Raw genomic sequence first — 57,671 nt, 5'->3', positions numbered from 1 at the left:
AATTAAAACAGTGCTATAGGCGAGTTTTCAACATAAAAACAAGCCGACCTGTTTTTATGTAGACAAACCAAAATCCCCATGCAAGGATGTTGCTAATATACTTACTGTATACAAGCGTCGAAACGGGCGCATAATGGGGAATAAACAATGACGAGTTTTGTGTTTTTCGGCGGCCATGTCCTTGATGTCGATAAAGGTACCCTCAAAGCAGGACTAGAAGTGCTGGTCGAAGGCGACCGCATCGTTGCGGTGAGCGACCAACGCATTGATACTCCTGATGCTCAGAGAATTGACCTTGCTGGCCGCACATTGATGCCAGGCCTTGTGGATGCACACGTACACGTAGCTGCGACTCTGGTCGACCTCGCTGAAAATGCTGCTTTACCAACATCCCTTATCGCTCTACGCAGCGCCAAAATCATGCGCGATATGCTAATGCGCGGGTTTACAACTCTGCGCGATTTGGCAGGTGCTGATCTCGGCTTGAAGCTTGCTGTCGATGAGGGCACAGTTGAAGCCCCTCGTCTCGTTATCTGCGGCAAAGCATTGAGCCAGACAGTCGGCCATGGCGATTACCGTAAGCGTTACGACAATCGTCCATTACATGAAGCCCGATTGGGCAGTTTGGGGCGCATTGCCGATGGTGTGGATGAAGTGCGTCGCGCTGCACGCGAAGAAATCAAGAATGGTGCACAATTCATCAAAATCATGGCCAATGGCGGCGTCGCTTCACCCAATGATCCTATTCACGTACTGCAATACTCGCGCGAAGAAATTTGCGCCATCGTTGAAGAGGCCGAAAATTACGGTCTTTATGTTGCGGCACACACCTACTCAGATGCCTCTATTCGCCGTGCTGTCGAATGCGGTGTTAAGTCATTAGAACATTGTAATCTTATCACTCCTGAAACTGCACGACTTGCTGCCGAAGCCGGTGCAATCGCTTGCCCGACGCTCGTCGCCTATGAAGGATTGGCGATGGAAGGTGCAAGCTTTGGTTTAAGCGCAGACTCCCAATCCAAAATTGATACAGTACGCCGTGGCGGACTGGAGTCGCTGGCAATCATGCGTGACGCGGGCCTGCCAATGGCATTCGGGTCAGATTTGCTTGGGCAACTTCATAAATATCAGTCGATGGAATTTTCATTACGTGCAAGCGTTTTGACCAACCGCGAAGTTCTGCATTCAGCAACACGCGTTTCAGCGAAACTATGCGGCATGGAAGACGAAATCGGCATTATTATGCCGGGCGCCTATGCTGATCTTTTGATTGTGGATGGCAACCCACTAGAAGACATCACCACACTTGAAAGACATGATGAGTGCTTAACTGCCATCATGAAGGGCGGCGTCTTCCATAAAAACACCCTAGCGGAGTAGGTCGAATGGTCCGAGGCAATTCTCTTACAGAACGCCTAGGACGATTGGGAGCAGCGACAATGATAGCATTCAGCCTTGTGCTGATGCTTCTGCCCCTTGTGCTTGTGTTCTGGCTTTCTGTCATCTCGAACGAGATACTGTCATTGCCGGTTGAAGGCTACACGCTCCATTGGTTTTCGGAAGCGTTTCGTCAGCCCCAGTTTCTGAGCGGATTCTTGCTTTCAATCGCCGTTGCAAGCTTCGCGATGATTGCTGGCCTGCTGGTATCGGTTCCTGCGGCAATGGTGATTGTACGGCGAAGCTTTCGCGGTCGCAGCTCCTTGATCCAACTTTTGATGTCACCTCTCACGGTGCCAGCGATTGTTATAGGCGCAGCGCTCTATGTAACGGTTGTTGAAATCGAGATAGCATCTGGTGCGCCTATTGTCGGTTCAACTGGGGTTTTTGTTGCAGGGCATGTCTTGCTAACAATCCCATGGTGTATCCGCCTGCTTCTGGCTTCGCTTGAAGGTGTTAATATGTCAGTCGAAGAAGCTGCCGCTTCGCTCGGCGCCAAACCATCAACTGTTGTCTGGCTGGTGACATTACCGCTCATTAAACCGGGAATATTTGCTGCTGCTGTATTTTCGTTCGTTGTCAGCTTCGGCAATCTTGAAGTCTCGATTTTCCTCTCTGGTCCAGGACAGGTCACGCTTCCAGTTGCGATGATGCAATATCTGGAATGGAAGATTGATCCAACAATCGCCGCCGTTTCGGTACTGCAAGTGCTGTTCGTGGCGCTAATGCTGATGATTTCCAATCGCTTTGTAAATATTTCGAGGATGGTCTGATGGCTGACGTTCAAATTCAGGGACTGACCAAAACCTACGGTGCTTTCAAAGCAGTATCCGACATGACGCTTGATGTTCATGAGGGTGAGTTTCTCATTTTCTTAGGGCCATCCGGGTGCGGAAAAACCACAACATTGCGCATGTTGGCTGGCTTCATCGAACCTGATGCGGGAACTATGCGCCTTGGAAACAGAGACATTACATTTGAACCGCCGCATCGCCGCAATATTGGTCTGGTATTTCAGAACTATGCGCTTTTCCCGCATCTGAGCATTTTTGAGAATGTTGCCTTTGGTCTGCGCCGCAGGAAAGTGGCAGAACCAGAGCTGAAAAACCGCGTTAAACACGCTCTTGAACTCGTTGATCTTGCACACCTGATGGAGCGCCTGCCAAAGCAGCTATCCGGCGGGCAACAACAGCGTGTTGCCATTGCCCGCGCTATCGCAATTCGGCCCGATATGCTGCTTCTCGATGAGCCGCTATCTAATCTGGATGCACGTCTGCGCTTGCAAGTGCGTGACGAGCTTCGCAGCCTACAGAAATCACTTGGCATCACAACAATCATGGTCACGCACGATCAGGAAGAAGCCATGTCGGTTGGTGACAGATTGGTACTCATGCGCTCGGGATTGATTGAACAGATTGGCAATGCAGAGCAATTATATAAGCAGCCTGCAAACCGCTTTGTTGCCGATTTTATTGGACGTGCAAATTTCCTATCCGGAAAAGCGGTCGAAAATGGGCGCTTTACGACTGAAGGCGGCGTTCATTTTCAGGCAGCACAAAGCTCCAAAACAGCATCTGAAGTGCTCATCCGGCCAGAAGCTCTGCGGTTGAGCAAAGCACCTCTGCCTTCAGCCCAAAACAATCAGACGGCTATTATCAAGAAACATGTGTTCTTATGTGGCATGGTTGAGATTGATCTGATGCTGACCGACGGGCAGCATTTGACCGCAGTTGCATCGCCGCGTGAACTCAATGAGGCGGGCATCGATCTTACTCCTGAAAGTTCAATCTCAATGAGCATCGCGCCGGAGGACGTCGTGCTGCTTTAATCATTTATTCCTGAACGAGGCGACAGACCTCCGGGAATGCTTCATCAACGATCAAAAGGGGAACTAACATGACTAAAATAAGCAGACGCACTTTTGGAATCCTTTCCGGCAGCCTTTTCGCTTCAACAATGTTGCCTTCGTTCGCCAAAGCGTCAGGTCGAGCCGTTGTTGGTACCTGGGGTGGCGATTACCAAAACCTGCAACAAATCAACATCGCTGATGGCAATCTAAAGGGCAGCGGTATGCAGGTCATCTATGATCCTGCGACAGATACGGTGCGCAAAGCAAAGCTTCTGGCAGAGCGGCGTTTGCCACGCGGATCAATGGACATTGCATGCCTCACCCGTCAGGGAAGCTTTGAAATGTTCCAGAACGGAATTATCGAAGAGCTGGATGAAACCAAAGTTCCAAACCTTAGCAAGGTTCTGCCGTTCATTCGCACCAACTACTCCATCCCGCATATCTACACGGGTCGGGTTATTCTTTATAATCCAAAGCAGGTAAGCCCAGCGCCGACATCCTATGCTGATTTGTGGGATCCGCAATATGCTGGTCGCGTTGGCGTCATTGATCTTCAGTATCAGACGACAATTGAATCAGCTGCAATGGTTGCAGGTGGTAGTGCGTCGGATTACGAGCCTGGCAAGGCTAAACTCTTGGAGCTGAAAAAGCAGGGTGTGAAGATCTATCCTACCAATGAGGCTCTTGCGCAGGCATTGAAGTCCGGTGAAATCGTCATGTGCATCATGTGGAATGCACGCGGCTACATGTGGAAGAACGCAGGTATCGACATCGAAATTGCTATTCCAAAAGAAGGTATCGGACTCTACCTCTCCGACATGACAGTGCCAAAAAACGCACCGAACAAGCCAGCTGCATACGAGTATTTGAATGCCATGCTTGAACAAGCACCGCAAACAGCTTTTGCCGAGCAGATGGGCTATGCACCAACCAATGCTGAGGTGGCATTACCTGCCGAACTCGCATCAGCAGTTGATTACACTGCGGCGCAGCGTGAAAAATTCGTGCTGCCTGATCTTGAATATGTCGCGAAGGCAGATGCTGACCTGCAAAACTGGTGGAACAAAGAGTTCAAAGCCTGATTATCGCAACGACCTGTCTGGCTAAGCCAGACAGGTTCAGCTCCAGCTTTCTCGGTATAGCCATGCAAAAAACATCAATTTCCGCCGCCGCACTTCTCATGCCTGCGACAGGGCTGGTCCTTGTATTCATGGCCTTGCCGCTGCTTTATTTGCTCCGTTACAGCTTTAATGATTTCGTGCCCGGCGAATTTATGGTGCAAGGCTTTACACTAGCAAACTTTGCAACATTCTTTACCGACACATACTATCTAAAAGGCATGGGTACGACCTTGCTCATGGCAGGTTCAGTTACAGCAGTCTGCATCATACTCAGCCTGCCGCTTGCGAACTGGATTTCGCGACAAAGCGGCAGTCTTAAAACAATACTTCTTATGGCAATCATCCTGCCACTGTTCATTTCGAACGCGGTTCGCGCTGCGGGCTGGATGGTCGCGTTTGGTCAGACGGGAGTGTTGAATTTTCTTCTTATGAAAATCGGCATCATTTCTACGCCGCTCACGATCATGCAAACACCAACAGCTGTCTTTATCGGCATAACGGCCGTCAATCTTCCTTATGTCGTCCTCACATTACAAAGTGTCTTTGAGGGACTGGATGAGAACATCGATTATGCCGCTGCAAGCCTCGGCGCATCGCCTTTTCAAAGCTTTATGCTCGTTCGTATGCCACAAATTATGCCGGGTCTTCTCGCGGCTTCAGTTTTGTCATTCATTTTGACAATGAATGCATACGCCACGCCAGTACTTCTTGGTGGCCCGTCGTTCCGAATGATGGCTCCAATGATCGTGACTGAGATACTGAACAAAGCAAACTGGCCACTCGGCGCTGCCCTTGCCTTCGTTCTGCTAACTGTCACGGTGACAATATCAATATTGGCCGGTATGTTCATTCGCCGACGCTACTAATAAACAAGCGGGAGCTAGGATGCTGAACCGTAGTTCCTGCACTTATTGTAATGTCGCTTTTGTTCGCCTTTGATAGTCATCTGCTATGGTGCAAGTTATACGCGTTGATGAAACAAATAAGGGGAAGAACCCAACATGAGCGACACGCCAAAGAACAACTCATTCGACGGACCCCAAATGCAGGGCCAGCACTTTCGTCGCGCAGATATGTCCGGCGCGAATTTCGACGGCGTAAACCTAACCGAGGCAAGATTTTATGCCGTTTTGAGCAAAGCGAAATTCAACGATGTTAATCTCAGCTATGCAGAGTTTGACGATGTAAATCTCGCAGGAGTGCAGTTCAATGACGTCAATATGACCGGCGTCAACATCACTAACGCCAATATGACGGGCTTGACCATCAGCGGCGTTACACTGGTGGACTCCAACATTAAGGATGCAGATCTGACAGGCATGCGGATCAATGGTGTTCTCGTTTCCGCGCTTTTTGAAGCTTACGAGAAAGCCAAGTCACGTCACGATTAAGTGCCAGTAAGCCTACAACGCTGAGGATAAGCGAGTGGTGTCGATTTTCGCCAGCGTACTATCTGGGTCCGCAACAGCTAATAGGGGTGTATCTGGTCAACGTGAATGTTGCCGTCATTGTAAACCTGGATTGTCAAATCAGGATTACCTTTGATGATCTCATATTCAACTCCTCGCCGCATTTTCCATTGATAGCCCTTTTCAGGATGCCCCGAAGAAACAGGTTCCCATTTCATTTCCGAAATTGGCTTGCCTTCGCCCCACCTATCTTCTTTGGTTGCGAATAATTTGCTCGGAGTGTCGCCCTTATCTCGTTGGTTGAAGTCGTAATAATTCTTACGATCTTGCAATATGATTGATTTTGCATCTGTAAGCTTAACACCCTTGTGATCCACCTTATCCTTCTCGCTGATATGAGCGGTGTAGCTATCGATGAGCTTGGGTGCGGCTGCTTGCTGCGGAGCTGTCGCGATATTTGCCGAACTGTTTCCTTTGGGGTTGTCACCTGTTGTACATGCGGTGACCAATGCAACCGCGCAGATGCCTACAGTGATTGGAATAAATCGCTTCATGGTAGCCCCCTATTTGCCGCAAGCTGGCAGAGACTTGGCGACGGGTCAAGGGTAACTACCAATTGTTCATACCGAAAAGATATAGTTTTCGATTGGAGTGTCAGGCCTGACAAAACCGTCCGAAATCCAGACGGTTTTCAAGCGCATAAGTATTACGCCGAACCTCTTATAATAAGATGGGTATCAAGCCGACGCACTTCGTCTTTCACAACGCGTCCTGTTTCTTTAGGATTGATACGAGAGAACAGCATATCCAGCCCCAGTCGCGCAATAGCTTGATAGTTTTGAGCAACCGTTGTTAATGGCGGGCACGTAAATCGACTGAGCGGATGATCGTCATGGCCAGCCACACGGAAATCGCATCCCTCTTCGCGTCCAACATGACGTCGCCGCTCATAAGCTGCTGAAATCACACCAAAAGCAATACGGTCATTGGCACACAAAACGGTGCGCGTCGGAAAACCGCCGCGATCTAGAATACGCCCTGCTTCCTCATAACCAAGCTCTTCGAAGTTCCATTTTTTCGACGTCATCGGCAAGACAATCGGCTCGATGCCCAGACGTTCCATTGAAGAGATGTAGGCAGCACGGCGCTCAATCGCATTCTGATTAACGGCAGGCATTTCCATGAAACAAGGGTGTTCACCTGTGCGGCAGAGATACTCGACAATATTGCCAATGCTCTGGCGATTATCCGTGCCAACAAAAGGCTGATCATCACTAATACGGCTATCCAGAAAAACGACTGGCATGGAATTCGACAGGCTTGAAAGAAGCTTGGCATCAGTTTCAAAGCCAAGCGGCGCCATCAAAACACCAGATATATTGAGCGACATGAGCGTACGCATAGCTCGCGCTTCAAGCTTGCGATCGCCATGAGAAGACAGAACAATCGTCCAATAGCCCTCAGCCAGACAACGCATTTCAATCTGGCGAATGATTTCGGCGTAAAATGGATCGGAAATATGTGGAACAATGACGCCAATATTCTTGGGCTTTTTGCGGTTCATGCTAACAGCAAAAATATTGGGCTGGTAATTATGGTCCTTCAGCGCCTTCTCAATGCGCGCCCGCGTCGACGGCTTAACACTCTCAGGATTATCGAAATATTTCGAAACAGTCGGGCGCGATAAACCGCTTGCGACAGCGAATTCTTCCATTGTCCTGATTTTGTTGTCGGCCATTGCCGCTCCTCCCATCCCGTGTCACGAGCCTGCCTAGACGGGTTCATTACTTTCTATGCGTAAAATTATTTTTTAACAGAAGCAACTCTAATTTGCACGGATATGCGGCGAATCCTTGATTCTTAATATGAAATCGACCTCACCTTTCGTCAAAATCCAAATTTTAAATCGTTATAAATTTTACACGTGATAAATTTTATATTGACTCATCGAACAGGCTCTATCATGTCTAATAAAGGCCCTAAGACGGGCTTAGGAAGGAACCTGCCCTTCCGGGAGGTTTTAGGATTGGCGACAATCTTGAACCCAGCAGGAAATGTTTATGTGTCCCTAATCAGAAGGACGTCCCGGCAAATGCCGGTTCTACACGGAGGAAATTATGTTTCGTAAATCGCTTGGTCGTATTCTTTTTTCTGGCGTAGCCCTTGCCATGATGGCAGGCGTTGCTTCCGCCGAAGGCATTGGTGCATCGCTTCTCACCCAGCAGCATCCTTTCTACATCTCGCTCGCAGAAGCGATGAAGAAGGAAGCGCAGGCAGAAAATGTGCCGCTCGAAGTGTCCATTGCCAATCAGGATCTCAGCAAGCAGCTTGCTGACGTTGAAGATTTCATCACCAAGGGCGTGGATGTCATCATCATCTCGCCAGTTGACAGCAAGGGCGTTCGCTCGGCTATCACCAAGGCTCAGAAGGCTGGTATCAAGGTTATCACCGTTGACGTTCCAGCCAACAATATCGATGTGACTTCCTTTGTTGGCACCGACAATTTTGCCGGCGGCGAAAAGGCTGGCGAGCTGATGGCAAAATCCATTGGCGACAAGGGTAATGTTGCTGTCATCGAATACCCGACAGTTCAGTCGGTTGTTGACCGCGTCGAAGGCTTCAAGAAAGCCATCGCAAACCATCCAGACATCAAGATCGTTTCGATTCAGCCGGGCATCACCCGCTCAGAAGCGCTTGCTGCTGCTCAGAACATCATTCAGGCCAATCCTGATATCGTCGGCATCTTCGGATTTGGTGATGACGCAGCGCTGGCCGCGGCTTCCGCTGTAAAAGCTGCAAAGCTCGAAAATCAGGTTAAGGTTATCGGCTTTGACGGCATGGAAGAGGCCCGCAATGCAGTCAAAAACGACCCGATCATGGTCGGCGTAATTGCGCAGTATCCTGATCAAATGGGAAAGGTTGCCGTCGAAACCGCTGTTAAAGTGATCAAGGGCGAAGAAGTTCCTGCGAAGCAGCCAATCGTACCGGGTGTTGTCACCAAGGACGGCGAAACCAAGTAGAACCGCGTGAAACGACGGCATCTCCTCCCAGTCGTCGTTTCTCTTTAGTGCGCGGCGGCACGACGATCACCACGCGTCAGTGCCGCCGCAGCACATTATCGATACAAGGCTATAGCTTCGCGCATTTTCGAGCGCGATAAATACAAGCCTCAAATGGAGAGCGGAGACTTCCGATGACCGCTATCAATTCTACTACCGAGACCAAACCGGACGTTGTGCTTGAGATCAGCAATGTTGCCAAAACATTTGGCCCTGTTGTTGCACTCAAACGCATGAACCTGACTGTCCGGCGCGGGCGTGTGCACACATTGCTCGGCGAAAACGGTGCGGGCAAATCCACTCTGATGAAAATCCTTGCCGGTGTTTTCAAGCCGACATCAGGCACAATTCTGCTCAAGGGCACGCCTTATACGCCTAAGAACCCGCGCGACGCACGCACCAGCGGTATTTCAATCGTGTTTCAGGAATTGAGCCTGTCTCGCAATCTATCGGTTGCTGAGAACATTCTGGCGAATAATGAGCCGAGCCGCTTTGGTTTTATCCGCGAACGGGAGCTCAATGCCGAAGCCAGCAAGCTTATTGCAGAACTGGGTCTGCCCGTTGATGCACGCGCCAAAGTCGGCGATTTGTCGATTGCGCAGCGACAACTTGTTGAAATCGCAAAGGGTCTTAGCCAACCGGCAGATGTCGTGATCCTGGACGAGCCGACATCATCGCTTTCTGACAGCGAAGCCGAAATTCTGTTCACCATCATAGAACGTCTAAAAGCGCGTGGAACCGCCGTCATCTACATTTCGCACCGCATGGAAGAAATCATGCGACTGTCCGACGACATTACGGTCGTGCGCGATGGGGAATATGTGACGACGACCGAAAAAAGCCAGACCAGCATTGAAAAACTGATCGCCTTGATGGTCGGTCGTGAGATGAACGACATCTATCCCCCGCGTGAGGCACCGCGCCCATCGGCAATCGTTCCAGCTATTCTGGAAACAAAGAACCTTTCAGTTCCGGGCAAGTTCAATGACGTTTCCATTGATGTAAAGCCCGGCGAAGTACTTGGTTTGTTTGGCCTCGTCGGCTCCGGTCGTTCGGATGTGATGAAAGCGCTCTTTGGCATGCTACATCCAACCGGCGACATAAAACTCGACGGTCAATCCATCACCCTCACCTCTCCAACACAGGCAATTGCGCACGGCATCGCTTTTGTGACGGAGAACCGCAAGGAAGAAGGTCTCGTTCTGCCGCAGAGCGTCGAGCGCAACATCAATATGGTTGCTCTCGGACAGCTGGCCGGTCCTTTTGGCATGATGCGCTCGTCGGCTGAACGCGCCAGCGCAAAAGCCGAAGTGCTGCGACTGGCGATCAAGACCGCATCGCTTGACACGATTGCCGGGTCTCTCAGCGGCGGCAATCAGCAGAAAATCGTTCTGGCAAAGTGGCTTCAGATGAAGCCAAAAGTGCTCATCCTTGATGAGCCAACCCGCGGCGTCGATGTTGGCGCAAAATTTGAAATCTATCGCATCATCCGTGAACTTGCCGCCCATGGTGCGGCGATCCTGATGGTTTCGTCCGAGTTGCCAGAAGTTCTGGGTCTGAGTGATCGCGTTGTCGTCATGCATAATAAGCATGTCGCCGCAACACTTGATGCAGATGGCCTCACACCAGAAACCGTCATGAGCTACGCAGCAGGAATGCATCAATGAGCAACGCACAAGACATTCAAAAAAAAGCCGCAGACGCAGAAGTTCGTCGTTCGCTTTTCTCTTCTCCGATGATCCGTCAATATGGCGGCATCGTCCTTTCGCTGGCCGTTCTCTGCATTGTTTTTGCAGTTTTGAACCCGCGCTTCCTCGCATTCAATAACTTCATGAACATCATGCAGCAGGTCGCCGTGATCGCGGTTGCAGCCTACGGCATGACCTATGTGATCCTGCTTGGTGAAATCGATCTTTCTGTGGGTTCAATGATGGCTGTTGCTGGCATGGTTGCGGCACAGGCATTTTCTATGGGCTTCGGCTTTGCGCCGACCGTCATATTCACACTGGCTGCCGGTGCGATCATGGGCGGACTGAACGGTGTACTCTCGGCAAAGCTCATGCTTCCGTCCTTCATTGTGACGGTTGCCACAATGGGCATTTATCGCGGCATGGTCAGCCTGCCAACCAACGGTGCGCCTGAAATCATCGAGAATGAAACATGGCTCGCAATCGGCTCTGAAAGCTGGCTCGGCTTGCCAATCATCATCTGGATCGTTGGGTTTCTGTTCCTCTTCAACTACGTTGTGTTGTCCAAGACGGTTTTTGGCCGCCGGGTTTATCTCGCAGGTGGCAACAAGGAAGCGGCGGTTTATTCTGGCATTCGCGTGGATCGCATTAAGATTATCGTCTTCATGATTTCGGGCGTCATGGCTGCAATCAGTGGCATCCTGCTCTCATCGCGCTTGTCTTCGGCGCAAACCAATGCGGGCATGGGTTACGAACTCGATGCCATCGCGGCCGTGGTCCTTGGTGGAACATCGCTCGCTGGTGGCGTGGGAACGATGGTCGGTACAATCCTTGGCGCGTTGATTATCGGCGTCATCAACAACGGCATGAACATGCTGTCGGTGCCATATTTGTATCAGCTCATCGTCAAAGGTGTCGTCATTCTCGTCGCCGTTTGGCTCGATGTCCGCTCTAAATCCGTCAGAACATAGTTTGGTGCATCGCATGAAAAAGATCATCACAATCGGCGAAATCGTCGTTGAGATCATGGCCATCGAAACCGGCAATGGCTTCAAAAGCGCCATTCCATTGATTGGCCCTTTTGCTTCCGGCGCACCGGCAATCTTCATTGATCAGGCAGCTAAAATGGGCCAGCCTTGCGGCATGGTCAGCGCCGTAGGCAATGACGACTTTGGCACGCTTAATATCGAGCGCTTGCAAAAAGACGGCGTTGATGTTTCGGCAATCAGCGTGCATCCAACAGCCGCCACTGGCAGCGCATTCGTACGTTATCGTCCGGATGGCAATCGCGACTTCATCTTCAACATCAAGCACAGTGCATGCAGCGCAATTGCGCTGACATCTGATGCGGAAAAGCTAATCGAGACTGCCGACCATCTGCATATTATGGGTTCAGCACTGTTTTCTGATGGTATTGTCGACGCTATCCACGAAGCAACGCTGCGCATCAAAGCTAAAGGCGGCACGGTCTCGTTTGATCCGAATATCCGCAAGGAAATGCTCGATCTGCCGGGTATGCGCGAGGCACTCGTCCATGCGCTTGAACATACCGATTTGTTCATGCCAAGTGGGCCTGAAATTTTCCTCTTCACCAAAGCGACTGATGAAAAAGCCGCTATCGAAGAATTGCTCGATCGTGGCATCAAGGCAATCGTCATTAAGCGTGGCGCTGAAGGTGCAAGCTACTTCGACCATTCCGGCGAAGTCACAGCACACGCATTTAAAGTCGATGAGATCGATCCAACAGGCGCAGGTGACAGCTTTGGCGCAGCCTTTGTCACCTGCTGGTTGCGCGATCTCGCACCAAAGGAAGCCTTGACCATAGCCAACGCGACAGGCGCACGCGCCGTCGGCGTCAAAGGCCCGATGGAAGGCACATCAACGATGGATGAAATCAACGCATTCATCGCCAAAAACGGAGTCTCTTCATGAGCAGCACTCAGAGTTTACGCAATCTTCCCGCCCGTTATGCAAGCGGTGCGCGTGGAGGCATCACCTCGATCTGCTCGGCACATCCTCTGGTTATCGAAGCAGCCCTTCTTGAAGGCATTGCCACCAACACCGACGTTCTAATCGAAGCGACCTGCAATCAGGTCAATCAGGATGGCGGCTATACCGGCATGACACCGGCTGATTTCCGCCGTTTTGTCGAAGAGATCGCAGCGCGTCTCGGCTTTGATACCAAGCGGCTTATTCTGGGTGGCGATCACCTCGGCCCAAATCCTTGGAAGCATCTCTCTGCTGAAGAAGCCATGGCCAAGTCCGAAGTGATGATGGATGGCTTTGTGCGTGCAGGCTTCACCAAGATTCATCTCGATACGTCCATGGGCTGCGCTGCTGAGCCCGTCGCCCTGCCCGATGCTGTGACCGCAGAACGCGCTGCGCGACTTGCCAAGGTTGCTGAAAAAGCAGCGGCTCAATCCGGCTTTGATCTGCCTGTCTATATTGTCGGGACCGAAGTTCCCATCCCGGGCGGCGCAATGGAAGAAATCGAAGATCTGGAACTGACCAAGCCAGATGCAGCCCTTGAAACCATCGCCATTCATCGCAAGGCTTTTGCAGCCCTTGGCCTAGAGGATGCATTCGCGCGCGCCATCGGTGTTGTCGTGCAGCCGGGCGTGGAATTCGGCAATGAAAACGTTGTCTATTATGATAGTGAAAAAGCAACTGCTTTAAGCGGCGTTCTCAACGAGATCCCGCAGTTTGTCTTTGAAGCCCATTCGACCGACTATCAGCCCGTTGAGGCGCTGTCGGCGCTGGTTCATGATGGCTTTGCCATTCTGAAAGTCGGACCGGGTCTGACTTTTGCGCTGCGTGAAGCACTCTACGGCCTTGATCAAATTGCAGCATTCCTCGATAAACTGCCAGAAGAAGAAACCGTTCGCGGCAAGCTTGAGAAGCTGCTTCTCAACGAGCCGAAGAACTGGGAGAAATATTATCATGGCGATGCAGAAGAGCTGCGTCTTCAGCGCCATTTCTCCTATAGCGACCGCATTCGCTATTACTGGCCACATTCGGAAGCCACAGCTGCCGTCAATTCACTGCTCAAGCGTCTTGAAGGTCGCAAAATTCCAGAAACACTGATTAGCCAGTATCTCGGCACGCTTTATCCGGCTGTTGCATCTGGCAAGGTTGAAGCCACGCCCCATGCGCTGATGGTCGAAGCCGTCAGAAATGTCATCCGGGTTTATGGCAAAGCAGTGGGCACGCATTAAATAAATATAACAAAAAAGGGCGGAAATTCCGCCCTTTTTTATTAGCTACAGAATGGTGCTCGAAGTTTAATTCGAGAAATCGCCCTGTCTTGTAAAGGCAATGCCATTCTGATCGAACAAATGGCAGGATTGTGCATCAAAACTTGCCTTGATCGAAGCATCACCAGAGATCGGCGCTGTGCCCGGCGTAATGATGCAGAATGTCTCGCTCATGCCTTCCGGGGTGCTGTAAACGATTGTCTGCTGACCAAGTCGCTCAACAACAGATGGCTGCACCGTGATTGCAACTGCACCTTCGCCGATTGCAACATGCTCTGGACGAATGCCCAGTGTAAGCGTCTGGCCGACGTCTGGACGCGCGGCTTCCTCGCAAAGAACCGGCAGAACCAATTCGTTGCTTCCGAGCTTCACACGCGCATAGCCGTTGCTCTCAAATCCAGCAAAAGTGACCGGCAGCATATTCATGCGCGGGTTGCCGATGAAGCCTGCAACGAAGCTGTTGCGCGGCTTGTTGTATAGTTCGAGTGGCGTACCAACCTGCGAGATGTTGCCACCTTCAAGCACCACGATACGATCAGCCATGGTCATGGCTTCAACCTGATCATGCGTCACATAGATCATGGTTGCACCAAGCTGCTTGTGCAGCTTGGTCAGTTCAATACGCATATCGGCGCGAAGCGCTGCATCGAGGTTAGAAAGCGGCTCATCGAACAGGAAAATCTTCGGCTCGCGCACAATCGCACGGCCAATCGCTACGCGCTGACGCTGGCCACCGGACAGCATACCGGGCTTCTGCTCAAGCCGTTGATCGAGATGCAGGATCGAGGCCGCATGTTCCACCTCGCGCTTGATGGTCGCGTTATCCGCACCTTCGACGCGCAATGGAAATGCGATATTTTCGTAAACGCTCATATGCGGATAGAGCGCATAGCTCTGAAATACCATCGCGATGCCGCGCTTGACCGGAGGCAGGTCATTGACGCGCTTCTCATCAATGATGATATCGCCCGACGTCGTATCCTCAAGACCAGCGATCATGCGCAAAAGCGTGGACTTGCCGCAGCCCGATGGTCCGACAAAGACCATGAACTCGCCTTCGTTCACTTCAAGGGATACGTTCTTGACGACGTCAAACTGGCCGAAGCTCTTGACAATATTCTTGAGGGATAATTTTCCCACGCTGCTCTCCTGCGGCCGAAAACTCGTTGTAGTACCGCCCTGCTGAATGATCCGGCAGGGCGGCTCTGTCTCAGTTTTATCTAAGGTTCTTCAGCTCTTCATCAGCCTTCTTCAGTGCGTCTTCAGGCTTTGCATCGCCTGTAACAACGGACTGAACCATGGCGATCATGACATTCTGGAAACCGCGCCAATCAGTGAAAAGCGGCTCTGCGCCACCATACTGAATGCCTTCGATCAACGGACGCCAGTAAGGAATGTCAACCATAACCTTATCAACGGCTGGCGACGGACGCATTGGTGTCAGGCCTTCATCGGTTGCAAGCTCATACTCTTCCTGAATTGCAGGCGAAGTGATGTACTTTGCGAACTCAGCGGCCTTTTCTTCAACACCTGAATCCTTGAAAACAGCCAGGCTGTCGGTGATGACCAGCGTGCCGGAACCTTTGGCATCAGGACCAACTGGAAGCGTTGCAATGCCCCAGTTGAACTTGGAATCCTGCAAACGAACGGCTGCACCCGATCCACCCTGAATCATACCGACTTTACCGTCGAGGAAGATCGCGCGCACTTCGTTCTGCTCATACGCGGTTGGACCTTCCTGCGAATAAGCCTTGATGTCGTTATAGGCTTTCAAAGCAGCGAGAACCTGCGGGTTATCGATAACGACTTCGCCCTTGTCGTTCAGGATCTTGCCATCATTGGTGTAAACCCAATGCAGGAACTGGTGAACGGTGTTGTCAAAGGTCTTAGCCGACAGACCATAGCCTGGAATGCCGGTCTTTTCCTTGATGATCTTAGCGAATTCGATTTCTTCAGCCCATGTGCGCGGTGGCTGCTCCGGATCAAGGCCAGCCTGCTTGAACAGATCCTTGTTCCAGTAGAGAACCTTGGTCGAAAGCGCGATTGGAACGCCCCACTGGGTGCCATCATAGGTGACGGTTTCAACCACGTGTGGGAAATAAGCGCCCTTTTCTTCGTCCGTCATCGGAACCTGGACGATCATGTCGTTGTCAGCAAATTCCTTGAGCGTGCGCGAACCGACATAAGCGATTGCTGGCGGTGTACCTGCTGCTGCAAGTGTAGTTGCCTTGTCCTGGCACTGTGCCCAGCCGACCACTTCAACAGCGATCTTCCATTCTGGGTTCTTTTCTTCCCAGGCCTTGATGTATTTGTCATGCGTCTTGTCGAGCTTATCACCGCAATAGATCCACGAGATCTCCTGCGCTGCGGCTGATGCGCCGAGCGTTCCAAGCATCGTGCTGCCTGCGAGAACAAGCGCCGCAGCTCCCATTTTAAATATCGTCGTCACCTCTGAAAACTCCCTTATGATGATAGATGTTTAGACGGATTTTTATTGCTTCACAGCACCTGCGGTCAGTCCTCCGACCAGATAGCGCTGTAGTAGGAAGATGATGATCATCGCCGGTGCGATGCCCACAAAGGACGCTGCCATCAGCTCATTCCAGACGACTTCCTGCTTACCGAAGAAGGCAAAGAGGCCTACCGGCAGCGGCATATATTCGGCCTTGGAATTGAACGTCAGTGCGAAGATAAACTGCTGCGCATAGGCGCCGATAAAGGTTGTGATCGCCACAACGATAATGCCCGGCATTGCAATCGGCAGGATAACCCGGCGCAATGTGTAGAAGTGACTTGCGCCATCCATATAGGCGGCTTCATTCAGCTCACGCGGGATGCGCATCATGTAGGTGCGCAGCAGCCAGATCGCCGCCGGAATGAGGAAGGCAACGCCCGGCACGATCATCGCGGCATAGGTGTTGAGGAGCTGAAAACTGCGCATCAAACGGAACAGCGGGATCAACAGAACCGCGCCTGAGAACATATTGATTGCTAGAAAACCACCAAGGATCAGCCCTGCTCCGCGAAAGTCAAAACGCGAGAAGGCGTAAGCCGCAGGCACCACCAGAAGCAGCACAATGATTGTGACCACTGACGAGATAAAGAACGAGTTGAAGATGTATCGTCCGAATTGCGGAACGCTCTTCCACATTGAAAAATAGGCATCAAAACTGCCACTTTCCGGCCAGAACCGATAAGGCGAAGAGAACAGCTGGTTTAATGGCTTCAATGAAACCAGAAACCCTTCAAAGAATGGTGCGAGCAGAAAGATCATAAAGATGGCGATCCCTGCATAGGCAGCAATTTTTTCAATCCACGTATAGCGGTCGATAAGAGGCGTGTTTTGTGGTTGGCTCATTCTGGTGCTCCCTATGCCAGCTTTTCGGGGCTGATGCGCCGCGTGACACGGAAATAGGCAAGGCAGAACAGCGAGAGGAATATGCAGATCGTGACCGCACGCGCCGCACCTTCACCGTAACGCTTGGAACCAATAGCCGTCTGATAGGTGTCGATAATCATCGTGGTGGTCGAACCATTCGGGCCGCCCTGCGTCAAAATCCAGATGATGTCGAACGAGTTGAATGTCGCAATTGTCGAGAGCATCGACATGGTGATGATGGCTGGTAACATCAGCGGCAGCGTCACTCGGCGGTAACGATACATGCGACCAGCGCCATCAGTCCAAGCGGCTTCATAAAGATCTTTTGGGATTGCCTGAAGCGCTGCAAGGAAATAGAGCGTCACCATCGGCACGCCAATCCAGACGTCCGTGACAATCGTTGCCCAGAAGGCTGTATTGCCATATGCGAGGAAGGCAATCGGTCCATCCACAAGGCCAAAACGCTGGAGCATGCCGGAAATCATGCCGAACTGGCCGTTATACATCCAGCTCCACATAAAAATGCCAATCGCCATTGGTACAATCCACGGCGGCATGATCATCAGACGGAACAATGCACGCCCCGGCAAAGCCATATTGAGAAGCACCGCTCCAAACATGCCAATCGTGATCTTCATCAGCACCGAAAAGAACGTCCAGACGAATGTCCGGCCAATAACAGCCATAAACTGCGCATTGGCGATCTTTTCATAATTGGCCCAGCCGACCCAATTGGTCGTGCGGCGCAGCGATGCATCGGTGAAGGACAGGATGAAAGTGTCGATCAACGGATAGGCGACGATTGCCAGCACATAGATAAGTGCCGGTGCAAGCATGACCCACGCAAAGATGACTTTGGAGCGTTGCATTCCCATGTATCAGATCAAACTTTCTGAAGTGCTGCGTCGAAGCGATCCCAGACGGGACGCAGATCGATGACCGTGCGCTTTTCGCGCGCTTCATCCATTGCCATGGCAAGAATGCCCGCTTCCATCGCATCAAGCGGCGAAACAGGAAGTGGCCCGCCATGCATGACATGTGCGATCACTTCTTCCGCCATCTTTTCGTCTGCGCCATAATGCTGCGAAAGCTCGGTGCGTGTCGCATATTCCTTGTGAATGGTGCGCTTTTCGTTCAGCACCTCATGCACATCGAAATAACCGCGAATGAAATCGCCTTCGGCCTGACCACGCGTTCCAAAAATCGCAAAGCGACGGAACTGGTCCGGTGCATTCAGATTGGTGTGGAAGTTCATACCAACGCCGTTGGCATATTCAATGATCGCGACCTGATAATCGATGATGTCACCATCGGAATCGAAAACCTTGTCGGAACCCTCCCAGCCCGTCGGCTTGCGATGGAACAGCGACATATCGTTGATACCTTCACGACGCGGATCATTTTCCGGAATGAAGGTCTTGCGGCCACCAAAGCTTGCAACACGCTCAGGACGCGAGCCGATAACGCTGTTGTAAAGATCGAGATCGTGGCAGCACTTCTCCAGAAGAAAGCTGCCCGACCACTTTGAATAGCGGCGCCAGTCGCGCATAAAGAATGCGCCATGATATGGATAGATGTGCTCTGCCGCTTCAACCGAAACGATATTGCCCAGCAAACCATCGGTCTTGGCCTGCATCAGATCGCGATACATCGGCGCATAGCGCAGCACCAGACCAACCAGCAAACGATCCTGACCGTGTTTGGCCAAAAGCTCAGCCAGCGCATATGTCTGCTCAATCGAGGATACAATCGGCTTTTCGGTGAAAACCGTAAGGCCCGCTTCAAGACCCACACGAATATGATCGAGATGCATATGGTTTGGCGAGCCGATCATCAGCAGATCAAACGCCTCATTGGCGATCAGCTCTTCCGGCGTCGCATATTGCTTGCCAGCCGAAATGCCATGCTCATCCAGCTCTGCCATACCCGCAGGCGCAGGGTCTACATAGCCGACAATCTCGAACTCGGGATCAAGTGCATTGAAGACAAAACCCAAATAACCCAGACGATAGCCCAGTCCTACAATGGCGACTTTCACGATAAACTCCCAATCGATTTTTTAGTAAGATGAAAATTATCACCACAAAATGTCAAGAAAAAACACAAGGAATTTAGCAAAACCAAAACTTTTCACACAGACTTGATGATGTTCAGAAATAGCATTCCCGAGCATCTGCCTTAAAAGAAATCATATTGCTCGAAATCAGCTCAATATGTACAAATCGCAATCATTCCGCAGTCAAATTGCAATTTTAACAAATTAAAACAGTTATTTAACAGATTTACGACTTTACAGAAAACGCGTCGGGTTGCGGATAAATGTTGTATTTTCGTGATCGATTCTAGCTGCACGAAGCGCATGAAGTCATGCAAAAATCGCAACAAAAGAATTTAATAACCATTAAATCACAAACGGCTAAATTTTAGGATGGACAAAATCTGTTGAAGGCGATGATATAGTTGCTAACAAGGCCAAGGCCTCTATCCCGCATGATTTGTGGCCAAACCGACAAAGACTCAGCGGGATCTCACTTATCTAAAACGCGCTCACCGAAAACAGGTTTACGTTTCGGAATGCGCATAAATCTGCTGGTGGAGAATTGCATGCCTAGCCTATTCCGACTTGAAAATTCGTGGATCGCAAATCCCGCACCAGCCGGAACCATGACAATCGAAGTGTTTAACCTGTCGGATGAAACACTAACCGATTTCTCACTTTGCTACACCAGCATCACCCGCATTGTTGGAGAGCCGCAGATCACGAACGGACATTTTGTCCTGCATGATGGCAGCTTCAACGAAATAGCTGCGCCCAAAGGCTTCACATTGAAGCCGGGCGAAACATGGACGTTGAGCGTCGCACCACTTAATCGCTCACCGTTCCATGTTAATGACGGAGCGAAGACGGCTTATCTCAAATGTGCTGATGGCCGTTTGATCCACATTGAGACCGGCGAATTAGCGCTTTCGGGACAGAACCTCCCACTGCCCGGCCCGCGTCTGCCGGAAGGCCGTCTTACGCTTCCGTTTTCCGTGCTGCCATGGCCTGTGAAGTTCGAGGCTGAGGCAGGTAGCACGCCAATTGCATTGCATCCCGCAGAGGGTACAGATCTTGCGGGTCTGCGTGCGCTTTCGCTGGTTGAGGAGCTTCATGCACGACTGTTCCCACAGGCGCGTCAGGTCTTTTCGCTGAAAGCAGTTGATGGCGGTCGCGCTGTTACGATCAAAGCCGACGGGAGCATCAAGAAGAGCGGCTTCACCATTGATTTCACCGCTGACCTGATCACGGTTACGGGTGGCAATGTCGACGGCACACGCCATGGACTTATCGCGCTCGCGCACATTCTTGATGGCGCAAAGCAAGATGCAGAACGCTTCAAATTCCCGATTTCGGGCCGTATTGAAGATGCCCCACGCCATGACTGGCGCGGCTGCCTTCTGGATGTTTCGCGTCACTTCTGGACGCATGATGAAGTCACGCGCTTCCTCGACATTATGGCCTGGTATCGGCTCAACACCTTCCATTGGCATTTAACCGATGACGAAGCATGGCGCATCGAAATTCCGGAACTTCCGGAACTGACAGGGATTGGCGCAACCCGCGCTCCGAATAGCCCAATGCTGCCGCAGCTTGGCGATACGACAGAAACGTCGCACGGCTTTTATACCCAAGAACAAATCCGCTTAGTGGTTGCACATGCGCAATCACTCGGCATTGAAGTGGTGCCGGAAGTCGATATGCCCGGCCATTGCAAGGCAGTGCTGACCGCATTGCCGTATCTTCAAGATCGCAATGAAGCCAATGAGTCCTACAAAACTGTGCAGGGCTTCACGAACAATGCGCTCAACCCCGCAATGCCTGCGACATGGGAGTTCGTGAAGACGATCCTCGACAATATCGTCGCTCTTTTTCCGGGCCGCTATATCCATATTGGCGGCGACGAAGTGGCCGATAATTCATGGATTGGCTCGCCGCTTGCACGCGAATTAATGGAACGCGAAGGGCTTGAAGGCACTTTTGAACTGCAATCATGGTTTATGCGCAAGCTCAAGATCATGCTGGAACAGCGCGGCCGTGTTCTCGCTGGCTGGAACGAAGTCGCGCATGGTGGTGGCGTGCAGCCGGAAGGCACTTTGCTGATGGCATGGCAGGCACCGGAAATCGGCATTGAGCTTGCAAAGCAAGGTTATGACGTCGTCATGACGCCGGGTCAGGCCTATTATCTTGATATGGCGCAGTCGCATAACTGGTGGGAACCCGGCGCTGGCTGGGCAGGCGCCTCCACGCCGGAAGAAAGCTATGCTTACGAAGCTGCTGGCAATTTTCCGCCAGAACTGGCGCAGCATCTCAAAGGTGTTCAGGCTTGTATCTGGTGTGAACATTTCACCACGCACGCCTATTTCAACGACCTCACCTTCCCGCGCCTTTTGGCTGTTGCGGAAGCTGCGTGGACCCCAGCATCGGAAAAAGACTGGCTGCGCTTTGCTGTGCAGGCACGCCGTCATCCGCTATTCTGATCCTCATGTCCTGTGCGGTTTCAGCCGTGCAGGACAAAGCCTGTTTTGGAAATAGTGGCGCACCGAATGTCGACCTCGAGCCTTGATCTTGTCCGGCAATATCCGATCGTGCGTGCCAGCACGATCGCCATCCTGTTTTTTGGCTTTGCAGGGGCGGCCACAACACCTTATCAGCCAATTGTCGGCATTAAGGTCATCGGATTAAGCGACTTCACCTATTCTATCGTGGCTTTCTGCGCCGTTGTAGCCAATCTCGCGGCGAGCATTGCCATCGGATTGGTATCTGACCGCATCGGGCGTTATCGCGCGCCGATGATCATCGTCACAGCCCTTGGGATTGTAGGTTTTGGCCTGATCTGGCTGTTTCCAACGCCTTGGGTTTTTGCGCTGGCGACCATCGGACCAATCGCGCTTTTTAACGTCGTCAGTACGCTTTTGTTTGCGAATATCCGCAATCACTCCGCTGGAATGACGCCGATTGAACTTAGCGATTCGATCACCATCGTTCGTATGGCCATTTCAATCGCATGGATTCTGGTGCCCGGACTTGTCGGTGCAGCGCTCGCCGGAACTGGCTCTGCCCTCACCGCTTATTCCTTTGCGACATTGCTCGCGCTCGGCTGCTTTGCGTCAATTGCCACATTGATGCCACACGATCACCACAAGAATCTTGAAAAAACCCACAAAAAAGCCTCCAGTTTTGACGACTTCAAGCGCCTTTTCTCGCCTTTTGTCGTCAAAAGGCTACTTGGAATAGCACTTATCACATCGGTTTTGCACGTGAATGCGATTGCTTTGCCGCTGATCATAACCGGTCGCGGTGGCGGTACGGTTGAAGATGTCGGGATGGTCATGGGCTTCGTTGCGGGGCTTGAAGCAGTGCTCATGCTTGTCTGGGCACGCATTAGCCGCCGCCGAAGTCAGATCAGCATCTTCTTTGTCGCATCATTGCTTTATGCAATCTATCTGGTCTGGCTTGCATTCCTCACCACACGGTGGGAGATTTACGCAGCATCAGCGATTGGGGGGATTGGTGCAGCTGCAATCGTAAGCCAGCCAATAAGCTATCTGCTTGGCATCATTCATGATCGGCCCGGCCTATCGGCTTCCCTGATCGCAATTAACATGTTTGTCGGCGGTGGCATCGGCACAGCGCTTTTTGCAATTGGCACAAGCTTTGCTGGCTATGGAACTGTCACCATCATGGGGGCTATCGCGGGATTGGCCGGTGTCGCGATACTGGCGAAGGCAGAGTACAAGAAAAACTGAGGGGATTGCTTTGAGCCGGATATTACTGGAAGTCTGCGTCGATGATGCTGAGGGGCTGAACGCCGCAATTAAAGGCGGTGCAGATCGGATTGAGCTATGCTCGGCCCTCGCAATCGGCGGGCTGACGCCTTCAATCGGTCTCATGCAACTTTCAGCCAAAGCACCAATTCCGATCATGGTGATGATACGGCCGCGCGCTGGCAGCTTCGTCTGGACCGAAGATGAATTGCAGATCATGGAAGCCGAAATTACAGCAACACGTGCCCTCGGCCTCGCAGGTGTTGTGATTGGAGCCAATCTGCCCGATGGCAAGCTTGATAAGCCAGCCCTGCAACGACTGGTCAAAGCAGCCGATGGCCTTGAAATTGCTTTGCATCGTTCAATCGACCTTACCCCTGATGCGGCAGATGCCGTGCAAATAGCTATCGAGCTTGGCATCAACCGGATTTTGAGTTCAGGCGGCGCGTTGAAAGCCGTATCCGGTCTCGAACGCTTGAATGCCATGCAGCATGCCGCAAACGGCAAAATCATCATCATGCCAGGTTCGGGCGTGAATATGGGAACACTTGCCGAGATCGCTGCGGCATTGCCTGATCTCACTGAAATCCACGCATCCTGCAGTGCGCCAATCGATTCAGATGAGATTTTGCTGAATTTTGGCTTTGCTGTGCCGGGCGCAACAAGAACCACAGCAGCGAAAGTTGCCGAGCTGCGCGAAGCTCTCAACGCCATTGCTGATGGCAGACAGCCACCTTCCTGATTTAAACAGCCATCCCTTGCTCAGGAATGGCCGATATACAAACGGAGCAAAATAAATTTGTGTTGAAATAAACAACTGACTTGAGAAATTTGTGTTGAAGTAAAATTTTCTTTTCAATAGAAAATTACGACACAAGGAAAGGGCCGGAGTTGCAACCGACAGAAGACCTCTATCAGACTGTGCAAGCAGCAGTGCCGGAGCTTACTCCGAAGCTGCGTGGCATATGCCTGTTGATCGAAAACGATCCGGTAGGCTTCATTCGCTCCACTGCACGCGAATTGTGCAGCCAGCTTGGCACATCTGAGCCAACGCTCATCCGCTTCTGCCAGCGCTTTGGCTACGCGGGCCTTGCCGATTTCCGTATCGATCTCGCTTTGTCGCTTGCCCAGCGCCCCGGCCTCGTGCCCGCAGGCGTGGAAGCCAATCCGGTTGATCGTCGCTCCGTCAATTTCGACGCCAAGGATGCAATCGGACGCAAGGCAGTTAGTCTCCTTGAAGGCGATACCGCGGTGCTGTTCGATAATGGTTCCAGCACCGAACGACTGGCGGCACATCTTGGCAATCTCGCACCACTCATCGTCATGACGCGCAGTCTCGACGTTGCGCAGACCGTGCTTCGCCATAAGCAGCATCAGGTTATGCTAACCGGCGGCAGCATTCGCCGCGAAACAATGTCAGTCTCCGGGCGTCTGGTCGATACAGCCCTTTCCGAAATGCGCTTCGACACCTTTGTCATGGGTGCGGATAGTGTTGATCCCGAAACAGGTGTGAGCACTTTTCTGGAAGACGAAGCCCATCAGAACCGCGCGATGATCGAGGCTTCTGGCCGTGTCATTGTGCTGGCCGACAAGACCAAATTCAGCAAACCACGGCTGCATCGTATTTGCGCAATGGATCGGATTACAGCGATTGTAACCGATCTGGAGCCCAATCACGAAATAGCCAACCGCATCCGCGAACGCGGCGTGCGTGTAATCAGTACCCAAGAGGACGGCGTTAATGACTAAACTGGAAACGAGCCACACATGGCAGGAAATTCATGCACAGCCGGGCATCTGGCAGGCATGGGCAGTACCTCTTGCCACCCAGTCGGCTGAAATCCGTGAATGGATCGCCGCCAAGGGTGTTAAGCGTATCGTTTTCAGCGGCGCAGGCACCTCGGCTTTCATCGGTCAGGCTCTTGCATCGGTTAAGGCGGGCGCGATTTCGCTTACAGCCATTCCAACCACCGACATCGTTTCCAATCCGTCTGAAACGCTGTCTGATGATGGCGAACTGCTCGTCGTGCAGTTCGGCCGCAGCGGCAACAGCTCGGAAACCATCGCAACGCTCGACCTGCTGGACGAGCATTTCCCGAAAGCTCACCGCCTCAACATTACCTGCAATGGCGAAAGCGCACTGGCCGTTCGCGATGCAAAAGGCCCGGGCGAACAGCGCGTGATCGTTCTGCCAGCGGCAACGCACGATCAGGCTTTTGCAATGACGTCCAGCTACACGACGATGCTTTTGTCGGCACTCGCCTGCATTGATGGCAATGTTGATGTCGCCGACAAGCTTAACAAGCTCTCGGCTGCGGGTACTAAGGCACTTGCGCAGCTCGACGCAACGCCTGCCCCGCATCCAGACCGCGCAATTTTCCTCGGCTCCGGCGCACTGACCGGCGTTTCGCGCGAAAGCGCACTCAAGGTTCTGGAGTTGACCGCAGGTCAGGTCATGACCAACTGGGATAGCACGCTCGGCTTCCGTCATGGTCCAAAAGCCTCGGTTGTCGGCAACACCCGCGTTGTGGTCTTCATTCACCCGGATCAGCACACCGCGCGTTATGATCGCGACATTGCCGTTGAAATTGCTCAGCAGTTCCCGACAGCAACCGTTACGACTGTTGGTGGCAAAGACTGTGATCTTGCGCTTGATCTTACCGGTGACAGCCGCTGGGATGCCGTACTCTACGTGCTTTTGGCGCAAATCTGGTCTGCCCGCTGGTCGGCAGAACTCGATCTCAACATCGACAATCCATTTATTGATCAGGGCAACCTGACACGCGTTGTTTCCGGGGTTAAGATTTACCCCTTTGCAGCATGAAACACGAGGTCAGCATGATCTGCGGCGCTATTGATCTGGGCGGCACCAAAATTGAGGGCCGTCTGTTCGACGCGAATATGGAAACCGTTCTGACACGGCGTATTCCTACGCCTGTCAGCGACTTCGATGCCTTCATCGATGGGCTTTCGGCGCAGATTGAATGGCTGACCGAGACGGCGGGCAATCCCAATCTGCCCGTCGGCATCAGCCTTCCGGGTTGGATTGATCCGGCCAACGGACTTGGCTTTGCATCCAATATTCCGATCACAGGTCGGGATGTCGGTGCAGCACTGGCCAAACGTTTTGGGCGCAGCTTTCCACTGATGAACGACTGCATGGCTTTCGCCTATTCGGAAGCGCACGGCGGGGCAGCCGAAGGCAGCGAAGCGATGATTGGTCTGATTGTCGGAACCGGCATGGGCGCTGGTGTGGTCATCAATGGTGAAATTCCGCCGCGCTATAATGGTCTAGCGCTGGAAATCGGTCACACGGGTATGCCTGCACGCATTTTGAGCGAACAAAGCCTACCACTGATCCCTTGCGGCTGCGGCAAGACAGGTTGCATGGAACGCTATGTTTCCGGCACGGGCCTTGCCGATATTTCTAAAATCAAGCTCAATGAGACCATCTCCAATCAGGAACTGACATTGCGCGCATCCAATGGCGATGCGAGTGCAGAAAAGGTTCTCGATGACTGGGCTGATCTGATGGCGGAATCGCTTCTGACCATGCAGCTCGTCGTCGATCCGGATTGCTTCGTTCTTGGCGGCGGTCTTTCCAATATGGATGGTGTCACTGAGCGCGTCTCAAAGGCATTTGAAAAGCGCAAGCTCGGCCCCACACGCATCCCTGCCATCAGAACTGCACGTTTCGGTGATAGTTCCGGTGCGCGCGGCGTTGCGCTCTACGCACTTAATCATTCTGGAGAAACCCAATGACCCGTCTTGTCGCCCCCGATTATGTGTTTCTGAATGGGCGACTTCAGACTGGTCTGGTGGCCGAGATCGGCCAGCATGGCATCACCCGTCTTCGCCCGCGCAAGTCGGATGAAACGCCGGACCTCACGCCGCATGTGCTGATGCCAGCCTGTATCGACCTGCAGGTCAATGGTGCGGGCGGCGTCATGCTCAATTCGGAAACCAGTGCAAAGGGCATCGCGCATATCATCTCGACACTGCGCAAACTCGGCACTGCTTGGGTTCTGCCAACGCTCATTACCTGCGAGCCGGAACGTATCATTCAGGCCGCTCACGCTGCTGTTGATTGCAAGGGCATGGATGGCTTCTTCGGCCTGCATATCGAAGGCCCGCATCTCAACCCTGCCCGCAAGGGTACACATCGCGTTGAATTCATCCGCCCGATGGATGCAGCCACGCTTGAGGCGCTGAAAATTCTGCGCAAGGCGGATGTGCCTGTCATGCTGACACTGGCACCGGAAATGGTGCCGGGCGACACCATCCGCGAGATCGCTGATATGGGTGTCGTCGTTTCCGCCGGTCACACCAACGGCACGACGGAACAGGCCCGCGCCGGGCTTGAAGCTGGCATCAGCTGCTTCACCCATCTTTACAATGCCATGCCGCCAATGACATCGCGTGAGCCGGGTGTGGTCGGCACTGCGATTGGCAGCGATGCGTTTGTTGGCATCATTGTTGATGGGCATCATGTGGCATGGGAAATGGTCGGCGTCGCATGGCGTGCGCGCCCAAAGCGCGACCGCATGTTCCTTGTATCCGACGCCATGTCGACCATTGGCGGACCGGATCATTTCGAGCTTTATGGCGAACGCATTGAGGTGCGCGATGGCGCACTGGTTAATGCAGCGGGTTCGCTTGCTGGCGCCCATATCGATATGGTCGGCTGCCTTGCCAATCTCGTTCAGCACGTCGGAGTGTCGCTTGAAGAAGCCATTCGCGCGGCCTGTGTTGTGCCTGCCGATGTGATGGGCGTGGCTGCACCGAATCTCGGTGCTGGAACACCGCTGCCAGAGGTTCTTGCTCTGGATAACAATCTTCAGCGCATTTCTCTCTGAAATTTACCTTATATATGGAGTCTCGTCATGAGCAGCACTCAGACCTTGAGCAAACTTCCCGCCCGTTATGCAAGCGGTGCGCGCGGAGGCATCACCTCGATCTGCTCGGCACATCCTCTGGTTATCGAAGCAGCCCTTCTTGAAGGCATTGCAACCAACACCGACGTTCTGATCGAGGCCACCTGCAATCAGGTCAATCAGGATGGCGGCTATACCGGCATGACACCGGCAGATTTCCGCCGTTTTGTCGAAGACATCGCAGCGCGTCTTGGGTTTGACACTCAGCGCCTTATTCTGGGTGGTGATCACCTCGGCCCAAATCCATGGAAGCATTTGTCTGCTGATGAAGCACTGGCAAAGTCCGAAGTGATGATGGATGGCTTTGTGCGTGCTGGCTTCACCAAAATCCACCTTGATACCTCCATGGGCTGTGCTGGAGAGCCAGTCGCCCTGCCCGATGTCGTGACGGCTGAACGCGCGGCCCGTCTTGCCAAGGTTGCAGAAAAAGCAGCGGTTCAATCCGGCTTCGATCTGCCTGTCTATATTGTCGGCACGGAGGTTCCGATCCCGGGCGGTGCGATGGAAGAAATCGAAGATCTGGAACTGACCAAGCCAGATGCAGCCCTTGAAACCATCGCTATTCATCGCAAGGCTTTTGCAGCCCTTGGTTTAGAGGATGCATTCTCGCGTGCCATCGGCGTTGTGGTTCAGCCGGGCGTGGAATTTGGCAATGAAAACGTTGTCTATTACGACAGCGAAAAAGCGACTGCTTTAAGCGGCGTTCTCAACGAGGTCCCGCAGTTTGTCTTTGAAGCCCATTCGACCGACTATCAGCCGGTTGAGGCACTATCAGCACTGGTTCATGACGGCTTTGCCATTTTGAAAGTCGGACCGGGTCTAACTTTCGCGCTGCGTGAAGCACTCTACGGCCTTGATCAGATTGCGGCTTTCCTCGACAAGCTGCCCGAAGAAGAAACCGTTCGCGGCAAGCTTGAGAAGCTACTTCTCAACGAGCCTAAGAACTGGGAGAAATATTATCATGGTGATGCGGAAGAACTGCGTCTTCAGCGCCATTTCTCCTATAGTGATCGTATTCGCTATTACTGGCCGCACCCGGAAGCGACTGCTGCCGTCAATGCGTTGCTCAAGCGTCTTGAAGGCCGCAACATTCCAGAAACGCTGATCAGCCAGTATCTCGGAACACTTTATCCCGCCGTTGCAGCGGGTAAGGTTGAAGCCACGCCCCATGCGCTGATGGTCGAAGCCGTCAGAAATGTCATCCGGGTTTATGGCAAAGCGGTCGGCACGCATTAAATTAATTGAACAACAAAAGGGCGGAAATTCCGCCCTTTTTTGTTATCGATATAGAGTATCACGAGCGCTTATTCATGCTCTCACTCGATCATTATTCTCATCGATATCAAGCGCTCCATTCATATCTAACGGCAAAAACCGGGTTGATGGGTGGCATTTCAGGATTCTACCTGCACCAACATCACCGCGCAGATGAAGAAGTTTTGGCAGCAAATGAAGCGGAATGAGGGCTGGCGGGAGTACCGTATTGCCACTCTTCGAAATCAGTGGATGCGTGCCCGCGTTAGCAACCATTTTTTTCAAATGCTGGCGGGGGACATTCGGCATATCGCCAAGCAAGACGAGAGCATGGCTTGCGCCATGTTTTCTCACATATCGCAAACCCGCTTTAAGACTATCGCTTTGCCCCGTTGAATTTTTAAGAAAAAGCGGGCGAAAGCGGGCTTGCTTGAATAGACCCGCCACGAGAGGATTACTTGTCACAACAACGCCAAAACTATAGGGCAGACCAAGCAGGGATGCTGCAACATGAGCGCTCAGCGGCTTTCCCCGATAATTTGACAGGAGTTTATCACGCACGCCAAAACGTCGTGACTTGCCAGCTGCTAAAACAACAACAGCAACTTTTCTAGTTCCACTCATTTCAAATCTTTGACGCTCTGCAAGATATGTGCAAGTACAGACACGCCGAGTGTGTAAGGGTCGCGCGTCGATGGGATAAGTCCAAGGGGAAATTTCAACTTATCAGTATTTTCAACCGGGCAGCCATATTCAATCAATGCCTCACAACGCGCCGAATGAGCGCGTCTGCTACCCTGAGCACCCACAAAAAAGGCAGGGCTGCCCAGTGCTTTCGACAAGATAGTCGGCTCGCGACTATGATCGTGGAAAAAGGTTACGACTGCAGTTCGTTCATCCGTCATAACGCCATCCGGCCAGACACCTTTGACAAGCGGATTCGCCCAAGAAAACCGTATCAGAACATCGGGATCAGGTGAAAACAATTCCACCCGGCAACCAGCGGCCAATGCCAATTCTGTAAAGCAAATCGTTTCCATTCCGGTGCCAAAAACCAAAACCCTGATCTGAGGCAAAATAGTGAGATGCAGTCCCATTCCCGTCGGATTGAGAGATAGTGTCCCATCATCAGCCAACGTCAGCATCGCTGGCTTTCGTGCTCTCAAGCTTCGATCAATGTCCTCAAGAATAATCCTATCAGGAAATGGAAATATCTGAATGTCGAGCCCACCACCACAGGGAAGCGGCAAATCCCAGTAGGGAGAACCACGGCCGTAGCGCACTTTCATAGCATTGCCGGTTTCCATTGACGACTTTGCATTCAGCACAACACTTTTATCTATACAGCCGGAAGACAGATTACCCCAGCTACGACCAGAAGCATCGACAACCATGGCCGCGCCGCAACGTCGATAAGATGGGCCTTCAACGCCAACAATAACCGCAAGTGCGCACTTCTCAGCGGACAAGGCTGGCATCAACGGAAAGTCATTTTCGTTGATGGAAGCAGAGCACACCGCCACATTCGTATCATTGAAATGAGCCTGTTCCGTTGGTTTCATGAAGGTCCACCATGACTTGCGAGAAACATCTGTGCCTTTACTCTCCGAGTGCCCGCTGGATCTTTTCAGGCGTTACAGGCAGACGATAAAAGCGAGCGCCGGTTGCATGCGTAATCGCATTGCCGGTCGCTGCCACAACCGGGATCATAACCACTTCGGCCATGCCTTTGGGCGGTGAACTTTCTGACAGCGGTTCGAGATATTCCGCTGTCTGCGTCCAGATCGCTACGTCCTTGCTGCGCGGCAGTGTATAGCGATTAAAGTTCCATGTGCCATTGCCCGGGCCATCTTCATAAAGCGGAAGCTCCTCCATCAAAGCATGGCCAATCCCCATTGCGAGACCACCCTGTTGCTGACCGGAAACAAGCTCGGGCACGATTATATTGCCCGGATCAAGTATGCTGTGATGCTTCATGATCTCGACTTCGCCGGTAAACGTATTCACGTTGAGTTCGACGATACATGCCGCTGGCGTATAGGTGGTAACACCCGCATTGTTGCGTTGCACAGGTGGAAAATTCACGCTGCTCCGCTTGATAAAATCATAGCCGCCCGTTGTCATGCGGCTTTTAAACTCCGCTGAAGCACCGTCACCATAGCGAACGGCGAGAAGATCAACAGGCAGTTCGCGCATGCCTATGACAGGTATGTCGAATTTGGCTGTTGCCCACTCCCAGCGACTGAAACAGTGAATTGAAACACCTGTCACCAAACCCATTTCATGGGCTTTGCGTGCGAGACGCTCAAAGGAAAGCGTTTCCATTCCGCCACCCCCAATGCCGCCTGCCGTCACGCGCAGATCGCTTTGTGTGACAACGCCACTGGCAATTTGTCCGCCAGATGCACCTTCGCTCCAGATCGCCTTTGCAGCAGGCCAGAATGTGTTTTCAAAAAGGAACCGCGCCGCCTGTTGTGTTCCAAAACCAAGAAAATAAGCACTGTTGGAAGCGCTCATCGGCGGCAGTGCATTTGGCACCCAGAACGGGTCTTTTTGCAATTCATCCTGCTGCTCTTGCGTGGTTGTATAAGGCGACCAGTTGCTTACCATTGGTAATTCGGCAAAATCGGTCACACCAAACTCGACGACATCCGGCACTTTGCCCAACAGATTGCGCACCATCACCTGCTGTGCAGTGGTGGCACCAGTGCCAATTTCCTGCACACAATGGCGCATGGTCAATTTGCCATTTGCATCAAATTCGAGCGTGAGTGCAGAGGTGTCCGCACCAGAGCCATAGTCCTTCTGAACCTGCGCAAAACCTACACCATAAAGGCGACCGGGATTGGCTTTGTCATAGTCCGCCTTGGCTTGTTCGCGATTGACCCATAGTGGGTTTTTAGCCACCAGTTCGAGCATCTCTACATTACGCAAATCGCCCAAAGGTTGCGCGCCTTGTGTATTTTCGTCACCCGCCCGCATTGCGTTAAGACGGCGAAGCTCAACCGGATCAATACCAAGCTCGGCTGCGATTTCATCGACCATCAGTTCGGTAATGCTCATCACCTGAATGGTGCCATAACCGCGCATGGAGCCTGCTTCTACGGCAGGTGTTGCAAGGGCTATGGATGTGAGGTCTGACTTTGGAAAATAATAGATCGACTGGGCAGCCGTCGCAGCGACCTGTGCCACTGAGAATGAGAAATTGGCGCGACCACCACCGTTGCAATTATAGAAACCTTTCATGATTTCAAACTTGCCGGTCTTGCGATCAGCAACGATGCAAACATCCATTTCGATAGAATGACGCTTCAACCCAAGCTGGAACTGTTCGTAGCGATCATTGGCCAGACGCACCGGCAATCCATCACCGTAAAAGCAGGCGGCAATCGCATAAAACGGAAAGATCGAGTGGTCTTTGGATCCGTAACCGACCGTTGTTCCGGTCAGGAGTTTGATCGTCTCAACGGGGAAGCGCTTGTTATCTTTGACCATAGCCGCTGCAACACGCGCAACTTCATAAGGTGACTGAGCGGCAACGATCAGATGCAGCGTTTTCGACTTCGCATCATACCACGCATTGCCATTGTCTGGCTCCATGGCGCTCGGATCGATAGACTGCGAAAAGCCGTGCCGTTCCAGCACAAATTTGCTTTCGTCTTTACGCGCGTCTTCAATAGCTTTGGCAATATTTTCGGCGGCGTTCATACCGCGTCGCATAGGTTCATAGGTCTCGCGTGCGACTTCTTCCGGATCGCGTACCCCACCGCCGCCGCGATGTTTGGTCAAAACGGATGCTGGCACGAAAACGCCTGTAGTGCTGTCTGATGGCCAAGTTGGCGTATCACCATCGAAGCCACCAAAGATAACCGCATCCTGTATCGGCGAATAGGCAGATGATGCAGACGGTGTATCACCGCCGATGCGTACATAACGCGCTGCGCCGTAATTGGCTGGCGATTTAACACCAGTTTCAGCACCATATTTCACTATGCTGGTTTCAAACCGCAGCAGACGCTTTGCGGCATCAAAACGATCAAAGTCATGGTAGACAAGCAGCGCTACTGGCTGTCCCAGAAGCGGTGCAGTTTGCCCCTTTGGCAGCAGAATGCTTTTACCGTAAAATTCATCGGCCAGACCTTCGGCATACGGTGCTGTCAAGCCATCGGCTTCAAAGTTTTCATGCAAAACCAGACGATCAGGCTGGAGATCAGCCCCTAAAATGGTCAGATCAACGCCCTCAAAGGCTCGTTTTGCATCGGTTGCTTTGATGAAGAACGCATGAGCTTGTTCTTTGGGCCAGCCTTCGAGATCGCGAGCGCGATAGTCGCGCGAGAAGGTTTTCTCGCCGGTGACTTTACGTATGGCATCCCATCGGTAACGCGCTTGACCATCTTTGCCAATCCAGTCGGACGGGCTTGGTCCGGACTGAACTTCCAGCGCATGAGCAGCGGGCAACCGTCCAAGCATCACAGTGATGCCGGCGATTGTTCCCAGCTTAATAAAATTGCGACGTGAAATATTCGAACTCATCATTCCCCCCGGGGGTTGATCCGATTACGCCTGAAATACATATGCACGTGCTAATAACTGAGTTGGGCTCAATCGATTGAGCCCAACTCATGCGTTTTAATCGACAGCACTCTCTTCAGCTGCAACCTGCTCGGTCGTCACTGCTGTTGCCTGACCGCCCCATTCGGCTCTGATCCAAGTGATCAGGGCTGCAATGTCCGGATCTTCAATCACATGGGCGAACGGTGGCATCGCATACATGCGCTGACCATTGGTGAATGTCTGCGTCGGAATGCCGTTGAGAACCACCTTGATCAGTGTCTGCGGATTATCCATCGCCAGAGTGGCATTGCCCTTCATAGCAGGAGCGACATTCGGAATGCCTGCACCATTGACACCGTGGCAGCCAGCACAGGCGGAAATATAAGCCAGCCTTCCGGTTTCCATCGGGCTTCCCGGTTCGGGATTATGCGCTTCCGCCAAAGGTGCAGGAGGAGGTGCTGCGGCTGCAATATTGCCTTCGTCATCGGTCAATAGGTAGGTGGCGACGGCCTTTATATCATCCGCGTCCATCACACTGGTTGAGAAGTGCGTCACCGTATTCATACCAGCAAAGGATGTGCCCTGCGGCGCGATACCGGTGGAGAGATACTGGCTCAATGTCGCAACATCAAAACCATGCTTAGACAATGCTGCGGCTGTGATGTTTGGAACAGCCAATCCATCGACTTCGCCGCCTTGCAGCGGACGCAGGAAATCAACGCCCATCATAAGATTGCGTGGTGTATGGCAAGCACCACAATGAGCAAGCCCTTCAACGAGATAAGCCCCTCGAGTCCATTCAGCCGAGCGCAGCTCATTCTGAGGAACTTCCCTGTTCGGGAAATTGAGCAAGTTCCAGAAGTTTAGGAATGGGCGCACCGGCAATACGAACACACCCGTATTGGCTTTATTGGCAACCGGCAGCGCGGGAATGCTCATCATATAAGCATAAAGCGCGTCGAGATCGTCGGGTGTCGTAATATGCGTGTAAACATAAGGCATCGCCGGATAAAGATTACCCTTGCCAGCCGCAATACCGTCTTTCAAAGCACGATGGAAATCGGCGCGGGTATAATTACCGATGCCATGTTCTTTATCGGGTGTGATATTGGTCGAATAAATCGTACCAACAGGAAGTTGGATCGGCACGCCGCCCGCAGCCATTGGGCCTTGCGGCAGTGAATGACAGCCAAAGCAGTCACCAGCCAATGCAAGCTCACGTCCACGCGGTATGAGACTTTGCATCTGCTCTGGCGTCATAGCCTGCTCGGCCTGTGGTGCTACACTTGAAGTGCGAAAAAGACCAAACAAGATGGGTAGCGCAACCAGTGCACCCAACACGATGATGGCTAAGATCGAATTGCGCAATCTATGGCTTTTCATCGTTTTTCCCCTATCCGATCACGCAACCGGGCGTGGCAAGCGCCACATCGCGGATAGCTTCGTAATAACGCACATAGCCTGTGCAGCGGCAGATATGGACATCGAGTGCCTCTTCAATCGCGCCTTCAAGATCTGCGCGTTTGACAGGCTGACGCTTGAGCTGGTCGATGAAAACCGTAGCGCCAGCCACAAAACCGGGCGTGCAATAGCCGCACTGGAATGAGAAATTATCGATGAAAGCCTGCTGGATTGGCGTCAGCTTTGTGACCTTGCCATCCGCATCGGTTTCAGCCTGACCTTCGATTGTAATAATTGATTTTCCATTGAAAAAATGCGCATCGTAGATGCAGGTCCGGCTTTCAGTTCGCGTACCATCCTTCTTCACTTCCATAATGGTGCAGGCGTGGCAGATACCCTGACCGCAGCCAAAATGCGTGCCAGTCAGATCAAGGTATTCATGCAAAAAATCAATCATAGGCATGCCGACCGGAACCTGCACCGGACCGATTGCCTTGCCATTGATGGTAAGAGAAAGTGGGCGTTTTTCGATGCTCATGATAAGGCCCTTTTTACTTTTTCCGGGGTAATCGGAAATTCATAGAAACGTTTTCCGGTCGCATGCGTAATGGCATTGCTGGTTGCTGGCAGGATCGGGATCATGCCCAGCTCCGCCATGCCTTTGGGTGGTGATGTTTCTGAAAGTGGTGGCAGATAATCAGTTGTCTGGTTCCAGACAGCGACATCTTTGGCGCGCGGCAGCGTATAGCGGTTGAAGTTCCAAGTGCCGTTGCCGGGGCCGTCTTCATAAAGCGGCATTTCTTCCATCAGTGCATGGCCGATGCCCATTGCTGTACCGCCCTGTATCTGGCCGGAAACAAGCTCAGGAACAATCATTGTGCCGGGAGCCATCATCATGTGATGGCGCATGACCTGAACATGTCCTGTGAAGGTGTTCACATTCACTTCGACCAGACACGCAGCCGGTGTCACAGTTGTTGGATCAGCGCCGCCGCGCTTTGTCGGCGGGTAATAGGCTATCTTGCGTTTGATGAAATCATAGCCTGCTGTGGTCATGCGGCTTTTGAGTTCATCGGATGCGCCGTCACCATATTTAACCGCAATCGCATCAAGCGGCAGGTTTCTCTCGCCAACAGTTGGAATGTCGAACTCTGCCCGCGACCATTGCCAGCTGCTGTAGGCATGAACGGCAACGCCGGTAATCAGCCCCATTTCATGGGCTTTTTTTGCAAGACGCTCAAACGGGATCGGCGTCATACCGCCACCGCCAATGCCATCCGGTCCAACGCGAATGTCAGACAATTCGACGTTCAGGCTTGCAATGGCACCGCCGCCAACACCTTCGCTCCAGAGCGCTTTCGCGGCTGGCCAAAGGCTGTTTTCCAGCAGAAAACGACCAGCCTGACGTGTGCCAAAACCGATATAATAAACACCGCTTGAAGAACTCATGTCCGGTATCAGCGCGGGTGTCCAATAAGGGTCGCTCTTCGCAAGCTCATCTTGCTTTTTCTGATCGGCATAGCTTGTGTGAAGCGGCAACTGTTCAAAGTCTGTGACGCCGAAATCTACCACATCCGGTGCTTTACCCAGCGCCTGCCAAACCATAACCTGTTGCGCAGTGGTGCCGCCGGTGCCAATTTCCTGCACGCAATGGCGCATGGTCAGTTTGCCGCTCGCGTCAAACTCTAAAACCAATGCGGTTGGAACGCCACTGGAACCATAAACCTGCTGAACCTGCGAGAAACCAACACCGTAAAGCTTGCCCGGATTAGCCGCCTCAAATTCAGCTTTGGCTTTTTCGCGGTTTTGCCAGATCGGATGTTTTTCGGCGAGATTGAGCATTTCCACATTGCGCGGATCGCCAGCAATGATGCCGCCTTGCGTATTGGGATAACCTTCCAGAATGGCATTACGACGACGCAACTCAATCGGGTCAATCTTCAGCTCGCTGGCAAGTTCATCGACCATCAGTTCGGTGATAGCCATGGATTGCAATGAGCCGAAACCACGCATCGAACCTGCTTCCACAGCGGGTGTCGCCATAGCGAGAGCCGTCAGATCAGACTTTGGGAAGTAATAGATTGACTGCGCGCCGCGCGCCGCCACGTGCGACACCGCAACGGACAGATTTTCACGCCCGCCACCATTACAGTTATAAAAGCCTTTGAGAATTTCGAACTTGCCGGTTTTGCGGTCTGCGGTGATCGAAACATCCATCTCAACGGAGTGGCGCTTCATACCCATTTGAAATTGTTCATAGCGATCATTGGCCATCCTGATTGCATGACCTTCACCATAAAAACACGCTGCCATCGCATAGAACGGAAAGACCGAATAATCTTTCGATCCATAACCAACCGTCGAGCCGGTCAGCAAAACGATCTTCTCAACCGGAAACAGCTTGTTGTTTTTAGCCAGCATTGCCACAGCATTGACAATGCCGGTCGGTGACTGCGTAGCCGTCATTACATGCATTGTTTTTGTGGCTGCATCATACCAGGCATTGCAATTGTCGGGTTCCATTGCGCAAGGATCGATGGACTGCGAAAAGCCGTGGCGTTCGAGCACGATTTTTTCGGGATTTGTGCGCGCGGCTTCTACTTCATCGGTGATGCCTTTGGCATAGTCCATGGCAATGCCCTGCGCATCCGGCTTTTCTTCCGCCCGATGCAAAGCTTCGATGAAACCGCCGCCGCGATCTTTTCGGATGATCGGCGGAATGGCGATTGCTTTATCCGGTGCATAGGGCGGCCAGACAGGCGTGTTGCCGTCAAACCCACCTTTAATGCCAGCATCCTGATAGGGTGAAAACACGGATGCATCGTAAGGCGTTTCACCACCAATCCGCACATAGCGCGCAGCACCATAATTCTTTGGTGGCTTGGCTCCAGTTTCTTCGCCATAGACAACGACATTATCTTCAAAACGCAGCTGACGTTTTGCAGCATCAAGCCGATCAAAATCCTTGTAAATCAGGATAGCGACAGGGTGGCCCAGAATAGGTGGCGTCTCACCCTTCGGCACAAGAATATTATAGCCGTAGAAACCCTTGCCCATATTGGTGTCTTGCGGAATATTCAGACCGTCACGAGCAAGATCTTCCTGAAGCAAAACTTTGTCAGGCTGCAAATCTGCGCCCAGTATAGAAAGGTCAATGCCCTCAAATGTCCGGTCGGCCTTCGTCGCCTTGATCATGAAAGCGTGGCTTTGTTGCTTGGGCCAACCGGGAATATCACGCGCGCGATAATCACGCGCAAAGTTCTTTTGTCCGGTTACTTTACGAACACCATCCCAGCGCGAACGCGCTTTGCCATCCTTGCCGATCCAGTCGGTTGATGTCGGGCCGGAGTGCACTTCCAAAGCGCCTGCGGTAGGAACACGTCCAAGCATCACCGTAATGCCGGCAAAGGTGCCGAGCTTGATAAAATTCCGACGTGAAATACCTGACGCCATCGAGCGTGCTCCATACAATACATGGTCCTCTAGCGGGGGGGGGGCTAGTGGAGCAAATTCATAAAAATCTAAAAGTGGGAGAAGGGTTGAAGGATGAGACTTCCTTCAGAGAACCTCCTCAGACCATACGAGAGAATTTCCCGTATGGCATTTTTAAAGTATCGAAAACGCTTAATATTCGAGTTCTCTGCGCTGTGCGTGAGGCTTAGCGTCTTCAGGGTTTTCTTTTGCAGCAAGCGCGGAATCTTCCTGTTCTTCAAAAAGAACACCACCGAGCGCTGCAACAAGGATCATGAAGCCGGTGCCAAGCAACCATGAGAGATACCAAGGGCCGTAATCACCAAGGATGATACCAATAAGGATCGCAATGACTGCGATGATCATTGCCACCACAAAACGCCAGAATACAGTCATCTTGCTCTCCTTAAAATGCGTGGTGCGAGGTTTCGACATGATCAGGATCGACCTTGCCGCGCATCACCCAGAAAGCCCAGCTCGTGTAAACGACGATCAAAGGCATGAAGACAACCGTAAAGCCCAGCATCCACATCAGCGTCAGCTCGCTGGAACCGGAGTTCCAAACCGTGAGGCTATGCGATGGATTGGTGCTTGATGGCATCATGAACGGGAACATTGCAGCACCAGCGGTGCCGATAACGCCAATCCATGCGATGGCACCGAGCCACCAGCCAAGCAATGCCTTGCGTGCAAGCAATGCTACCAGCCCCAACGCAACGCCGATATAGGTCAGCGCTGGAATAACCCACAGCACGGAATATTCATGGAAGTTGGACAGAAGTGCGCCAGGTGTGCGTTCAACCACCTGATGCAGAGGTGTTTGCGGCACGCCCGGATTGGGACCCTGCACGATCTGATAACCGTCCATGCCCGAAACCCAAAAGCCACCAATCGTGAACAGAACAAGTGCCAATATGCCGCCGAAAAGCGAAGCTTTGCGGGCGCGATCGGCGAGATTACCAACGCCACCGCTCATTAGCATCGCGCCGCCCATATAGATCGACAGCGAAACAGAGAGGAGACCACACAGAATTGCAAACGGGTTGAACAGTTCAATGAAGCTGCCGGTATAATAGGATGTCATCCGCCAGTCGAAGTTGAACGGCACGCCCTGAATGATATTGCCAAAGGCCGCACCAAACACCAGCATCGGCACAAAACCGGAAACGAACAGCGTCCAGTCCCACGCATTTCTCCAACGTGGTGATGGCATTTTACTGCGATATTCAAAGCCCAGCGGTCTGACGATCATGCTGAAGAGCAAAACCAGCATGACGATGTAAAAGCCGGAGAACGCAGTCGCATAGACCAACGGCCATGCCGCGAAAATTGCACCCCCACCGAGAATGAACCAGACCTGATTTCCATCCCAATGCGGGCCAATGATATTGAGTGCAACGCGCCGTTCTGTATCGGTACGCCCCACATAACGCAGCAACGTACCAACGCCCATATCCATGCCGACCATGATGGCAAGGCCCATCAGCAGGATACCAAGCAGCAACCACCATACAAGCTGAAGTACGAGATAAATATCCATGAAATATCTCCCGATTAATAAGCCGCAGCCGGAGCTGGTGCAGTTGCAGGGGCGGTTGTTTCTGATGCATCCGGTCCTTTGCGGATGAAATGCAACATGAGAAACAGCTCGACGATGGCGAAGATTGTGTAAAGCAGGATGAAGCCCGACAGCGACACGATCATATAGGCAACCGTATGCGTCGATGCCGAAAGCCATGTCGGCAAGACTTCATAAACCGTCCATGGCTGTCGCCCGACCTCGGCCACCACCCAGCCCATTTCACAGGCAATGAATGGTACAGGGATCATCCATACAGATGCCCGCAAGAACCAACGATAGTTTTGAACCGTATTGGTCAGCGTGAGAATGAAGGACAGAACAAAGTAGCCCAGCATCAGTAAGCCCATAGCCACCATGATACGGAACGCCCAGAAGATGATCCAGACTTCGGGAATGGTGTCTTTTGCGGCCCTATCGATATCGGCATCGGTTATGCGTGTGATGTCGCCATCAGGTGCGTAACGCTGGACCAGAAAGCCATAGCCAAGATCGTCCTTGTGCAAATCGAACTTAGCCAGCGCCGCCGGGTCTGTTGGATTTGAACTGAGTATCTGCATGGCTTCAATTGCCGGAATACCGTTTCGGATACGCGTTTTCGCGCGCTCCTCCAACACATCCGCGGCAGGCACTGTTCCCTCAAGTGAGTGCGTCACGAGAATAGACAGCATGGCCGGTATTTTAACTGCGAAGAGATTTTTCTGCTCGCTTTGCGATGGAAAGGCGATCGCATTAAAAGACATCGGCGCTTCTTCGGTTTCCCAAAGCGCTTCCATCGCCACAAGCTTGGTTGGCTGCGCATGCGCACCAACGAAACCGAGTGCGTCACCAAGAGTCAGAACGCCACCGGTTCCAAGTACACCAAAGAGTGCAGCAATACGGAACGAACGCTTGGCAACGTCCATATGACGATTGCGCAGCATATAAAAAGCGCTGACACCACAAACAAAAATCGCTGCGGTCACATAACCTGCAAGCACAGTATGTACGAATTTCGCCTGTGCATCCGGGTTGAAGAACATGTCGAAGAAGCTGCTCAGCTCCATTCGCATGGTGACGGGATTGAAGTCTGCACCCTTCGGGCTCTGCATGAAGCTGTTGGCCACAAGAATCCACAGCGCCGATAGGTTGGAGCCAAGCGCCACAAGATAAGTAACAACCAGATGCTGCATCTTGGTGAGACGATCCCAGCCGAATACCATCAGACCAAGGAATGTGGATTCCATGAAGAAGGCCATCAGGCCTTCAATCGCCAGCGCGGTACCGAAAGCATCGCCGACAAAGCTTGAATAAAACGACCAGTTCATGCCGAACTGGAATTCCATGGTGAGGCCGGTCGCGACACCCAGCGCGAAGTTAATCAGCAGCAGCTTTCCCCAGAACTGGGTCATGCGGCGATACACTTCGCGGCCAGTCGTTACATAAACCGTTTCCATAATGGCGACCAGAATGGTCAGCCCCAAAGTTAACGGTACAAAGAGAAAATGATAAAGTGCCGTCGCCGCGAATTGAATACGCGAAAGATCAACTACAAGATCGTTAACCATAGTTAGCCCCCATAATGTGTCCCCAGACGGCTAAAATCACAAGCCAGATCGCATGATATTGTAAATCCTGAAGGTATTCAGAACTTATTACTATCAAACATAAGCTAGTACTTAATATGAATTATGAATAATATTATTATTTCCATAATGTTACCAATTGACGCAGCATAGATGATATTTAAAGTTGACTTAATTGGTATACAATTGCAATTTAAGAAATCTTGTTTATTATATAAAATTGCAATGAAGCCATATAGTTAGAAGAAAAAATCATTATTTTCTTTGTAGGGTAATTCATGAAAATCAATACATTTTTTGCAATAAAAATGTAATATTTCCGCCGAAAAACAACAAAAAATAATTAGCAATTATACTATTATATAAGCTTCGATATTTGCAGTTCATGCACGAAATTCAGGATCATCAGAATTTACATTGAAGATCATAATTCATGAAAATCATTTGAAACCGTATAGCAAGAGATAAATATCTCATCATCGGTTTACGCATCTAGGCATGCAATAAGGGCATCTATATTCGCTATTCAGTCTAAATATTTTACTCAAAACTCCTGATTCTGAAATCTGTTATTGTCTCTCATAAAAAAATCACCGCATTGACTGACGAAAAGATGGTAGTAAGCACAGCTTTTTTAGGCACCAGCCCCCAACTAACTTTCAGCAAAACCATTATACCTTAGTAGGGTAACATGTGTTAAAAACGCCGATTTCTGGTGAATTATTTCGCGCCTGGCATGCTTGAAGATATAATACCGTGAATTTCACTTCCAAATAACTTGATTAAGTAAGTCATCTTTAATATCAGGAGCGCGAAATTGTGTCCCTGAGGATTATTATGATCACTAACAAATTCGCGCTCCTTCTATCCGCCTGTGCAATTGCATTTACAGCCCCTGCATTTGCAGAAGTGAAAACCATCACCGATGTCATCGGCCGTGAAGTGAAGGTCGATCTTCCTGCAAAGCGTGTTGTCGTTGGCTTCTACTTTGAAGACTACATGGCAGTCGGTGGCGAAAAGGCTTACGACTCGGTCGTCGGCATTTCGCGCGAAGCATGGGAAGGCTGGGTTCCTGCTAACTGGAACATGCATGTCACCCACCGCCCTTCATTGAAAGACATCCCTGATGTTGGCGAAGTTGAAGCACAGACCTTCTCTGTTGAAAAGGTACTGAGCCTCAACCCTGATCTCGTCATTCTTGCAGACTGGCAGTATAAGGCATTGGGCCTTGATGCAGATCGCCTTGAAGAAGAAGGCATCCCGGTTGTCGTCGTCGATTACAACGCGCAGACCGTTGATCGCCACGTTGCATCTACGCTGGTTCTGGGTGAACTCGCAGGTACTGAAGACCGCGCCAAAGAAATCGCTGACATGTATTCCGGCGCTCTGAAGGATGTTTCGGAGCGCGTTGCCAAGGCTGGCAAAGACAAACCAAAGGTCTATGTCGAATTCGGCAACAAGGGACCGGCTGAATATTCTTTCACCTACGGGAAAAACATGTGGGGCGCGATGATCCCTGCAGCTGGCGGCGACAATATCGCAGCACCGTTTGTCGAGTGGTGGGGCCCGATCAATCCGGAACAGGTTCTTGCTTCCAAGCCTGACGTCGTCTTGATCTCTGGTCGCGAAAACAACAAGGATAAGACCGCTCTGCCAATGGGTCAGGCCGTGAATGCTGATGAAGCGCGCGCAAAGCTCAAGGCATTTGAAACCCGTCAGGGTTGGAGTGAACTGCCAGCAGTTCAGAACGGCAAGCTTTATGGCGTTTATCAGGGTGCATCGCGCACGCTGTCGGACTTCGCCATGGTTCAGTACATCGCAAAGGAACTTTATCCTGAACAGTTCGCCGATATGGACCCAATCGCCAACTACCATGGCTATTACAAGAAGTATCTGCCAGTTGATCCGCAGGGAACCTTCGCAATCAGCGTAAAGTAATATCTGCGATTCCGTGCTTAAGGGTGCCACCATCACAATGGTGGCACCCTGTTTTGCAATTTGAACAGGCCACCATGACAACTCTCTCAAGGCATAAAGCAGCGATTGCCACCCACCGCGCGCGTGAGCGAAAACGTCTGCGCACGGTCATTATTTTTCTCGCAATCATGGCTGCGAGCCTTGTCTTTGACGTTGCGACCGGGCCATCGATGTTGTCACCAATGGAAGTGATCCGCTCCTTAACCGGCATCGGTGAACGCGCCGCAATGACGGACTCCATCGTGAGAAACTTGCGCCTCCCTATGGCACTCATGGCGCTTGCTGTGGGTGCGGCCCTTGGTGCGGGTGGCGCGCAGATGCAGACGCTGCTCAACAATCCAATGGCAAGCCCTTATACCTTGGGCATGGCCGCAGCCGCTGGCTTTGGCGCGGCTTTTGTTCTTGCAATTGGTGGTCTCGGCATGCCGGTGATGATCGCTGTTCCAGTCGGTGCTTTTGCCTTCTCTATGTTGGCAGCATTGTTCCTGTTCACACTGGCATCCATGCGGCACATGAATGCGCAAACTATCATCCTCGGCGGCATCGCGCTGCTCTTCCTGTTTCAGTCTTTGCTTTCGTTGATCCAGTTCCTGTCTTCGCCTGAACTGTCACAACAAATCCTGTTCTGGCTATTCGGTAGTTTGACGAAAGCCACATGGCCAACTCTGATGCTGACCGCGGCGGTCACAGCGGTTTGCTGTGGCTTGTTGATGGCAGATTCATGGAAGCTGGCCGCACTGCGCATGGGTGAAATGCGAGCCGCAAGCCTCGGCATCAACGTGCGTCGTTTGCGAATGAAAATTCTCATCATCGTTGCAATTATGACCGCCACCGCAACAAGCTTTGTTGGTGTTATTGGATTTATCGGCCTTGTCGCACCCCACATCGCGCGCATGACAGTTGGCGAAGACCAGCGCTATTTCCTGCCAATGTCTGTGATCTCGGGCGCATTAATGCTGTCCGCGGCCTCTGTTCTCTCGAAGTCGATCATACCGGGAGCACTCTTTCCAGTCGGGATTGTCACAGCCATTGTCGGCGTGCCCTTCCTGCTTTGGCTCATCTTTGCGCCAAGATCGCGAGGCGCATGATGGAACTGAAAAGCATATCCATAAAACGTGGCTCGCAAACGATCATATCCAGTGTGGACACACGACTAGAGGCGGGAAAAATTCACGTTATCATCGGTCCGAACGGCACAGGAAAGACGACATTGCTTCGTGCGATGTTTGGCGATTTGCCTTTGCAAGCGGGGCAGATCGGATTTAATGATCGGACGCTTAGCACGGGTGTCCACCGAAGCACCCGACTACGTCAATGGCGTGATGCCATTGCCTATATGCCGCAAGATAGTACGACTGATGCAGCTCTGACTGTGTTGGAAGTCGTGGTTCTAGGGCGGCTCGACAAACTATCATTACACATCGATGATGAAACTCTCTATCAAGCGATGACGCGGCTTGAAGAAGCGGGGATTGCCCATCTTGCCGACCGCAATGTGACGTCGCTCAGCGGCGGTCAACGGCAAATGACCATGTTTGCGCAAGTTCTTATGCGCGAGCCGAAAGCCATGCTTCTTGATGAGCCTGTCAGCGCCCTCGATCTCAAACATCAGGTCGGCCTCCTTGATCTGGTCAAGCGCGAGACCCAAGCGAACAACTGGGTCACTGTCATTGTTCTGCACGATCTCAACCTTGCATGCCAGTATGCAGATAATCTGCTCGTGCTCTCTCAGGGCCGTCTTCAGGTTTCCGGCACACCAGCCGATATCGTGACATCAGACCTCATTCTTCAGACCTACGGCGTTGATGCCGAGATCCTGCGTGACCGCGCGGGAAATCCCGTCATTCAGCCCGTTGGCAAAAAATTCGAACCAGCATTACAACACCAGGAAGGACTAGTCCTATGAAGTCGATCATCGCGGCTTTTGCATTGAGCCTCATTGCCACTACGTCTATGGCAGCAGAGCACAAGATCAAAATGCTCAATTATGGACAAGAAGGCGGCATGGTTTTTGAGCCGGGCTATGTGAAAGCAGAAGTTGGCGACACAATTACATTTATTCCGGAAAACTCCAGCCATTATGTTCAGTCCTTCGCAGTTCCTGAAGGTGTGAAAGCCTGGAAAAGCAAGCTCGACGAAGAGTTTACAGTCACAGTCGATCAGGAAGGCGTCTATCTTTATTACTGCCCACCACATCTTATGATGGCAATGATTGGCGTCATTCAGGTTGGCAAACCTGTCAACCTGGACGCAGTCAAAGAAAAGTCCGCCAAGCTTCGCTCAAAGCTCGTCATGAAGGGCGAACGTTTGGATAACTATCTTGGACAGGTCTCCGAATAATTAGACCCAACCGTCTCTAAAGAGATAGCCCAAGGTTTTGCCTTGGGCTGTTTTGGGGGGGGGCTGCTGTCCAGATAATGGGAGTTCTACAAAAGCGAAACTCCCAGCGGCATCACACTGCCAGAAAACCACCATCGACTGCCAAGGTAGTACCTGTTACCATAGCACTATCATCACTTAAAAGAAGCGCAATGGCCTGCGCAACCTCTTCGGATTGCGCGAAACGATTGATCGGATGCCGTACCATCATCGGCGCACTTTTTGCAGGGTCGCTCCATGCTTCAAGAGCCAGTTCTGTGAGTGTAATTGTGGGCGCAACCGCATTGACGCGGATACCATGTGGCCCAAGTTCTTTAGCGAACACCCGCGTTGCACCTTCAAGACCTGCCTTGGATGCTGCATAACACAAATGGTCCTGAAAACCACGATGCCCAGCAATAGATGTGATATTGACGATAGCGCCACCACCGCCTGCTGCCACGCGCATGCGCGCAAACTCCTGACAGGTAATCAGCGCTGCACGCAGATTGATGCCCATAACGGCCTCATAACCCGCATCCGTCATATCAAAAACGCTTTCAAGCACGTTTATGCCTGCACTGTTGATGAGATAATCGCACGTTCCCGCCTTACGGATCGCGTCGCGTGCAGCCTGCGCATCCGCCAGATCGACCTGAATTGAACGGCCTCCGATCTCGGCAGCCAAACTCGTAAGATCGGACTGCGTGCGGCTGAGTGCAATCACTTCCGCGCCACGGCTTGCCATCAATAGCGCGCATGCGCGACCAATGCCTTTGCCTGCACCTGTGACGATAACGGACTTTCCCGAAAACTGCATAAAAGTGACCTCTTTGGCGTCTTGTTACACCGGATATTGGATGTTGAATTATGCAGGTAAAACCTGCGCCATGCTCTGGCGTATCTCTCGAGCGCTGCCTTGCAATGTCACAAAGGCCTTATAACGCGCATCGTGCATGGGTCGGATATCCGTTTGCGGCAGGCATTGCGTACCAACACGTGACATGGCCGACATGGCTGTTTGTGTATCAGAAAAAAGCCCTGCTGCCATTGCTCCCAAGATTGCAGAACCAAGCAAGACTGGCTCCTCGCAATCAATCACTTCGATGGGCAGTCCTGAAGCATCGGCCAGAAGCTGGCGAATAAGCGGATGTGAGCCTGCGCCGCCACTCACGCTAATTGCTTGGACGGGCGCGCCATTTTTGCTTTGCGTATCGATAATCTGTCGCAAGCCGTAACCAAGACCACAAAGACCCGCAACATATAGTGCAACAAGGGAGTCTACCCCTTTCTCCATGCCCTGCCCTACAATAACAGCGCGAGCATGTGGGTCGGCAAAGGGTGCACGATTACCAAGAAATTCCGGCACAACATGTAGCGCATCAGCGAGCCGCACAGCCTCACTTGGTGAATTTGCCAGCGTCAACGCCCTGTCACCAAGCCATTGCGGCAGTGATTTGCCTTCAGCCTTTGCAACTCTGCCTGCTTCATGCGCTGCCGGATGACACTGGATAAGATGATCAATTGCAGCCCCCGCCGCCGATTGACCACCTTCATTAAGCCACTTGCCCGGCAGCATTGCCGAATAATAAGGCCCCCAGACGCCGGGAACAAATGCCGGTTCAATGGTCGTGGTCATTGTACATGAAGATGTGCCGAACACATAAGCCAAGCATTTCAACGGATCGGCAACGCCATCACGTGCACCAACGGTTCCTACACCACCCGCATGCGCATCGATCAGCCCTGCTGCAACTGCAATGCCTGCAACAAGCCCCATTTCGGATGCAGCTTGTTTGCTCAATCCATGACCGAGTGGAGTGCCGGGTGCAACTATCACCTGCCCGATACGACTAAAATCATCATCTGCCAGATCTCCGAGGCCAATAGCACGGAAATAATCCGCATCCCAACGCGCTTCATGCGCCAGATAGGTCCATTTACAGGTAACAGTGCACGATGAGCGCTCAAGTGCGCCGCTTGCCTTAAATGTCAGAAAATCGGTGAGGTCGAAAAAATGACGAGCCTTTGTATAGGTATCGGGATTATTTTCACGCAACCACAGCAGTTTTGGTGTCTGCATTTCTGGCGAAATACGACCACCGACATATTTGAGCACATCATAGCCGCCCGCATTAATACGCTCGGTCTGTGAGAGTGCGCGATGGTCCATCCACACGATAACATCACGATCGCTATCGCTGCTCACTGGCAATGTTTTCTCGCCGTCACCAATGACAACGAGCGAGCAGGTGGCATCAAAGCCGATGCCTGCCACCTCGCCCGCGTCAATCCCAGCGGCCGTAACACTTTCACGAACGCATTCACAAACGGCACGCCATATCTGCTGGCTTAATTGCTCGACGAAACCACGATCGTCCCGGTAAAGATCAATTGGGCGTTTGGCTGTCGCCAAAAGCTTGCCAGAGCGATCAAAAATACCGGCGCGGGCGGAACCCGTACCAACATCCACACCAATCAGATATTTTGAGGCCATTAGGGCTGCTCTCCGTAAAACGCGATTACACCCGATCAAAGTTCGTCGGCAGCACCAGCATATCGCGGATGGTAACTGTACGCTTACGCGTAAGCATATATTCGACTGCGTCAGCAACCTCACTCGGGTCAATCAGACTGCCTGATTCTTTAGCCTTGCGCAGGTTTTCTTCAGGCCAATCAGCAAGCAATGCAGAAACTACTGGGCCGGGAGAAACCTGTGCCACACGAACGCCATGCGGGATCATCTGGCGACGCATAGTCTGCACAAAGCATGTCACCGCCCATTTGGACGACGCATAGACTGGTTCCCAATAAGTCGGATAATGGCCAGCGATCGAACAGGTTACGATAATATCACCCGTCTTGCGCTCGATCATATGCGGCGCGACAGCATGAACATTTTTAATAACAGCATTGACGTTCAGGTTAAGCATCTGATCGATAGCTTCGGCGGTTGTTTCTGTCAGATCACCACCGATATAAGTGCCAGCGTTGCAATAAAGAATATCGATATGATCGACCTTTTGTAGGATTTCCGGCACCATAGCTGCGCAGCTTTCGGCATTGAGCAGATCGATCACTTGGGCGATAGCCTTTTCGCCCAACTCAGCCACCAATGCACTCAATGCTGCTTCATTACGATCCACCAGCACAACTGTGGCCCCTGCGGCAAGCAGCGTTTTTGTTGTGGCCAGACCAATACCTGAAGCAGCCCCCGTGATGACTGCGATCTTGCCTTGAAGCGATTCCGCCATTTTATTCTCCTGTATATGCACCAGATTGTTTCCGGCAATTTTCGTAAATGGTTAGCGCCACTCGCGCCCGATATAGATTGCGAGCAGGATGATGCCGCCTTTGATCACATCTTGCAGATATGGATTGATGCCCATCAGATTGAGGCCATTGTTCAAGATACCCAGCAGGATCGCACCAATTAGTGTCCCAATGACCAGACCGCGACCGCCCGCAATTGCGGTACCACCCAAAACAACCGCAGCAATGGCATCAAGCTCAAAGCCCACGCCGGCATTGGGCTGACCACTCATCAGCCGCCCGGTCAGGATGACTGCGGCGAGAGCTGACGTGAAGCCAGAAATTGCATAAACGGCAAGCTTAACGCGCAGCGTTTTCACGCCCGAAAGCCGGGCTGCGGTTTCGTTGCCACCGAGCGCATAAACATGGCGACCGAAGGCTGTCCGCTCTAACACCACCCATGCAATCGCGTAGATAATGAACATGATGATAACTGGTACAGGGATCATACCGATCCGCCCTACACCAAACCATGACACCCAGCTCGGTAGGCCACTGATCGGATAACCGCCGGAATAAATAAGACCGATACCGCGCGCCATGCCCATGGTAGCAAGTGTCACAATAATGGCAGGCATCCGCCCCCATGCGACGAGCACACCATTGATGGTGCCAATTGCAAGCCCAATGAGCACGCCAAGAGCAAGGGCGGCACTTGCCGGAAGCCCGGCATGAACCATAAGGCCGGAAGCAAGCGTTCCAACCAGTGCCATGACGGCGCCAACAGACAAATCAATGCCGCCTGTGAGGATGACAAACGTCATACCGACAGCCAGTACCGCAACGATAGAAACCTGCCGCAACACATTGAGAATGTTGGAAACAGTGAAGAAGTTGTCGCTGGCAAGCCCCATCAAAATCGAAACGACGATCAAGCCCGCCAAAGGCAGTATCAGCGGTGAATGCAGCCAATTGCGCAATGAAAAGCCGCTCTTCTTTTCTGCTGTGGCAATATTTGCATCATTGGACATAGTGCGGCTTCCCCGTTGTGGCTTGGGTCATGACTTCCTCGGACGTGATTTTCTCGTCCTCAAGCGTTGCAACGATACCGCCGGAACGGAACACGCAAACCCTGTCGGACATGCCGATGATTTCCGGCAACTCGGAAGAGATCATGATGATAGAATATCCGGCATTGGTGAAAGCGCGCATGAGGGCATAGATTTCGGCCTTCGCACCAACATCAATACCACGTGTGGGTTCGTCAAAAATCAGCACGCGCATGTCATGATTGATCCAGCGTGCGATGACGACTTTTTGCTGATTACCACCTGACAGCGTATCAATACGCGCATATGGCCCTTGAGCCTTTACGCGCACCTGCTGCATGGCAACCTGTGTTGCTTCGAGCTCTTTTTTGAGATCAACGAACCAATGCAGGCGACGATATTTTCCATAATTGTTGAGAGAAATATTTTGCAGGATAGAGAAACTGGTGATCAGCCCCTGCTCTTTGCGGCTTTCAGGTAAAAGCCCAATGCCGTTTTCAAGCGCCTGATCCGCACCGGAAAGTCGCGTCACGACGCCATTGAGTTTCATCTTACATTGAACAGACGTATGTTCGCCAAGCATGGCCAAAACGCTTTCCGTCCGGCCTGAACCAACAAGCCCCGCAAAACCTAAGATCTCGCCCTTGCGCAGGCTAAAGCGCGAAACAGGCCCACCCTTGCGCAATTGCAATTCCTCTACGTCAATGATTGTCGGCGCTGACACATCGATGTCGGCCTTGGGCGGAAAACCAGCTTCCAGACGGCGACCAACCATCATCTCAACCAGACGGTCGTTATCCACATCCGCGACATCACAGGAATTAATATAATTGCCATCGCGCAGGACCGTAATCCGATCGCAGATCTCAAAAATCTCTTCGAGATGGTGCGAGATAAAAATGATCGCCACACCCTGTCGGCGCAACTCACGCATTACCTTAAAAAGATGTTCAACTTCGGATGGCGTCAGCGTGGCCGTAGGCTCGTCGAGTATTAGAATACGCGCATCAAGCGCCAGTGTTTTAGCGATTTCGACAAACTGCTGTTCTGCCACCGAAAGCCGGTTTATCGGCACATCCATCTGCACATCAACGCCAAGCTTTGCCATAATTTCACGCGCGCGGCTGCGCATAGCGGCACAGTCCAGAAGACCAAGACGGTTGCGCATTTCACGCGCCAGAAACATGTTTTCGACTGCATTGAGATATGGGATCAGGCTGAATTCCTGAAACACGATACCGATGCCAGCTTGAATGGCAGCGTCGTAATCGGCGAAGTGGCGCTCTGCTCCGTCAACCCAGATTTCGCCTTCAGAAGGGCGCAGAATCCCGGAGAGTATCTTCATCAGCGTAGATTTGCCCGCACCGTTCTCCCCGAGAAGAGCGTGAACCTCACCAGCACGCACTTCCAGATCCACACCGTGGAGAACCTCGATCCGGCCAAAGCTTTTTTTGATGCCTTTCAGCTCAAGCACGATTTGTTCCTAACCAATAAAGGGCTCCCGCTCCAAATGCGTCCTTTCGGACGCACCCGGAGCGGGAGCTGGGAGGATGATTACCAGCTGAAGCCTTCAGCATTCTTGGCATCGATCACCATGACGTCGATTGGAACTTCCTTAGGAACAACGCGTGCACCCCATTTCTGGGCCAGAGCCATCGCAAGACCGACGCGAACCTGATCACGCGGGAACTGTGCGGTGGTTTCGATGAAAGGTGTACCATCCTTGATCGCCTGAATTGCCTCTGGTGCACCATCGACGGAGGTCAGCTTGATATCACGGCCCGAGCCCTGAATTGCTGCCAGAGCGCCCATAGCACCGCCGTCATTGACCGAGAAAATGCCTGTGAGATTAGGGTGCGACTGGATCATGTTTTCAACGACACCAAGTGCCACGGAGCGATCCTGACGACCATTCTGTGTATCGACTAGCTTGATGCCCTCAAACTCTGCAAGTGCAGCCTTGCAGCCCTCAACGCGCTGTAGGATAGGAACGACTGGAATACCATCCAGAATGGCAACCTCGCCTTTGCCCTCAAGGCTTTCACCAAGATACTTGCATGACTGATAGCCCGCATCACGGTTTTTCGATCCGACGAATGTATCAACCGGACCATTGGCGTTGGCATCAACCGCAACAACAATAACGCCCTTTTCCTTAGCGGCATTAACAGCCGCTTCAACGCCAGCACTATCAGTTGGATTGAGAAGCAGAATGTCGATGTTCTGCTGGAGCATATCTTCAACGTCGGAAATCTGCTTAGCCACATTATGGCCAGCGTCGCTGACAACAACTTCAGCACCGATGCTCTCGGCTGCGCCGCGGAGCGCTTCCTGCATCGACACGAAATAGGGATTGTTCAGTTCCTGAAATGTCATACCGATTTTAAGCTTTTCCTGCGCAATAGCAGGCGATGCCAGAAGAGCAAGAACAGTGCTCACTGTTAAAATGGCTTTTTTCATTGAGATTTACCTCCCGTTACAGATTGACAGGCGATGCCTGCATGTTTTGGGCAGAAACCCGCCCGCCCAAATTGCGAATAGCCGCATTCTCCGGCTCTGATTGGTCTTGCATCACCGGAATTTTGTTTGCGGCAAAAGTGGTACGAAACTGCGAGGGGGACATGCCCTTGAGATTGAGAAAATGCCGGTTGAAATTGGACAAGTTGGAAAAACCGATCTCGTAGCAAATATCGGTAATGCGCACCGACGGCATCGTCAGCAGCATCTGGCAAGCTAAATCTACGCGCAACTGATTGCGGTAACGAACCAAAGTCGTCCCTGTATGACGCTTGAAGGCGCGCGAAAAAGCGCTCTGACTCTGCCCAAGCATTTGAGCGAGTTCGCTCTCTTCAATCTGATCGGTCAGATGCTCGCGCAAATAAGCGAGCGCGCGATTGATGCCACAGGGATTAAAGCGTCTCACGTCAAGCTCATAACTCAAGCTTGCCAGCACTTCCGGTTCAGGCGCATTAACCAATAAGTCGAGAATTTCCCAGAACAACGCGATCCGCGTCATTCCCTGCGCCACGATTAAACGCTCCATGAGGGGGCGAATTTTGATGCTTGTCGCATCATCAAACAACAACCCGCGACGGCTGCGTTCCAACAATGGGCCAAGGCTGCCCATTTCCGGCATGGTTGCGAGCACGTTTTCAATGAAAGCTTCGGGGAATTGGATGACCATAGAACGCGTGGGAACAATTTCACCGCGCTCAATCTCGCTGATCCAGTTTTGTGGAAGATTGGGCCCGGTCATAATCAATTGTCCCGGCGCAAAACGCCCGACATGATCACCCATGTAGAAGGTGCCAGAAGTCGCAACGACGAGATGAATTTCATATTCCGGATGATAATGCCAACGCACGGTACGGAATGGATAACCATGCATCCATGCCGCAAAGGACTCACCCTTACGGATATGCACAAGCTCCAAATCTGGTTGCATGACATCCTCCCTGACGCACACCATGATACAGTTTGAAGGCCTGGGCTCCTCTGCTCCAGACCATGTCTCATGATTGATGCATTCTGGGTGGTGTGAGCGCCCGCGGCTACATCACAACTTAGAATATTATGATACTTTTTTTACATATAATTTGCGTAATCTATGAAAAATGAAGCACTTAACAGTGCCCGTTCAATGCCTTGACACCATAATCCATATGTTTGATGTCTATAGAAACCCGACATTACCTGTATTTTCAGTGCTGTAACGTCAATAGACCTGCATCTTTCAGGCGACCATAAATGATGTGATCGCTCTCATATTTTTTGACATAGTAAATTACCAGTTTAAGGCTAGATACTATTTTCACTCGCATTTGAGTTGTACGAAAACCCAGAATATCTACATGCAAGTGGCGACTTAAACTGCGTAGCAGTGCCAGCGAGCGTTGCAATTGCCTCCTCGAGCCCCTCGTCCAGTCAGGAGGATTCTGCTCCGACTAAACGGGGTGCGAAAGGCTCACTTGCAACGCAGCATGAACAACATCAAGAGCAGTAGAACTTAATCGATAAGCCTTGTCTTGATACTAGGCGTTCTAAAGTGTTCTTGATCGCCTATTGAGGAAAGGTGATCTGAAGCTTCACATCAGTTTCACGCGCCTCAACCGCACGATCAAATCCAAGAATACTCTCTTCAAAAGGCAATGTAGCCGATATCAGCGGCTTGAGATCCACTTTGCCAGAAGCGATCAATGCAATAGCGCGATCGTAAACATTGGCATAACGGAAGACGGTCTCAACGCGCAACTCACGGGCCTGAAGTCCGACAATATCGACCGGCACGGGGTCAACTGGCATACCAACAAGCACAATTGCACCGCCCGGTCGTGCCAAGCTCGCGATATTGAGAATAGCAGATGCAGCACCCGAGCATTCAAACACCAGATCGCAACCCCAGCCGTCGGTGTGTTCTGCAATAACTTCCGCAAGATTATGTTCACGAATATTGACCGCTACGATGCCGTCATAGGCTGCGATAATATCGAGCTTCGGTTGAGCCAAATCGGCGACGATCACCTTTGCGCAGCCGCCAGCAAGTGCTGCCAGTGCCACCATCATGCCAATAGGACCTGCGCCCGTGACAACAGCCACGTCACCCGGCTGGATGCGTGCACGTAAAGCCGCCTGCATGCCAATGGCAAAAGGCTCAACCATAGCACCTTCGCCAAATGAAACCTGATCCGGAAGTTTGTAAGTGAAAGCAGCTGGATGAATAACTTCCGGCACAAGGCAGCCATGAACAGGTGGGGTAGCCCAAAACTGAACTGCCGGATCCACATTGTAGATACCGAGTTTCGACGCACGCGACGTCGGATCGGGAATACCTGGTTCCATACAAACACGATCGCCGACCGCAAGATGTGTAACATCTTCGCCCACTTCAATGACCGTTCCTGATGCTTCATGACCGAGAACCATCGGTTCGTTGACGATGAAATGACCGATGCGCCCATGCGTATAGTAGTGCACATCGGAGCCACATATGCCGACGGTGTGAATCTTGATGCGCACATCCTTGCGCCCTAGCGTATTCGGCAAATCAAAATCTCTGAGCGAGAGCTTTCCCTTTTCTTCGAGAACGAGTGCTTTCACTGCTTCCTCCTAAGCGCATTATGAAACATGCGGGCTATCAAAAGGGAATTTTACAGAAAGTAAAGGAGACGTATCAGAGAAGTGGAATCTTTAAGTTTGGTGCGCAAAAATCTATCAGTAAGATAGAGAATGCGTATAGGTCTTGGGATTTTTTGTGGCTATCTGGATGGATGCAAAATCGAATCGCAAAGTGGCAACAGCTACACTGAAGGGAAATACGTTCGAAACAAACGAGAGCAGCAATAAGCTGGATAGACAAAAAATGTCAGCAACCAGTGTCCATAATGCATAACTAACACTGGTTACGAAATGCGTTAAACCTGTTCTAGCTAGCAGAACCAAACTACTAATTTTTAGTTTTAAAAGATATGGCTGGGGCGCCTGGATTCGAACCAGGGGTGCCGGTACCAAAAACCAGTGCCTTACCGCTTGGCTACGCCCCAACTTGCAGCATCAAATAAACTCTATCGCTGCAAAACTCAAGGCTATATATTCAATCAATCGACATTTCCCCAAATGAAAATTTGGATGTCTCAACACCATCATTTTATGCTTGAATAGCCCTTTCTGAACCGCAATTAGCACCAACAAAATAGCTTTGGCGCTGTCTGATGTTAACTATTGGCCAAACATTTTTTCAGACTCAGAAAATGACGTACAACTGTTGACGAAACGCGAGAACCTGATTGTCACGAGGCCAAATCGGTGGCAATTCGACCACCATTCCGGAGAAACAGAACAGTCACCCAGCAACTTCAGCGGCAGTGTTCTTCAAGCTGCAGCCTCGAACGAGAAATGACTCACTGACATGAGTTCGTTCCTCATTCCGGTTGGAACAGCATACCTTCCGCTCATCTTGCCTTTCTTATCTTTTCATCAGCCACGACCTTTCGGTTGTGCGGCATTTTGCAGATCGTGTGGCTGTGATGTATCTTGGACGCATCGTTGAGACAGGCAAGACCTCTTATATTTTCGATAATCCGGCGCATCCCTATACGGAAGCACTGATTTCAGCCATTCCGTTGCCTGATCCCATCGCTCAACGCCAACGTAAGCGTATTGTCCTGCGTGGTGATTTGCCAAGCCCAGCCAATCCACCAAAGGGCTGCGGTTTTTCCACGCGATGCCCTATTGCTTTCGACGAATGCCATCAACTGCCGCCGCCACTCATTGAAGCTAAGGCGGCAAGATATGTAGCTTGCCATGCTCGATAGTATCAGAGATGGTGTTACTTAACGCTCGGGTCTTACAGCACCCCCGCATACTTCTCTGGCTCATTTAATGAGTGTTTTTATTTGCGTTATTATGCTTTTCCCGATTTCCGCATCTTATAGCTGCGCTGTTTCTGGATGCTATATTATAAAGCAAAAAGCCCGCTCGGGGCGGGCTGTTTTTGGGTGTGTTTTGCCGTCGTAATGATACGCGGGTAGGCTGGTTGATAAATCTGGGTTGTTTTTTTGATATTTTGTTTCGTGATCAGGATTTAGGCCGTTCGTGGTGCGATCGATAGTCGATTGATTATCGATTTGGTTGAACGGGCAGGCCATAAAGTTTGTAGAAGCGGTATAGCTACGAATATGGCGTGTGCATCAAAGGTTTTAGTATTTTTTTTGAGATTTGGTTGCGGGGGCAGGATTTGAACCTGCGGCCTTCAGGTTATGAGCCTGACGAGCTACCGGGCTGCTCCACCCCGCGCCATGGTGTGTTTATTGAACCGGTTTGGTATTGTGCGCATAGCGCTAGTAAAGCTGTTTTGTATGGATTTGAGAAGATGAATGATATTTGTGTGCTTAGCAGACCTGGCAGCGACCTACTCTCCCGTGTCTTAAGACAAAGTACCATTGGCGCTGGAGCGTTTCACGGCCGAGTTCGGAATGGGATCGGGTGCAGCCGCTCCGCCATAACCACCAGGTCGGCGAAGAACACAAATATGAGAAGCTGGTTGTCTTTCGTGCAGATATTGATTTGTTTTTTCAGGCGCTGATAAACAATAAGCACACGACTGTGTGCCGTCGCTTATGCGACGCGCGGTCCGCAGCGAAGCAGCTTCAGCTGCGACAGCGTGAGGACAAACAACTATCGAACATTGTTCGATGGATATTGTAAATGAGAGTGATCAAGTCGATCGAGCTATTAGTACCGGTAAGCTACATGCGTTGCCGCACTTCCACACCCGGCC

General features: G+C 51.8%; 48 protein-coding genes, 2 tRNA genes and 1 rRNA gene. 24 read left to right on the top strand and 27 right to left on the bottom strand.

Translation table 11 applies throughout. The features are described from left to right. Positions 1 to 147 precede the first annotated feature (147 nt). From WH356_RS15775 to WH356_RS15750, 6 genes are all read left to right on the top strand, one after another. Complete coding sequence (locus WH356_RS15775) at positions 148 to 1,380, top strand: metal-dependent hydrolase family protein (protein WP_339512447.1); 1,233 nt, start codon at positions 148 to 150, stop codon at positions 1,378 to 1,380. Between the two features lie 59 nt (positions 1,381 to 1,439). After that, the gene (locus tag WH356_RS15770; protein WP_339512445.1) at positions 1,440 to 2,210 is read left to right on the top strand and encodes an ABC transporter permease; all 771 of its coding nucleotides are present in this window, start codon (positions 1,440 to 1,442) and stop codon (positions 2,208 to 2,210) included. Next, complete coding sequence (locus WH356_RS15765; protein WP_339512443.1) at positions 2,210 to 3,265, top strand: ABC transporter ATP-binding protein; 1,056 nt, start codon at positions 2,210 to 2,212, stop codon at positions 3,263 to 3,265. Before WH356_RS15770 ends, WH356_RS15765 begins: the two co-directional genes overlap by 1 nt. Positions 3,266 to 3,333: 68 nt before the next feature. After that, entirely contained in the window at positions 3,334 to 4,368 is a 1,035-nt protein-coding gene (locus tag WH356_RS15760) for an ABC transporter substrate-binding protein (protein ID WP_339512441.1), read from the top strand. A gap of 62 nt (positions 4,369 to 4,430) precedes the next feature. Beyond that, the gene (locus WH356_RS15755) at positions 4,431 to 5,273 is read left to right on the top strand and encodes an ABC transporter permease (RefSeq protein ID WP_339512439.1); all 843 of its coding nucleotides are present in this window, start codon (positions 4,431 to 4,433) and stop codon (positions 5,271 to 5,273) included. 135 nt (positions 5,274 to 5,408) lie between these two features. Beyond that, positions 5,409 to 5,798 carry a pentapeptide repeat-containing protein gene (locus tag WH356_RS15750; protein WP_339512437.1) on the top strand — a complete coding sequence of 130 codons (390 nt, stop codon included), beginning with the start codon at positions 5,409 to 5,411 and terminating at the stop codon, positions 5,796 to 5,798. Between the two features lie 77 nt (positions 5,799 to 5,875). Here WH356_RS15750 and WH356_RS15745 read toward each other — a convergent pair whose 3' ends face one another. Further along, positions 5,876 to 6,370 carry a hypothetical protein gene (locus WH356_RS15745; RefSeq protein ID WP_339512435.1) on the bottom strand — a complete coding sequence of 165 codons (495 nt, stop codon included), beginning with the start codon at positions 6,368 to 6,370 and terminating at the stop codon, positions 5,876 to 5,878. Positions 6,371 to 6,522: 152 nt separating this feature from the next. Next, on the bottom strand, positions 6,523 to 7,554 hold the full coding sequence (locus WH356_RS15740; protein WP_339512433.1) for a LacI family DNA-binding transcriptional regulator: 1,032 nt from the start codon (positions 7,552 to 7,554) through the stop codon (positions 6,523 to 6,525). Between the two features lie 379 nt (positions 7,555 to 7,933). Between WH356_RS15740 and WH356_RS15735 the strand changes: the two genes are divergently transcribed. From WH356_RS15735 to WH356_RS15715, 5 genes are all read left to right on the top strand, one after another. Then, positions 7,934 to 8,836, top strand: coding sequence for a substrate-binding domain-containing protein (locus WH356_RS15735; RefSeq protein WP_339512431.1), 903 nt, complete (start codon positions 7,934 to 7,936; stop codon positions 8,834 to 8,836). Positions 8,837 to 9,009: 173 nt separating this feature from the next. Next, positions 9,010 to 10,542, top strand: coding sequence for a sugar ABC transporter ATP-binding protein (locus WH356_RS15730; protein ID WP_339512429.1), 1,533 nt, complete (start codon positions 9,010 to 9,012; stop codon positions 10,540 to 10,542). Between the two features lie 68 nt (positions 10,543 to 10,610). Continuing rightward, entirely contained in the window at positions 10,611 to 11,534 is a 924-nt protein-coding gene (locus WH356_RS15725) for an ABC transporter permease (protein ID WP_339512627.1), read from the top strand. 13 nt (positions 11,535 to 11,547) lie between these two features. Next, on the top strand, positions 11,548 to 12,495 hold the full coding sequence (locus tag WH356_RS15720; protein ID WP_339512427.1) for a tagatose kinase: 948 nt from the start codon (positions 11,548 to 11,550) through the stop codon (positions 12,493 to 12,495). Further along, positions 12,492 to 13,778 carry a D-tagatose-bisphosphate aldolase, class II, non-catalytic subunit gene (locus tag WH356_RS15715; protein ID WP_339512425.1) on the top strand — a complete coding sequence of 429 codons (1,287 nt, stop codon included), beginning with the start codon at positions 12,492 to 12,494 and terminating at the stop codon, positions 13,776 to 13,778. Before WH356_RS15720 ends, WH356_RS15715 begins: the two co-directional genes overlap by 4 nt. A gap of 66 nt (positions 13,779 to 13,844) precedes the next feature. On the opposite strand, the gene WH356_RS15710 is transcribed toward WH356_RS15715, so the two are convergent. The 5 genes from WH356_RS15710 to WH356_RS15690 form a co-directional block, all read right to left on the bottom strand. Continuing rightward, a complete protein-coding gene (locus WH356_RS15710; protein WP_339512423.1) occupies positions 13,845 to 14,957 on the bottom strand; it encodes an ABC transporter ATP-binding protein in 1,113 nt (370 codons plus the stop codon). A gap of 76 nt (positions 14,958 to 15,033) precedes the next feature. Further along, the gene (locus WH356_RS15705; protein ID WP_339512625.1) at positions 15,034 to 16,248 is read right to left on the bottom strand and encodes an ABC transporter substrate-binding protein; all 1,215 of its coding nucleotides are present in this window, start codon (positions 16,246 to 16,248) and stop codon (positions 15,034 to 15,036) included. A 60-nt stretch (positions 16,249 to 16,308) separates the two neighbouring features. Further along, entirely contained in the window at positions 16,309 to 17,175 is an 867-nt protein-coding gene (locus WH356_RS15700) for a carbohydrate ABC transporter permease (RefSeq protein WP_339512421.1), read from the bottom strand. A gap of 11 nt (positions 17,176 to 17,186) precedes the next feature. Further along, positions 17,187 to 18,071: a carbohydrate ABC transporter permease gene (locus WH356_RS15695; protein WP_339512420.1), complete on the bottom strand. Its 885-nt coding sequence runs from the start codon at positions 18,069 to 18,071 to the stop codon at positions 17,187 to 17,189. 8 nt (positions 18,072 to 18,079) lie between these two features. Continuing rightward, positions 18,080 to 19,234, bottom strand: a complete 1,155-nt coding sequence (locus tag WH356_RS15690; protein WP_339512418.1) for a Gfo/Idh/MocA family protein — start codon at positions 19,232 to 19,234, stop codon at positions 18,080 to 18,082. A 566-nt stretch (positions 19,235 to 19,800) separates the two neighbouring features. Here WH356_RS15690 and WH356_RS15685 point away from each other — a divergent pair. The 8 genes from WH356_RS15685 (at position 19,801) to WH356_RS15650 (ending at position 29,171) form a co-directional block, all read left to right on the top strand. Next, complete coding sequence (locus tag WH356_RS15685; protein ID WP_339512416.1) at positions 19,801 to 21,714, top strand: family 20 glycosylhydrolase; 1,914 nt, start codon at positions 19,801 to 19,803, stop codon at positions 21,712 to 21,714. A gap of 66 nt (positions 21,715 to 21,780) precedes the next feature. After that, positions 21,781 to 22,983: an MFS transporter gene (locus WH356_RS15680; protein WP_339512414.1), complete on the top strand. Its 1,203-nt coding sequence runs from the start codon at positions 21,781 to 21,783 to the stop codon at positions 22,981 to 22,983. Positions 22,984 to 22,993: 10 nt separating this feature from the next. Then, the gene (locus WH356_RS15675; RefSeq protein ID WP_339512412.1) at positions 22,994 to 23,743 is read left to right on the top strand and encodes a copper homeostasis protein CutC; all 750 of its coding nucleotides are present in this window, start codon (positions 22,994 to 22,996) and stop codon (positions 23,741 to 23,743) included. A gap of 149 nt (positions 23,744 to 23,892) precedes the next feature. Next, a complete protein-coding gene (locus tag WH356_RS15670; RefSeq protein ID WP_339512410.1) occupies positions 23,893 to 24,750 on the top strand; it encodes a DeoR/GlpR family DNA-binding transcription regulator in 858 nt (285 codons plus the stop codon). Beyond that, the gene (locus tag WH356_RS15665; RefSeq protein WP_339512408.1) at positions 24,743 to 25,825 is read left to right on the top strand and encodes an SIS domain-containing protein; all 1,083 of its coding nucleotides are present in this window, start codon (positions 24,743 to 24,745) and stop codon (positions 25,823 to 25,825) included. The genes WH356_RS15670 and WH356_RS15665 overlap by 8 nt, the downstream gene beginning before the upstream one ends. Positions 25,826 to 25,839: 14 nt before the next feature. Continuing rightward, a complete protein-coding gene (locus WH356_RS15660; protein ID WP_339512406.1) occupies positions 25,840 to 26,763 on the top strand; it encodes an ROK family protein in 924 nt (307 codons plus the stop codon). Further along, positions 26,760 to 27,857 carry an N-acetylglucosamine-6-phosphate deacetylase gene (gene nagA, locus WH356_RS15655; RefSeq protein ID WP_339512404.1) on the top strand — a complete coding sequence of 366 codons (1,098 nt, stop codon included), beginning with the start codon at positions 26,760 to 26,762 and terminating at the stop codon, positions 27,855 to 27,857. The genes WH356_RS15660 and nagA overlap by 4 nt, the downstream gene beginning before the upstream one ends. Before the next feature lie 27 nt (positions 27,858 to 27,884). Next, the gene (locus WH356_RS15650) at positions 27,885 to 29,171 is read left to right on the top strand and encodes a D-tagatose-bisphosphate aldolase, class II, non-catalytic subunit (RefSeq protein WP_339512402.1); all 1,287 of its coding nucleotides are present in this window, start codon (positions 27,885 to 27,887) and stop codon (positions 29,169 to 29,171) included. 72 nt (positions 29,172 to 29,243) lie between these two features. On the opposite strand, the gene WH356_RS15645 is transcribed toward WH356_RS15650, so the two are convergent. The 9 genes from WH356_RS15645 to WH356_RS15605 all read right to left on the bottom strand — a co-directional run bounded on the left by WH356_RS15645 (position 29,244) and on the right by WH356_RS15605 (position 41,741). Next, the gene (locus WH356_RS15645) at positions 29,244 to 29,813 is read right to left on the bottom strand and encodes an NTP transferase domain-containing protein (RefSeq protein WP_339512400.1); all 570 of its coding nucleotides are present in this window, start codon (positions 29,811 to 29,813) and stop codon (positions 29,244 to 29,246) included. After that, positions 29,810 to 30,751, bottom strand: coding sequence for an XdhC family protein (locus WH356_RS15640; protein ID WP_339512398.1), 942 nt, complete (start codon positions 30,749 to 30,751; stop codon positions 29,810 to 29,812). The genes WH356_RS15645 and WH356_RS15640 overlap by 4 nt, the downstream gene beginning before the upstream one ends. Positions 30,752 to 30,788: 37 nt before the next feature. After that, a complete protein-coding gene (locus WH356_RS15635) occupies positions 30,789 to 33,722 on the bottom strand; it encodes a xanthine dehydrogenase family protein molybdopterin-binding subunit (RefSeq protein WP_339512396.1) in 2,934 nt (977 codons plus the stop codon). 96 nt (positions 33,723 to 33,818) lie between these two features. Continuing rightward, entirely contained in the window at positions 33,819 to 35,126 is a 1,308-nt protein-coding gene (locus tag WH356_RS15630; RefSeq protein WP_339512395.1) for a c-type cytochrome, read from the bottom strand. 10 nt (positions 35,127 to 35,136) lie between these two features. Beyond that, on the bottom strand, positions 35,137 to 35,682 hold the full coding sequence (locus WH356_RS15625; RefSeq protein WP_339512393.1) for a (2Fe-2S)-binding protein: 546 nt from the start codon (positions 35,680 to 35,682) through the stop codon (positions 35,137 to 35,139). Next, a complete protein-coding gene (locus WH356_RS15620; protein WP_339512391.1) occupies positions 35,679 to 38,597 on the bottom strand; it encodes a xanthine dehydrogenase family protein molybdopterin-binding subunit in 2,919 nt (972 codons plus the stop codon). Before WH356_RS15620 ends, WH356_RS15625 begins: the two co-directional genes overlap by 4 nt. Before the next feature lie 171 nt (positions 38,598 to 38,768). After that, positions 38,769 to 39,011 carry a hypothetical protein gene (locus tag WH356_RS15615; protein ID WP_339512389.1) on the bottom strand — a complete coding sequence of 81 codons (243 nt, stop codon included), beginning with the start codon at positions 39,009 to 39,011 and terminating at the stop codon, positions 38,769 to 38,771. A 10-nt stretch (positions 39,012 to 39,021) separates the two neighbouring features. Beyond that, positions 39,022 to 40,155: a cytochrome d ubiquinol oxidase subunit II gene (gene cydB / locus WH356_RS15610; RefSeq protein WP_339512387.1), complete on the bottom strand. Its 1,134-nt coding sequence runs from the start codon at positions 40,153 to 40,155 to the stop codon at positions 39,022 to 39,024. 14 nt (positions 40,156 to 40,169) lie between these two features. Continuing rightward, the gene (locus tag WH356_RS15605; protein WP_339512385.1) at positions 40,170 to 41,741 is read right to left on the bottom strand and encodes a cytochrome ubiquinol oxidase subunit I; all 1,572 of its coding nucleotides are present in this window, start codon (positions 41,739 to 41,741) and stop codon (positions 40,170 to 40,172) included. Positions 41,742 to 42,596: 855 nt separating this feature from the next. Between WH356_RS15605 and WH356_RS15600 the strand changes: the two genes are divergently transcribed. The 4 genes from WH356_RS15600 (at position 42,597) to WH356_RS15585 (ending at position 46,076) form a co-directional block, all read left to right on the top strand. Further along, positions 42,597 to 43,697 (top strand): ABC transporter substrate-binding protein, encoded by a 1,101-nt coding sequence (locus WH356_RS15600; RefSeq protein WP_339512383.1) that lies wholly within the window; start codon positions 42,597 to 42,599, stop codon positions 43,695 to 43,697. A gap of 74 nt (positions 43,698 to 43,771) precedes the next feature. After that, complete coding sequence (locus WH356_RS15595) at positions 43,772 to 44,824, top strand: FecCD family ABC transporter permease (protein ID WP_339512381.1); 1,053 nt, start codon at positions 43,772 to 43,774, stop codon at positions 44,822 to 44,824. Next, positions 44,821 to 45,642 carry an ABC transporter ATP-binding protein gene (locus tag WH356_RS15590; RefSeq protein ID WP_339512379.1) on the top strand — a complete coding sequence of 274 codons (822 nt, stop codon included), beginning with the start codon at positions 44,821 to 44,823 and terminating at the stop codon, positions 45,640 to 45,642. The genes WH356_RS15595 and WH356_RS15590 overlap by 4 nt, the downstream gene beginning before the upstream one ends. After that, positions 45,639 to 46,076 (top strand): pseudoazurin, encoded by a 438-nt coding sequence (locus WH356_RS15585; RefSeq protein ID WP_339512377.1) that lies wholly within the window; start codon positions 45,639 to 45,641, stop codon positions 46,074 to 46,076. Before WH356_RS15590 ends, WH356_RS15585 begins: the two co-directional genes overlap by 4 nt. A 112-nt stretch (positions 46,077 to 46,188) precedes the next feature. On the opposite strand, the gene WH356_RS15580 is transcribed toward WH356_RS15585, so the two are convergent. The 9 genes from WH356_RS15580 to WH356_RS15540 all read right to left on the bottom strand — a co-directional run bounded on the left by WH356_RS15580 (position 46,189) and on the right by WH356_RS15540 (position 55,935). Further along, the gene (locus tag WH356_RS15580; RefSeq protein ID WP_339512375.1) at positions 46,189 to 46,914 is read right to left on the bottom strand and encodes an SDR family oxidoreductase; all 726 of its coding nucleotides are present in this window, start codon (positions 46,912 to 46,914) and stop codon (positions 46,189 to 46,191) included. A 48-nt stretch (positions 46,915 to 46,962) separates the two neighbouring features. After that, a complete protein-coding gene (locus WH356_RS15575; protein ID WP_339512373.1) occupies positions 46,963 to 48,591 on the bottom strand; it encodes an FGGY-family carbohydrate kinase in 1,629 nt (542 codons plus the stop codon). Positions 48,592 to 48,616: 25 nt separating this feature from the next. Next, on the bottom strand, positions 48,617 to 49,348 hold the full coding sequence (locus WH356_RS15570) for an SDR family oxidoreductase (RefSeq protein ID WP_339512371.1): 732 nt from the start codon (positions 49,346 to 49,348) through the stop codon (positions 48,617 to 48,619). 51 nt (positions 49,349 to 49,399) lie between these two features. Then, the gene (locus tag WH356_RS15565; RefSeq protein ID WP_339512369.1) at positions 49,400 to 50,377 is read right to left on the bottom strand and encodes an ABC transporter permease; all 978 of its coding nucleotides are present in this window, start codon (positions 50,375 to 50,377) and stop codon (positions 49,400 to 49,402) included. Further along, a complete protein-coding gene (locus tag WH356_RS15560) occupies positions 50,367 to 51,869 on the bottom strand; it encodes a sugar ABC transporter ATP-binding protein (protein WP_339512367.1) in 1,503 nt (500 codons plus the stop codon). Before WH356_RS15560 ends, WH356_RS15565 begins: the two co-directional genes overlap by 11 nt. A gap of 80 nt (positions 51,870 to 51,949) precedes the next feature. Further along, positions 51,950 to 52,855: an ABC transporter substrate-binding protein gene (locus tag WH356_RS15555; protein WP_339512365.1), complete on the bottom strand. Its 906-nt coding sequence runs from the start codon at positions 52,853 to 52,855 to the stop codon at positions 51,950 to 51,952. A gap of 16 nt (positions 52,856 to 52,871) precedes the next feature. After that, the gene (locus WH356_RS15550; protein ID WP_339512363.1) at positions 52,872 to 53,840 is read right to left on the bottom strand and encodes an AraC family transcriptional regulator; all 969 of its coding nucleotides are present in this window, start codon (positions 53,838 to 53,840) and stop codon (positions 52,872 to 52,874) included. A 614-nt stretch (positions 53,841 to 54,454) separates the two neighbouring features. Next, the gene (locus WH356_RS15545) at positions 54,455 to 55,492 is read right to left on the bottom strand and encodes an NAD(P)-dependent alcohol dehydrogenase (protein ID WP_339512361.1); all 1,038 of its coding nucleotides are present in this window, start codon (positions 55,490 to 55,492) and stop codon (positions 54,455 to 54,457) included. Between the two features lie 369 nt (positions 55,493 to 55,861). Further along, positions 55,862 to 55,935, bottom strand: a tRNA-Gln gene (locus WH356_RS15540). 387 nt (positions 55,936 to 56,322) lie between these two features. Between WH356_RS15540 and WH356_RS15535 the strand changes: the two genes are divergently transcribed. Beyond that, the gene (locus WH356_RS15535) at positions 56,323 to 56,706 is read left to right on the top strand and encodes an ABC transporter ATP-binding protein (RefSeq protein WP_339512359.1); all 384 of its coding nucleotides are present in this window, start codon (positions 56,323 to 56,325) and stop codon (positions 56,704 to 56,706) included. A gap of 404 nt (positions 56,707 to 57,110) precedes the next feature. Here WH356_RS15535 and WH356_RS15530 read toward each other — a convergent pair. Together WH356_RS15530 and rrf are read right to left on the bottom strand one after the other, a co-directional pair. Beyond that, positions 57,111 to 57,187, bottom strand: a tRNA-Met gene (locus WH356_RS15530). A gap of 102 nt (positions 57,188 to 57,289) precedes the next feature. Further along, positions 57,290 to 57,404 (bottom strand): 5S ribosomal RNA (rrf, locus tag WH356_RS15525). Positions 57,405 to 57,671: the final 267 nt, after the last annotated feature.

The sequence above is a fragment of the Ochrobactrum sp. MYb379 genome (assembly GCF_037479515.1).
In the GTDB taxonomy this organism is placed as follows: Bacteria; Pseudomonadota; Alphaproteobacteria; order Rhizobiales; family Rhizobiaceae; genus Brucella.
The sequence above is the reverse complement of the archived record's forward strand: the minus strand, read 5'-3'. Positions and strand labels throughout refer to the sequence as shown.

What these genes read in the sequence shown, in the direction of transcription:
- WH356_RS15775 (WP_339512447.1), top strand. Translation starts at nt 148, where the DNA reads ATGACGAGTTTTGTGTTTTTCGGCGGCCATGTCCTTGATGTCGATAAA.
- WH356_RS15770 (WP_339512445.1), top strand. Translation starts at nt 1,440, where the DNA reads ATGATAGCATTCAGCCTTGTGCTGATGCTTCTGCCCCTTGTGCTTGTG.
- WH356_RS15765 (WP_339512443.1), top strand. Translation starts at nt 2,210, where the DNA reads ATGGCTGACGTTCAAATTCAGGGACTGACCAAAACCTACGGTGCTTTC.
- WH356_RS15760 (WP_339512441.1), top strand. Translation starts at nt 3,334, where the DNA reads ATGACTAAAATAAGCAGACGCACTTTTGGAATCCTTTCCGGCAGCCTT.
- WH356_RS15755 (WP_339512439.1), top strand. Translation starts at nt 4,431, where the DNA reads ATGCAAAAAACATCAATTTCCGCCGCCGCACTTCTCATGCCTGCGACA.
- WH356_RS15750 (WP_339512437.1), top strand. Translation starts at nt 5,409, where the DNA reads ATGAGCGACACGCCAAAGAACAACTCATTCGACGGACCCCAAATGCAG.
- WH356_RS15745 (WP_339512435.1), bottom strand. Translation starts at nt 6,370, where the DNA reads ATGAAGCGATTTATTCCAATCACTGTAGGCATCTGCGCGGTTGCATTG.
- WH356_RS15740 (WP_339512433.1), bottom strand. Translation starts at nt 7,554, where the DNA reads ATGGCCGACAACAAAATCAGGACAATGGAAGAATTCGCTGTCGCAAGC.
- WH356_RS15735 (WP_339512431.1), top strand. Translation starts at nt 7,934, where the DNA reads ATGTTTCGTAAATCGCTTGGTCGTATTCTTTTTTCTGGCGTAGCCCTT.
- WH356_RS15730 (WP_339512429.1), top strand. Translation starts at nt 9,010, where the DNA reads ATGACCGCTATCAATTCTACTACCGAGACCAAACCGGACGTTGTGCTT.
- WH356_RS15725 (WP_339512627.1), top strand. Translation starts at nt 10,611, where the DNA reads ATGATCCGTCAATATGGCGGCATCGTCCTTTCGCTGGCCGTTCTCTGC.
- WH356_RS15720 (WP_339512427.1), top strand. Translation starts at nt 11,548, where the DNA reads ATGAAAAAGATCATCACAATCGGCGAAATCGTCGTTGAGATCATGGCC.
- WH356_RS15715 (WP_339512425.1), top strand. Translation starts at nt 12,492, where the DNA reads ATGAGCAGCACTCAGAGTTTACGCAATCTTCCCGCCCGTTATGCAAGC.
- WH356_RS15705 (WP_339512625.1), bottom strand. Translation starts at nt 16,248, where the DNA reads ATGGGAGCTGCGGCGCTTGTTCTCGCAGGCAGCACGATGCTTGGAACG.
- WH356_RS15700 (WP_339512421.1), bottom strand. Translation starts at nt 17,175, where the DNA reads ATGAGCCAACCACAAAACACGCCTCTTATCGACCGCTATACGTGGATT.
- WH356_RS15695 (WP_339512420.1), bottom strand. Translation starts at nt 18,071, where the DNA reads ATGGGAATGCAACGCTCCAAAGTCATCTTTGCGTGGGTCATGCTTGCA.
- WH356_RS15685 (WP_339512416.1), top strand. Translation starts at nt 19,801, where the DNA reads ATGCCTAGCCTATTCCGACTTGAAAATTCGTGGATCGCAAATCCCGCA.
- WH356_RS15680 (WP_339512414.1), top strand. Translation starts at nt 21,781, where the DNA reads ATGTCGACCTCGAGCCTTGATCTTGTCCGGCAATATCCGATCGTGCGT.
- WH356_RS15665 (WP_339512408.1), top strand. Translation starts at nt 24,743, where the DNA reads ATGACTAAACTGGAAACGAGCCACACATGGCAGGAAATTCATGCACAG.
- WH356_RS15660 (WP_339512406.1), top strand. Translation starts at nt 25,840, where the DNA reads ATGATCTGCGGCGCTATTGATCTGGGCGGCACCAAAATTGAGGGCCGT.
- nagA (WP_339512404.1), top strand. Translation starts at nt 26,760, where the DNA reads ATGACCCGTCTTGTCGCCCCCGATTATGTGTTTCTGAATGGGCGACTT.
- WH356_RS15650 (WP_339512402.1), top strand. Translation starts at nt 27,885, where the DNA reads ATGAGCAGCACTCAGACCTTGAGCAAACTTCCCGCCCGTTATGCAAGC.
- WH356_RS15645 (WP_339512400.1), bottom strand. Translation starts at nt 29,813, where the DNA reads ATGAGTGGAACTAGAAAAGTTGCTGTTGTTGTTTTAGCAGCTGGCAAG.
- WH356_RS15640 (WP_339512398.1), bottom strand. Translation starts at nt 30,751, where the DNA reads ATGAAACCAACGGAACAGGCTCATTTCAATGATACGAATGTGGCGGTG.
- WH356_RS15635 (WP_339512396.1), bottom strand. Translation starts at nt 33,722, where the DNA reads ATGAGTTCGAATATTTCACGTCGCAATTTTATTAAGCTGGGAACAATC.
- WH356_RS15630 (WP_339512395.1), bottom strand. Translation starts at nt 35,126, where the DNA reads ATGAAAAGCCATAGATTGCGCAATTCGATCTTAGCCATCATCGTGTTG.
- WH356_RS15625 (WP_339512393.1), bottom strand. Translation starts at nt 35,682, where the DNA reads ATGAGCATCGAAAAACGCCCACTTTCTCTTACCATCAATGGCAAGGCA.
- WH356_RS15620 (WP_339512391.1), bottom strand. Translation starts at nt 38,597, where the DNA reads ATGGCGTCAGGTATTTCACGTCGGAATTTTATCAAGCTCGGCACCTTT.
- WH356_RS15615 (WP_339512389.1), bottom strand. Translation starts at nt 39,011, where the DNA reads ATGACTGTATTCTGGCGTTTTGTGGTGGCAATGATCATCGCAGTCATT.
- cydB (WP_339512387.1), bottom strand. Translation starts at nt 40,155, where the DNA reads ATGGATATTTATCTCGTACTTCAGCTTGTATGGTGGTTGCTGCTTGGT.
- WH356_RS15605 (WP_339512385.1), bottom strand. Translation starts at nt 41,741, where the DNA reads ATGGTTAACGATCTTGTAGTTGATCTTTCGCGTATTCAATTCGCGGCG.
- WH356_RS15600 (WP_339512383.1), top strand. Translation starts at nt 42,597, where the DNA reads ATGATCACTAACAAATTCGCGCTCCTTCTATCCGCCTGTGCAATTGCA.
- WH356_RS15595 (WP_339512381.1), top strand. Translation starts at nt 43,772, where the DNA reads ATGACAACTCTCTCAAGGCATAAAGCAGCGATTGCCACCCACCGCGCG.
- WH356_RS15590 (WP_339512379.1), top strand. Translation starts at nt 44,821, where the DNA reads ATGATGGAACTGAAAAGCATATCCATAAAACGTGGCTCGCAAACGATC.
- WH356_RS15585 (WP_339512377.1), top strand. Translation starts at nt 45,639, where the DNA reads ATGAAGTCGATCATCGCGGCTTTTGCATTGAGCCTCATTGCCACTACG.
- WH356_RS15580 (WP_339512375.1), bottom strand. Translation starts at nt 46,914, where the DNA reads ATGCAGTTTTCGGGAAAGTCCGTTATCGTCACAGGTGCAGGCAAAGGC.
- WH356_RS15575 (WP_339512373.1), bottom strand. Translation starts at nt 48,591, where the DNA reads ATGGCCTCAAAATATCTGATTGGTGTGGATGTTGGTACGGGTTCCGCC.
- WH356_RS15570 (WP_339512371.1), bottom strand. Translation starts at nt 49,348, where the DNA reads ATGGCGGAATCGCTTCAAGGCAAGATCGCAGTCATCACGGGGGCTGCT.
- WH356_RS15565 (WP_339512369.1), bottom strand. Translation starts at nt 50,377, where the DNA reads ATGTCCAATGATGCAAATATTGCCACAGCAGAAAAGAAGAGCGGCTTT.
- WH356_RS15555 (WP_339512365.1), bottom strand. Translation starts at nt 52,855, where the DNA reads ATGAAAAAAGCCATTTTAACAGTGAGCACTGTTCTTGCTCTTCTGGCA.
- WH356_RS15550 (WP_339512363.1), bottom strand. Translation starts at nt 53,840, where the DNA reads ATGCAACCAGATTTGGAGCTTGTGCATATCCGTAAGGGTGAGTCCTTT.